A 47222-nucleotide genomic window follows, 5' to 3' on the forward strand; every position below is an offset into this window, starting at 1 on the left:
CATCCACCGAAGTGGACGGGGTATCAACTTCTGGCGTTGATTTTTGGCACGCTGTTGAGTTCTCAAGGAACGGACGCTTCCTTTGTACCGACCCTCGCGGGCTTTCCTCCGGGCTTCGTTCTTCGTTTCCGACTCTATCAGACTCTCTCGTGTCCGATTCCCGGTCGAAGCGGGATCTTGCTATTCGCTTTCCAGGTTTTCGCTTTCGCGTTTCCCTTTCCGGCGAGTCCGACTCTATCAGATCCTTTCGGGCCTGACTCCCAGTCAGCTGGGCTTGTCTTCGCGGCGTTTGAGCCGTTCCGACGAGGTGAGACAGTAGCGGATTCCTTGGCCCCCGACCTAATCGGCGGGGGTGCCACTCGGGCACGGTTTCCTCATTCGCAAATACGCATGAAAACGAGACGACAACGTACGTCGCTTCGTTCGAATGTGTAGGGGCGGATGGCTGTCCGGGGACCGACCGAGGCCAGCAGCTCACGTCGGACAACTCGAAGAACCTTACGGATCCCGCTCAGGTGTGTCAACCCCTGTTCGGCCCTCCCGCTGGCGGGGTCTCTGTGCGTACGCTGGGCCCCATGACTACGCACGTGCTCAGCCTTGGCTGGTGGGCCGCCTGACGGCGGCCGACCTTCCACGCGCGCACTGATGCGTTCACGGCCGCCGCTTACGGCGGCCGTTCTTGTTTCTCCCCACCCGGGGCGTGGCTCGGTCGCCGGTGGTGGCAGAGGAGAGCAAGGACATGACGAGGATCTTCAGCGGGATCAAGCCGACCGGACACCTGACGCTCGGGAACTACCTGGGTGCCGTGCGGCAGTGGGTCGAGGCCGGCCAGTACGAGGCCGAGTCCCTCTTCTGCGTCGTCGACCTGCACGCCCTGACCGTGGAGCACGATCCAGCGCGCCTGCGCCGGCTCAGCAGGCAGGTCGCGACCCTGTTCCTGGCCTCGGGGCTCGATCCGGAGCGGTGCACCCTCTTCGTGCAGAGCCATGTCAGCGAACACACCCGGCTCGCCTACCTGATGGAGTGCACGGCCACCGACGGTGAGCTGCGGCGCATGATCCAGTACAAGGAGAAGGCGGCGAAGGCGCAGGCCTCGGGGGACGGGGTGCGGCTGTCGCTGCTCACCTATCCCGCGCTGATGGCCGCCGACATCCTGGCCTACGACACCGACGAGGTGCCGGTGGGCGAGGACCAGCGGCAGCACGTGGAGCTGACGCGGGACCTGGCCGTGCGCTTCAACCAGCGGTACGGGCACACCTTCACCGTGCCGAAGGTGACCCTCCCGACCGTGGCGGCGCGGGTCATGGACCTCCAGGACCCGCGCTCCAAGATGGGCAAGTCCCACGACAGCGCGGCGGGGATCGTCTATCTGCTGGACGAACCGGGTGTGATCACCAAGAAGGTGATGCGGGCCGTGACCGACAGCGGGGACGGCGGGGTCGCGTACGACCGGGACGCGCGCCCCGGGGTCGCGAACCTGCTCGACGTGCTGGCCGCGTGCACGGGGGGTGATCCGGCGGCGCTGGCCGACGGGTACCAGGGCTACGGCGCGTTGAAGCGGGACGTCGCCGAGGCCGTGGTCGAGCTGCTGCGGCCGGTGCGGGAGCGGCACGCGGCGCTGGCGGCCGACCCGGCGGAGGTGGAGCGGGTGCTGCGGGCGGGGGCCGCGCGGGCGCGGGCGCTGGCGGCCCCGGTGGTGGACCGGGCGTACGAGGCCATCGGGCTGCTCGCCCCCTGAAGGAAGGCGTGCGGGGGGCTGCCGGTGGCCGGCCCCCCGCACGTACGCCCGTACCGGCGCCGGGTCCGTCAGCTGTTGCCGGAGGCCAGCTCGCGACTGCGGTCGCGGGCGGCTTCGAGGGCTGCGATGAGGGCCGCCCGTACGCCGTGCTTCTCCAGTTCCACGATCGCGTTGATCGTCGTACCGGCCGGGGAGGTGACGGCCTCGCGGAGCTTGACCGGGTGCTCGCCGCTGTCGCGGAGCATGACGGCGGCGCCGACGGCGGCCTGCACGATCAGGTCGTGGGCCTGGGCGCGGGGCAGGCCGAGGAGGATGCCCGCGTCCGTCATGGCTTCGACGAGGAAGTAGAAGTACGCCGGGCCCGAGCCGGAGAGGGCGGTGGCGGCGTCCTGCTGGGACTCGGGCACGCGCAGGGTCTTGCCGACGCCGCCGAAGATCTCCTCGGTGTGGGCGAGGTGGGCGCCGGTGGCGTGGCTGCCCGCCGAGATGACGGACATGGCCTCGTCCACGAGGGCGGGGGTGTTCGTCATGACGCGGACCACGGGGGTGCCGGTGGCGAGCCGGTCCTCGAAGAAGGAGGTCGGGATGCCCGCGGCGCCGCTGATGACCAGGCGGTCGGCCGGGACGTGCGGGGCCAGCTCTTCGAGGAGCTTGCCCATGTCCTGCGGCTTGACCGTGAGGATCAGGGTGTCGGCGCGCTTGGCGGCCTCGGCGTTGCTGACGGCCTCGACGCCGTAGCGGGTGCGGAGTTCCTCGGCGCGTTCGGGGCGGCGGGCCGTGACGAGGAGTTTCGCGGCGGGCCAGCCGCCTCGGATCATCCCGCTGAGGAGGGCCTCACCGATCTTGCCGGTACCGAGAACGGCGACTGTCTGGGTCATGCCCTCATCTTTGCACCAGGCCTCAGGGGGTGCGGCGGCGCAGGGTGGCCGCGCCGAGGGTGAGGACCAGCAGGGCGCAGGCGGCGACGACGACCGCGTCGCGGACGAAGTCGGCGGTCATGTCGGTGTGGGTGAGGACCTGGGTCATGCCGTCGACGGCGTAGGACATGGGCAGGACGTTCGAGATCGCTTCGAGGACCGGCTGCATCGTGTCGCGGGCGGCGAAGAGCCCGCACAGGAGCAGCTGGGGGAAGATCACGGCCGGCATGAACTGGACGGCCTGGAACTCGGAGGCCGCGAAGGCGGAGACGAACAGGCCGAGCGCGGTGCCGAGGAGCGCGTCGAGCAGCGCGACCAGGAGCAGCAGCCAGGGCGAGCCGACGATGTCGAGGCCGAGGACCCAGAGGGCGAGGCCGGTGGCCAGCAGGGACTGTACGACGGCCACGGCGCCGAAGGCGAGGGCGTAGCCGCCGATCAGGTCGCCCTTGCCCAGGGGCATGGCGAGGAGGCGTTCGAGGGTGCCGGAGGTGCGCTCGCGCAGGGTCGCGATGGAGGTCACGAGGAACATCGTGATCAGCGGGAAGATGCCGAGGAGGCTGGCGCCGATGCTGTCGAAGGTGCGCGGGCTGCCGTCGAAGACGAAGCGCAGCAGGGTCAGCATCAGGACGGGCACGAGCAGCATGAGCGCGATGGAGCGCGGGTCGTGGCGGAGCTGGCGCAGGACGCGCAGGGCGGTGGCGGTGGTGCGGGCGGCGTTCATCGGGTCTCGTTCTCCCCTACGGCGGTGACCTGGGCGGGGGCTGAGGCGGGGGCGGTGGCCTGGGCGCGGGCGTCGGTGCCGGCCTCGGCGTTGGCCTCGGCTCGGGCCTCGGCGTTGGCCTGGTCCACGAGGTGCAGGAAGCCCTCTTCGACGGTGGCGGAGCGGGTACGGGCGCGCAGTGCGTCCGGGGTGTCCTCGGCGAGGATCCGGCCCTCGCGCATGAGCAGCAGGTTGTGGCAGCGCTCGGCTTCGTCCATGACGTGGGAGGAGACGAGGATCGTGGCGCCGCGGGTGTCGGCGAGGGTGTGGAAGAGGTTCCACAGGTCGCGGCGCAGGACGGGGTCCAGGCCGACGGTGGGTTCGTCGAGGACGAGCAGCTCGGGGGTGCCGAGCAGGGCGACGGCGAGGGAGACACGGCTGCGCTGGCCACCGGAGAGGTTTCCGGCGAGGGCGTCGGCGTGGCCGGTGAGGTCCACGTCGGCGATGGCGCGGGTGACGTCCGCGCGGCGGCGGTCGGCGGCTGCCCGGCCGGGGTCGAGGACGGCGGCGAAGTAGTCGAGGTTCTGCCGGACGGTGAGGTCGTCGTAGACGGAGGGCGCCTGGGTGACGTAGCCGATGCGGGAGCGCAGCTCGGGGTGTCCGGCGGGGCGGCCGAGGACGTCGAGGGTGCCGCTGACCTGGGCCTGGGTGCCGACGATCGCCCGCATGAGGGTGGATTTCCCGCAGCCGGAGGGGCCGAGGAGGCCGGTGATGCGGCCATGGGGGACGGCGAAGCCGATGCCGTCGAGGACGGTGCGGGGGCTGCGGCCGGTGCCGCGGCGGACGGTCAGGCCGTGGGCGTGCACGGCGGGAGGGGTGGCCGAGGCTCCGTCGGCCTGGTTATTCATCATGTGATGAATAATGCTCCTGACGGTACCCGTCGTCAACCACCGGGGAGGTCAGGAGGAGGCGGAGACGCTCCGGATCTTGCGGCGCTCGGCCAGCCGGACGACGAGCAGGCAGTAGAGCGGGGTCGCGACGAGCTCCAGGACCAGGGCCTGCCAGGGCGCGTCAGCGGCCGTCTCGTCATTGGCCAGGTCATTGGCGAGGGCGGCGAGGGTGAAGGCCAGCAGGTTGTTCACCATGTGGTGGGCGATGGCGGCCTCCAGGCCCCCGGTGCGCAGGGTGAGCCAGGCGTACCAGGCGGCGGAGTAGAGCAGCAGCGCGAACCCGGACCACTGGCCGAAGCCGTGGGCCAGGGCGAAGAGCAGGGAGCCGACGGCGATGCCCGCCCACGGGCTGCGCAGGTGCGCGCCGAAGGCCTGCAGGATCCAGCCCCGGAACAGGTACTCCTCCGCGGCGGCCTGGAAGGGGACGAGCACCCAGATGACGGCCAGGCCGAGCAGCAGCGTCGGCAGGGCGGGCGGGGCGAACAGCTCGGCCGCCGTGCCGCCGGGTCCCTCCCCGGGCATCAGCCACACGAGCAGGCCGGTCTGGGTGGCCAGCACGGGCAGGGCGAGGCAGGAGCAGAGCGCCAGCCAGCCGAGCCGCAGCCGGCCGGTGACGGAGGAGATCGTGCCGGCCGGGCGACGCTGGATCCAGCGGACGACGAGCAGGACGGCGGGTATCGCGAGGCCGAGGCTGACGAGGCCGAGCGCCACCTCGGCGACCGGGTCGGCGAAGACCGCCTCGTCGTCGGCGTTGGCGTTGGCGATGCCGAAGACCCGGGCGAGCACGAAGGCGGCGACGAACAGCGCGAGGGTGCAGACCACGCCGGCGGCGCCGAGCAGGGCGGTGCCGCCCAGCTCCCGCCACACGCGCTGGCCGCCGTTGCGGGCCTGGGCGGCGTAAGACGAACCGGCGGGGGCCGTGAGCGGGCCGGTCGGCGGCGCGGGCGGGCAGGGCGGGTACGGGAGGTGCCCCGGGTGCGCGAGGTGCCCCGGGTGCGCGAGGTGCCCCGGGTACGGCAGGTGCCCGGGGGCGGCGCCGGGGTGCCGGGGCGGGGGCGGCCAGTACGGCGCGCTCGGCGGGGGCGGGGGCGGGCCCTGCCGCGGGCCCGCGGGAGGACCTTCCGGTCGTGGCGCCGTACCGCTCACGCCCGGCTACTTCTTCTTGCGCTTGGGGCGGCGGGCCGCGGGGTTCCCGGTCCGGGAGCCCCGGCGGCGCGCGTACTCGGCGCGGGCGCGCTCGTACTCGGCGCGGGCCAGCTTCTCGCCGGGAGCCTCGATCAGGCAGCGCAGGAAGTACGCGATCAGGCCGCCGATGAAACCGATGGCCTTGAGGCCCTTGAGCGAAGCCTCGTCCGAGGAGGGCGCCGGGCGCCGGGTGAAGGACTCCCACGCCTTCGCGAAGGCGATGGAACTCGCGATCGCGAAGAGGACGACGACCGAGATGCTGAGGAAGGGACCGACGTTGCCGATCTCCAGGCCCTCGTACGCGAAGCGCAGCAGGTAGGCGGCGATGACGGCGGCCAGGAGCGAGGCGACCGCCATGCCCGCGCGGCGCAGCATGTACCCGCCGTCGTGCGCGACCCAGGTGGTGCCGAAGAACCGGAGCGGTTGGGGTTGGGGGCCCTCGGCGGTGGCCGGGGCGGCCGCGGCCGCCGAACCGGCCGGGGCCCGTTCGCCGTCGGCGCCGGTGTCGCGCCCTGCGTCGCGCCCTGCGTCTCGTTCGTCGTCTCGTTCGTCGTCTCGTTCGTCGCTCACACCGGCGATTATCCCCCGGCGGCGGCCCGGACCCGGGTGCGTCTCACGTGTCAGACCGGGCGCCGTCAGCTCGTGCGGTCGTAGGTCAGGCACACCATCACGGAGTCGTCGATCAGCGTCCACATCCAGTAGAAGGTGCTGTCGGTCTGGCCGCGGCGGCAGTTCGCGGGGCTGGGGGACGCCGGTGCGCGGTACACGCCGGTGACGACCATGACGTAGTCGTAGGCGACCGGTACGCGGGTGGCACCGCAGTCCACAGCGGTGAACATGCCCAGGGTGAGGTGGTCGCCCGTGCCCTTCGCCGCCAGGACGCAGTAGCCGACGTGGAAGACGCGCGTCAGGCACAGGTTGGTGGTCCCGTAGCGCCAGTTCGTCCGTCCCTTGCCGCTGGGGCAGTCCCCCGGCACGACCGAACCGACCCTGACCTGTGCCCGCTCCGTGTCGCACCCGACGGGGGCGGGCGGGGTGTTCACGTTCCACTTGTCCGGGTGGCCGGTGTCGTACCACGGCAGGCAGGTACCCGCGCGGACGGCGCGGAACGCCTCCTCCCTGGAGTTGCGGGTCGCGGAGGGCGTCGGAGGGGGCGTGGGCTCGGGGGTGGAGGTGGGCGTGCGGGTGGGGGTGCGGGTGGGGGTGGGCGGCGTGCGGGTGGGGGTGGGCGACGGCTCCACGGGGTCGACGGCCGGTGGGGTGCGCGTCGCGCGGTGGCTTGCGGTGGACGCGGACGGTGCGTCGCGCCCTTCGGCGGACATCCGGTCGGCCCATTTCCCCCCGATCGGCAGGAGGATGCAGATCACGGCGACGAGGGCCACCCACCCGATCTTCGCGGCCACGGAGTCGGAGAGCCGTTCGGCGACACCGTCCCCGTCCCCGTCCCCGTCCTCTTCCGCGCTTCCGCTGCCCTCCTGCTCCGCCAACCGCCGGGCCTCCGCGGCCCGGCGCCGGCGGGCGGCCGCGGCCCGGCGCTCCCGTTCCTTGCGGGCGTCCGCCTCGCCCGGATCGGTGAGCGGCGGGACCTGCGGCGGCGCGGAGTCGGCGGTGCGCGTTCCCGTCCCGGAGCCGGGCCGGCCGCGCGAAGCGTCCAGGGCCCGGCCGTGGGCCTCGTACGCGGTGATCGTCGCCGTCCACTCCACCGGCAGCCAGAGCCGCCGGCGCCGCAGCGCGGCCACGGCGGTCGCCAGGACGGTGGCGAGGTCGGGACGCCGACGCGGGTCGGGGTCCAGGCACGGCTCGATCAGCGGAGCCAGTGGGGCGGGCAGCCCCGACAGGTCCAGCTTGCCGCCCTGGACGTGGGCCAGCAGCACCATCTCGGACTCCACCCCCTCCCGGTACGGCGGACGCCCGACGGCGAGATGGAAGAGGGTCGCCCCCAGGGAGAAGACGTCCGACGCGGCGGTCGACGCCTCGCCCCGCGCCTGCTCCGGCGAGGTGAAGGCCACGGTGCCCAGGGTGAGCGAGGTACGGGTGCGGTCGACGGCGTGCGAGATGCCGAAGTCGATGACGAGCGGGCCGGTCAGCGGCAGCAGGATGTTCTGCGGCTTGACGTCCCGGTGGACGATCCCGACGTCGTGCAGGGACATCAGCGCCTGCGCCACGCCCACGGCCACCGAGGGCACCGCCCAGGCGGCGAGCGGTCCGTGCTCGCGCACCAGGTCGGCGAGGGACGGGGCCGGTACGTACTGGATGGCCATCCAGGGCCGGGGCGCGTCGGGATCGGCGTCGAGGACGCGGGCGGTGTAGGAGCCGTCGACGCGCCGGGCCAGCTCCACCTCCCGCGCGAACCGCTCCCGGTCGACCCGGAGCACCGGGCCCTGCGCGAGGAGCGTCTTGACCGCGACGAGCCGTTTCCCTCCTTTCGGGCGCGCCAGGTAGATCCGGCCCATCCCGCCGGAGGCGAGCCGCCACAGCAGGCGGTAGTCGCCGAGGCGTTGCGGGTCGTCGGTGTCGAGACGGTGCACGGCGATGCCCGGCACGGTTCACTTCCCCCTCGGTCAGCGGACGCAGGCGGCCGCGATGATCAGCAACAGCACGATCACGACGGCCATCCCGGCGCAGCCGAGGCCGCCGCCCGCGGCGGGTCCCGCCGTGCCGGACTCCACCTGGCCGCCCAGGGGCAGCCCGGGGTGCCGGGCGGTGTAGTGGTCGGCGTGCTGGCGGCCGGCCACGGATTCGGCACCCCAGGTGGTCTTGAATCCGCACTCACCGCACCAGAAGCGGTAGTTCATCCCTCTCTCCTCCTCCCCTTCTCTGCTCCCCCGGTCCGCCCGGTCCCCCCTCGACCGTCCGGGCGGCGAAGCGCTCCGCCCACTGGGAGCGTGCGGTCCGCGCAGGTCGGGGTACAGGTCATGGCACCGGTCACGTATGACCGACGGCGGCCCGCTACGCTCACCTGCGATCCGGGCCGGTGCTCCGGCCCCGAAGGGGGAGGGAGCCGCGTGACGACCGACCGACTCGTAGAACTCGCCGCGCTGTTGAGGGACCTGCGCAAGCGGGCCGGGCTGACGCAGGAGCAGTTGGCGCACGAGTCCGAGGTGAGCGAGAGCACCATCCGGAGGCTGGAGAGGGGCCGGGCCCCCAACCCGACGCTGCTCTCGCTGACGAGGCTGCAGGACACGCTCGGGGCCGGGCCGGAGGACCGCAGGCGGCTCGCCGAGCTGCTGACGAGCGGACGCGTGGACGCGGCGGAGGCGGGCACGGGCGGGGACGCTCCGGCAGGCACGGGCACGGGCACAGGCGCAGGCACGGGCACGGACGCGGACACGGGCCCGGACGCGGGCCGGGCCGAGGGACCACCGGAGCCCGCGGCGCCCTCGGGGATGCTGGTTCGGGACGAAGTCCGCTCCGCGGCCCGTGATCTGGCGCTGGAGGTCCGGCGCCGCTGGCGGATCGAGGAGGAGCACCGCCGGGTCCACGACCCCTTCCCGCTGCCGGTGCGGTGGCGGCGCACCGACCCCGCGCTCAGCGATCACGAGGCCAACATCGAGCGGCTGCCACCGGGCGCCGCCGCGCCCCTGCCCGCCGACCTGAGCGGTGACCTCCCGACCGTCGCCGCGTTCTACCGGGGCAGGCGCTCGGGGCGCCTGGTGATCCTCGGCCGGGCGGGCTCGGGCAAGTCGGTGCTCACCATCCGGTTCGTCCAGGACTTCCTGGAGTCCCGGGCCGAGCCGGAGCGCGTACCCGTGATCTTCAGCATCGGCTCCTGGGACCCCACGGCCTCGACCTTGCGCGCGTGGGTGACGGAGCGGCTCGTACGGGACCACCCGCACCTCGCGGACCGGGTGGCGGGCCGCTCGACGGCCGACGCCCTGATCGAGGCGGATCTGGTCCTGCCGGTCCTGGACGGGTTCGACGAGATCGCGGAGGGGCTGCGGGGCCGGGCCCTGGAGGGGCTGAACGAGTTCTCGTCGCCGCTCGTCCTCACCAGTCGGCGCGAGGAGTTCGCCGACGCGGTCGGCTCGGCCGGTACGCCGCTGGTATGGGCGACCGTCATCGAGCTCGCCGACCTCACCCCCGGGGACGTCGCCTCGTACCTGCCGCGGACCGCCCGACGACGCCCCGGCGAGGACGGCACGGGCGAGGACGCTACGGGCGACGGCGGCCTGGGCCGCACCGGCAGGGGCACCTGGGACGGGGTGATGGAGCGGTTACGGGAGGGGTCCGGAGCCCGCGACGGCGGGGGCGGCGCGGCGGCCCTGGCCGGAGCCCTGCGCACCCCCTTGATGACCGCCCTGGCCCGGACCTTGTACAGCGACGCCGACGGGCCCGGGGCCGACCCCGGCGAACTGTTGGACACGCGGGCGTTCCCCGACGCGAGTTCCGTCGAGGAGCACCTGCTCGCGGGCTTCGTCCCAGCCGTCTACCGGTCACCCACGTCGCGCACACCCCACACGTCACGCAGGTCGTCTGCTCGGAAACGCGACTGGGACCCGGAGCGCGCCGAGCACTGGCTCGGCTACCTCGCCCACCACCTGGCCCACCCCGACCGGGAGCGGCAGGACCTCGCCTGGTGGGAGATCGGCGACTTCCTGCCGAGCCGCCAGCGCGTGCTGAGCGTGGTGCTCACGGCCACGCTGTGCACCACCCTCAGTACCTGGCTGATCGGTTTCCTGATCGGCCGGTTGCCCGCGTGGGAGACCGCCGTACAGGGCTCCCTGATGGGTCCTGCCGCCGGCCTCGCCTTCGGCGCCGTGTACGCGGTCATGAACGCCAGGGGCCACGGCACCTTCGAGCCGGCCTACGTACGGCTGCGCCTGCGGCTGCCGGGCGGCGGCCCGCCGACGGTGCCCGGACGGGGGGCGGGGGCGCGGCGCGGGGCGGTGCGGATCTTCACGGCGCGCTTCGGCGCGGTGCTGGCGGGCGGGTTCGTGATGGGCCTGGGATGCGCCTGCGCCCTGATGGTGCAGCAGGAGCTCGCCTACGGGCCGGTGCTGAACCTCGCCGTCCTGGAGTGGATGGCCGTGAACATGTTCGTCTTCGGGTTGATCTTCGGTGCGGGGGCCGGTCTGGTCTTCGGTCTGCTGGCGGCGCTCGAGGCGCCCCTGGACGTGGCCTCCGCCGCGAACCCGCTCGGCCTGCTCGCCGCCAACCGCGCGATCGTCCGACGGCAGTTCCTGGTGCTGGTGCCGCTGCTCGCGCTCTCGGTGGCGTTCGGTGGCGGGCTGATCGTGTCCCTGCTGGACGGTGTGATCGGGAAGCTGACCTGGGAGGCGCGGGACGGGCTCCACATCGGCGCCGTCGTCGGCCTCGGGGGCGGGCTGTCGTACGCCCTCTCCTTCACCGCGTGGGGCCACTGGGTGATCCGGGCCAGGGTGTGGCTGCCGATGGCCGGCAAGCTGCCCTGGGACACGGCCGCGTTCCTGGACGACGCGTACCGGCGCGGGGTCCTGCGCCAGGCGGGTGCGGTGTACCAGTTCCGCCACGTCCGTCTCCAGCACCACCTGGGCCGCGCCTACCGGCGGAGCCGGACCGGGCGGTCCCTGCGCTGGGCCCCGGTGGACCCGGCAGCCGCCCCCGGGGACCGCGGCTGACGCGGCCGGTGGGGGCGGGGTCGCGGCCCCGCCGGAGCGCCGGCTAGCCGCAGCGGGTGGCGACGTAGCCGTCGCTGCCCGTCTTCACGTACGCGTCGGCGACGTACAGGCCGTTGCCGATGCAGTCCCAGATGTCCGACGTGCCGTAGGGGCCGGAGACCGTCGTGCCGGGCGTCTGGCAGTCGATCTTCACCCAGGCGCCGTACGGGAGGACCTTCTTGACCGGGTAGCCGGTGCCCGGGCCGCTGCGGACGTTCACCCGCGAGTCGGGTGCGACCGGGAACGTCATGTAGTCCGCTTCGCCGGACTGCACGGACAGGGATTCCACCGCGCCCGCCGCCTCGTCAACCGCCATGTTGATCTCCCCCATTGGCCTGAAACTGACCTGAACCGGGCCATCGCGCCCGGCAACTCGCGGAGGATAGCAGGCCCTTACGGATTCGTACGCACCGTCGACTAGGCTCCCCCGGGGGTGATGGGCGATGCGATCGCTGCGCGCTGAGCAGTCCGGGTTTCCGGAGTACGCCGGGCTGTACCGGCTGGAATCCGTGCTCGGTTCCGGCGGCATGGGCGTCGTCCATCTGGCCACTTCCGCGTCCGGTTTGAAGCTCGCCGTGAAGATCGTGCACGCGCAGCACGCCGTGGATCCCGAATTCCGCGCCCGCTTCCAGCAAGAGGTCGCGGCCGCGCGCCGGGTGAGCGGAGCCTTCACCGCACCTGTCGTCGACGCCGATCCCGATGCCGAACGGCCGTGGATGGCCACGCTGTTCATCGACGCCCCGACGCTCGCCGAGCGGGTGCGCGAGCGGGTGCTGGATCCGGCCGAGGTCGGGCGGCTCGGCGCCGGGCTGGCGGAGGCGCTGCGCGACATCCACCGGGCGGGCGTGGTCCACCGGGACCTCAAGCCGAGCAATGTGCTGATGGCGCCGGACGGGCCGAAAGTCATCGATTTCGGAATCTCGCGGCCCTACGACAGCGATCTGCGGACCGAGACCGGGAAGCTGATCGGGACGCCGCCGTTCATGGCGCCCGAGCAGTTCCAGCGGCCGCGCGACGTCGGGCCCGCCGCCGACGTGTTCGCGATGGGAGCGCTCCTGGTGCACGCGGCCACCGGGCACGGGCCGTTCGACTCCGAGAGCCCGTACATCGTGGCGTACCAGGTGGTGCACAACGAGCCCGACCTCACGGGGGTGCCGCAGGAGCTGGCGCCGCTGATCGCGCGCTGCCTGGCGAAGGACCCGGCCGCGCGGCCCACCGCCGACGAGCTGATCGCCGTACTGCGCTCGGCGGCCTATCCGACGAACGAGGACACGCGGGCGTTCATACCGCGACCTCGGCTGCCGGTGGCGGTGCCCGCGGCGGAGCCGGTCACGCACCGGCGGGACGGGCTCGCGGTCGATGCGGCGGGTGTGGGTGGTTTGGCCGGTGGTGCCGGTGGGGCTGGTGGGGCTGGTGTCGCCGCTGGTCCGGGGCGGCGTGCCGGGCGGCGGCGTTCGCGGTGGCGGGTGGCGGCCGTGCTGGGGACCGGGCTGCTGGTGACCGGCGGGGCGGTCGGCGGGTACGTCCAGTTCCGGGAGACGCCGGCGGCGACGGTCGCCGGTCGCGCGTCCGGTGCGGCGCCCGGGGGCGCGGCCGCGCGGGTCACTCCGTGGGCGGTGACCCCGGCCGCGCCGGGGGCGGCCCAGCGGATCCCGGCCTGTGGCTGGATGTCGGACGCCCTCTACTGCTCCGCGCCCGGTTTCGCGGCCGTACGGCTGGACCCGGCGACGGGGACCGCGCTGTGGTCGGTGGCCGGGTCGACGGGTCCGGCGGATCCGGCGCCGTTCCCCGGGGGCGGCGCCGTGATCGTGTACCTGTCCGGCGGTCACCTCCTGCAGGCGCTGGACCCGGCCACCGGGGCGCAGCGCTGGAAGGCCGACACCCCGCGCGGCGCGGACGTCGTACCGGCGGGGGCGCTGGTGCTGGTCGCCGCCGCCGACGGGCAGATCACGGCGCGCGACGCGGCGACCGGTGCGGTGCGCTGGACGAAGCGGCCGACGGGGGCCGGTGCGCAGCTGGTCGCCTCGGCGGACGGTGCGGAGGTGTACGCCGTGACGCCCTCCGGGGACGGCGCCTCGACCCAGGTGCTGGCCCTCGCCGCGGCCGACGGCGCCACCCGCTGGCAGCACCGGGCGGCCGGGCTGCTGGAGCCGGTGGGGGTGGCGGACGGGGCGCTGCACCTGCTGGCGGGCGACGGGATGGTGACGGACGCGGTGGTACGGGTCGACCTGCGCACGCGGGGCGAACGGCGGACGCTGCTGCCGACGACGCTGCTCCAGGCGCAGGCGGGGGTGGGTGCGGACGGGACGGTGTACGCGTTCGGCAGCGGGGGTGCGTTGGTGGCCGTGGGCGCGGAGCGGGAGTTGTGGCGGCTGGAGACCGCGGCCAGTCAGGGGTCGCGGCCGGTGGCCGCGGACGGGCGGGTCCATCTGATGGCCGCGGACGGGCGGCTGCTGGCGGTGGACGCGGTGCGGGGGCGGCTGGTCGGGCAGAGCGCTCCGCGGATGGCTACCGGGCGCAATACGTTCACGCCGTGGCGGCCGGCGCCGGTGGTGGCGGGTGGGCGGGTGTTCGGTACGGCCCCGGACGGGTCGGTCTTCGCCGTCGACCCTGCCGGGTGGCAGTAGGGCCCCGACCCCCGCGAACCGAGGCCCGGCCCGCCTGCCCTCCGGGGACGCCTCAAACGCCGGCCAAACCAAGCCCGCCCGGCGATTGAGGGCATCCGTAACGCCGCGGCTGAAATCGGCACCCCACACCCCGGCCAAACCAAGCCCGCCCGGCGATTGAGGGCGTCGGTCAGCCCAGGAGGGAGACGTCGCGGACCGCGCCCTTGTCGGCGCTCGTGGCCATGGCGGCGTACGCACGAAGGGCCGCGGAGACCTTGCGCTCGCGGTTCTTCGGGGCGTAGACGCCGCCCAGGGCCTCGCGGCGGGCCGCCAACGTGGCGTCGTCGACCAGCAGGTCGATCGAGCGGTTCGGGATGTCGATCCGGATGCGGTCACCGTCCTCGATGAGCGCGATCGCACCGCCCGACGCCGCCTCCGGAGAGGCGTGCCCGATGGACAGGCCCGACGTACCGCCGGAGAACCGCCCGTCGGTGATCAGCGCGCAGGACTTGCCGAGACCCCGGCCCTTGAGGAAGGACGTCGGGTAGAGCATCTCCTGCATGCCGGGACCGCCGCGCGGCCCCTCGTACCGGATGACGACGACATCCCCTGGCTTGATCTCCTTGCGCAGGATCTTGTCGACCGCCTCGTCCTGCGACTCGCAGACCACGGCCGGCCCCTCGAAGGTCCAGATCGACTCGTCGACACCGGCCGTCTTGACCACGCAGCCGTCCACGGCGATGTTGCCGTGCAGGACGGCGAGCCCGCCGTCCTTGGAGTACGCGTGCTCGACGGAGCGGATGCAGCCGCCCTCCGCGTCGAGGTCGAGGGTGTCCCAGCGCTCGGACTGCGAGAAGGCGGTCGCGGAGCGCACGCAGCCGGGCGCCGCGTGCCACAGCTCGATCGATTCCTCGGAGGCGGTGCCGCTGCGCACGTCCCAGGTGCCGAGCCACTCCTCGATGTTCGCGGAGTGCACGGTGTGGACGTTCTTGTTGAGCAGCCCGCCGCGGTACAGCTCGCCGAGGATGGCCGGGATCCCGCCCGCGCGGTGGATGTCCTCCATGTAGTACGTGCCGCCCGGCGCCACGTTCGGCGCGACCTTGGAGAGGCACGGGACGCGGAGCGAGACCTCGTTGATGTCCTTGAGGTCGTAGTCCAGACCCGCTTCCTGCGCCGCGGCCAGCAGGTGCAGGATCGTGTTGGTGGAGCCGCCCATCGCGATGTCGAGGGCCATGGCGTTCTCGAAGGCCTCGCGCGTGGCGATGGAGCGGGGCAGGACGGAGTAGTCGTCCTGCTCGTAGTGGCGCTTGGTGATCTCGACGATCGTGCGGCCCGCGTTCTCGTACAGGGCCTTGCGTGCGGTGTGCGTGGCGAGGACCGAGCCGTTGCCCGGGAGGGCGAGGCCGATGGCCTCGGCGAGGCAGTTCATCGAGTTGGCCGTGAACATGCCGCTACAGGAGCCGCAGGTCGGACAGGCATTCTCCTCGATGCGCAGGACGTCCTCGTCGGAGACGTTCTCGTTGGAGGCGTCGACCATCGCGTCGATGAGGTCGAGCTTGCGGACGGTGCCGTCGACGAGGGTGGCCTGGCCGGCCTCCATCGGGCCGCCGGAGACGAAGACGACCGGGATGTTGAGGCGCATGGCGGCCATCAGCATGCCGGGAGTGATCTTGTCGCAGTTCGAGATGCAGATCAGCGCGTCGGCGCAGTGCGCTTCCACCATGTACTCGACCGAGTCCGCGATGAGGTCGCGGGAGGGCAGGGAGTACAGCATGCCGCCGTGGCCCATCGCGATGCCGTCGTCGACGGCGATCGTGTTGAACTCGCGCGGAACCGCGCCCGCGGCCAGGATCGCGTCGGAGACGATCCGGCCGACCGGGGCGAGGTGGGTGTGCCCGGGAACGAACTCGGTGAAGGAGTTGGCGACCGCGATGATCGGCTTGCCGATGTCGGCGCTCGCTACGCCCGACGCACGCATAAGGGCGCGTGCGCCCGCCATGTTGCGGCCGTGGGTGACGGTGCGGGACCTCAGCTCGGGCATCGGGTTCACTCCCCATAGGTGGCGCTCGTACGGCGCTTCGACAGCACTGGGTCAGAGATGTCTGGCTCAGATTACGAGGCTACGCCTGCCGACCGGGATCCGGACAAGGTGTCCGTATGCCGGGATGGAGGGTTCATCCCTCGGTCAGGTACCGCTGGAGGGTGGGCGCGACCAGGGTGATGATCTCCTCCGGGTCGGCGGAGGCGAGGGGCTCGACCTGGACGACGTACCGCAGGATCGCGATGCCCACCATGTGCGAGGCGGCCAGCTCGGCGCGGAAGGTGGGGTCGGGGACGTTGAGGTCGGCGGCGACCCGTTCCAGGACGCGGCGCAGGATCAGCCGGCGCAGGACCTTCGCCGCGGCCTCGTGGGTCAGGGCCGAGCGGATCACCGCGAGGAGCGGGGCGCGGGAGACCGGGTTCTCCCAGATCCCCAGGAAGTAGCGGGCGAGGCGCTCGCCGATGCCGTCGGGGCCTTCTCCGATGATGGCGGGGACCACCAGGGCGGGTTCCATGGTCATCTCGATGGCGGCCGCGAAGAGGTCGTCCTTGGTACCGAAGTAGTGGTGGACCAGGGCCGGATCGACGCCGGCGGCCTTGGCGATGCCGCGTACGGAGGTCTTGTCGTAACCGCGGTCGGCGAATTCGGAGCGGGCGGCGAACAGGATCCGCTCCTGGCTGCCGGGGCCGTCGGCGGTCTCGTCCTGGCGGGGGCGGCCGGGGCCGCGGCGGGGGCGCGGGCCGGGGGTGGCCGTCATCGGCGCGGGACCCTGGTGGCGGGGCCGGGGCCGTATCCGGGGCCGGGGCCCGGGCCGGCGTTGGCGCTGGCCAGGTGGAGGCGGGTGAACGCGAGGGCCTCGGCGAGGTCGGCCTCGCGCTCGGCGGCGGACATCGCGCGGCGGGTGTTGACCTCGATGACGACGTGGCCGTCGAAGCCGGTACGGGCGAGCCGGTCCAGCAGCTCGGCGCACGGCTGGGTGCCGCGGCCGGGGACGAGGTGCTCGTCCTTGGCGGAGCCGTTGCCGTCGGCGAGGTGGACGTGGGCGAGGCGGTCGCCCATCCGCTCGATCATCGCGGTGGCGTCGGTGCGGGCGGTCGCGGTGTGGGACAGGTCGACCGTGAAGTGGCGGTAGTCGTCCTTGGTGACGTCCCACTCGGGGGCGTAGGCGAGCATCTCGCGGTCGCGGTAGCGCCAGGGGTACATGTTCTCGACCGCGAAACGGACGTCGGTCTCGTCCGCCATGCGCCAGATGCCGGAGACGAACTCGCGGGAGTACTGGCGCTGCCAGCGGAACGGCGGGTGGACGACGACCGCGCTCGCGCCGAGCTTCTCGGCGGCCGCCTGGGCGCGCTGGAGCTTGGTCCACGGGTCCGTGGACCAGACGCGCTGGGTGATGAGGAGGCAGGGGGCGTGGATGGCGAGGATCGGGACCTGGTGGTGGTCGGAGAGGCGGCGCAGGGCGTCGATGTCCTGGCTGACCGGGTCCGTCCAGACCATCACCTCGACGCCGTCGTAGCCGAGGCGTGCGGCGATCTCGAAGGCGGTCGCCGTGGACTCCGGGTAGACGGAGGCGGTGGAGAGGGCGACTTTCGCGTCCGGGATGCGCACTGGTTCTGCCACGGGGACAGGGTACGGGGGTGCGCCCCCGGCCCCCCTCACCGCCCTCGGCGGGCGCTTCGCCGCCGCGCCGCCCTCAACCACCGGCCAAGCCGGATTCCCCCCGCCGACCGGGCAGACGGGCTCGCCCTCAAACGCCGGGCGGGCTGAATTTCCCGCGGCGAAGTGAGCCGCCCCCGGCAGGTCCGGCCTCCGGCAGGCCCTCAAACGCCGGGCAGGCTGGAATTCCCGCGGCGAAGTGAGCCGCCCTCGGCAGGTCCGGCCTCCGGCGGGCCCTCAAACGCCGGGCAGGCTGGAATTGCGCTGCGCGCAATCAGCACCACGTCCCACCGGACCCCCGCACGCTGCACTCGCAGCGGTCACAAAACCAGCCCGCCCGGCGATTGAGGGCGCCACCACCCACGGACGGCCACGCCGAGCGCCACACCCAGCCCGCCCGGCGAATGAGGGCAGCACCCCGGCCGCGGGGGCCCACGCGGCCGCGCAAAACCAGCCCGCCCGGCGTTTGAGGACAACACCCTGGGCGGGGCCCCGGGGCAGGGGCGGGGGCGCGGCTAGGTCGGGAGGTGGTCCAGGCGGCGGAGAATGATGCCCTCGCGCAGGGCCCAAGGGCAGATTTCCAGGTCGTCCACGCCCAGGAGATCCATGGCCGCCTCCGCGACCATCGCTCCGGCGAGGAGCTGCCCGGCACGCCCCTCCGAGACGCCCGGAAGCGCGGCCCGCTGGGTCGTGGTCATCTCCGCCAGCCGCGGAACCCACTCCTCCAGTGACTTGCGGCTCAGCCCGCGCTGGACGAACAGACCGTCCGCCGAGCGGGCCGCCCCCGCGATCCTGGCCAGCTGCCGGAAGGTCTTGGACGTGGCCACGACATGGTTCGGCGCCCCCGACCGGCTGAATTCGCCGACCGTCCGCGCGATCTGGGCCCGTACGTGCCGACGCAGGGCCCTGACGTCCGCCGGGGCCGGCGGATCACCCGGCAGCCACCCCGCGGTGAGGCGGCCCGCGCCGAGCGGCAGGGACACCGCCGTGTCGGGGTCCTCGTCGATGCCGGAGGCGATCTCCAGGGAGCCCCCGCCGATGTCGAGCACCATCAGTTTGCCCGCCGACCAGCCGAACCAGCGCCGTACGGCCAGGAACGTCAGCCGGGCCTCGTCCGCACCGCTGAGTACCTGGAGGTCGACGCCGGTCTCCTCGCGGACCCGGGTCAGCACCTCGTCGGCGTTCGTCGCCTCCCGCACCGCGCTGGTCGCGAAGGGCAGGACGTCCTCGCAGCCCTTGTCCTCGGCGGCCTGGGCCGCGCCCGCGATCACCGCGACGAGCCGCTCCACGCCTTCGGGGCTGACCGCGCCGCGCTCGTCGAGCAGCTCCGCCAGGCGCAGTTCCGCCTTGTGCGAGTGCGCGGGCTGGGGGCGCGCGCCGGGGTGCGCGTCGACCACCAGCAGGTGGACCGTGTTCGAACCCACGTCAAGGACACCGAGTCTCATACGCGAAACGCTACTGGGCCGAACGCGTAGGGGTGACGTAAGGGGCGCTTAGGCTTGGGTTTGTGCCCAATACGAAGAAGGCCAGCAAGATCAAGCCCCCCAAGAAGACCGGCAAGAAGAGCGCGACGGACGAGGTCGGGCTCGACTTCGCCCGGGCCTGGGTGGAGTTCCCGGACCCGGCCGATGACGAGCAGGTCTTCCGCTGTGACCTGACCTGGCTCACCTCCCGCTGGACCTGCATCTTCGGCAGCGGCTGCCAGGGCATCCAGGCGGGCCGGGCGGACGACGGCTGCTGCACGCTCGGCGCGCACTTCTCCGACGAGGACGACGAGAAGCGGGTCGCCGAGAACGTGGCCCGGCTGACGCCGGAGCTGTGGCAGTTCCACGACGTGGGCACCGAGACGGGCTGGGTGCAGAAGGACGAGGACGGTGAGCGGCAGACCCGCAGGTGGGAAGGGTCGTGCATCTTCCAGAACCGGCCCGGTTTCGCGGCGGGCGCGGGCTGTTCGCTGCACATCCTGGCGCTCCGGGAGGGCCAGGAGCCGCTGGAGACGAAGCCGGACGTGTGCTGGCAGCTGCCGGTCCGCCGGACGTACGAGTGGATCGACCGGCCGGACGACACCAAGGTGCTCCAGGTGTCGATCGGCGAGTACGACCGGCGCGGCTGGGGCCCGGGCGGCCACGACCTGCACTGGTGGTGCACATCGGCGACGTCCGCGCACGGCGCGGGTGACCCGGTGTACGTGACCTACCGGCCCGAGCTGACGGAGCTGATGGGCGCGCCGGGCTACGAGGCGCTGGTGAAGCTGTGCGAGGCGCGGCTGGCGTCGGCGCTGCCGATGGCCCCGCACCCGGCGGACCCGCCGGCCAAGAAGAAGTAGTTCTCAGGAGGAAGCGGAAGGGGCGGGGTCCGGCGTCGGGGAAACCGTTCCCTCTGACGGGGTCGGCGTCGGGCTCGGGCTCGGCGTGGGCGTCGCGGGGGGCGTCGGGGTCGGGGTCGGAGTGGGCGTCGCGGGCGGCGTCGGCGTCGGGTCCGCGGGCGGGGTCGGGGTGGGCTGCGGGACCGGGCGGCCGCGTCCGGAGATCGAGACCATCGCGCCGCTCGGGTCCACGCCGACCCGGGCGGTCCAGGCACCCACGGGCTGGGCCTCGGGATCCACGGTGACCCTCAGGGTGACCGATTCTCCTGGGGCCAGCGTGCCCGCGGTACGGCTCGCGCGCAGCCAGGGGGCGTCCGTCCAGAGCCGCCAGTCGACGGGGGCGCCACCGGACGCGGTGAGCTCGAGGAAGGTGACCCCGGAGCTGGAGGCGGCGCTCACGGTGAGCCGGCCCGGGGCGCCGGATCCGGTGGGGCTCGGCGGGGCGCCGGAGCTGATCACCTCCACGGACACGTCCGGTGCCTGGCTGCCTTCGGTGAAGCGGGGTTCGGCGCCGGTGGTGCGGGTGTTGCCCGCGTTCTCGTAGGCGGCGTAGGGGTGGCCGTCCACGTGGGGCGGGATCTGCAGCTCGCTCGCGGAGATGCGGGTGCCGGCGGCGCCGGCCGCCTCGCCGGTGCTGGGGGCGCCCCGGTACGCGGCCCAGAGGGCCAGGACCGGCGCCGCGACCACGGTGGCGACGACGGTGGTGGTGACGGCCCGGGCCCGGATCCGGTCGCGGCGGGCCGCGCGGTCCTTGGGGTCGAGGGGGAAGCCGGTCCGGGCGAACCGCGGGGCTCCGGCGCGGCCGCGGACGCGGGCGGAGCGCAGCATCGCGGTGTGCACTCCGCTGCGGGGGGCCGGGACGAGCGGGAGGGCTCCCGTGCCGACGCCGCCGGAGCCGGGCCAGGGGGCGCCCGCGCCGACGCGTTCGGCGGCGCGGCGGCAGCGCGGACAGTCGTCGACGTGGCGGACGAGTTCGGCGCGCAGCGTGGTGGAGAGCAGCACCTGGCTGTCCCCGGTGAGCCGGGAGACGGCGGGGCAGTTGCCGGTCTCGACGACGGCGAGGGCGGCGCGGGTGCGCTCGACCTCGCAGGCGGCGCCGGTGAGCAGGTCGCGGGCGGCGGTGGCGGGGGTGCCGAGGACGGCGGCGAGTTCGCTGACGGTCAGGCGGTGGCGGACGGCGAGTTCGAGGGCCTCGCGCTGCTCGGGGGTGGTCCCGGCGGCCTCGGGCCAGGCGAGGCGGGCCAGCTCGGTGCGGCGGTACGCGCTGACGTCGAGGGTGTCGGCGGGCGGCGCGGGCGGCGGCGCGGAGCCGTCGGCGCCCCCGGGGGTGAGGAGCGCGTCCATGGGCTCCGGACCCGGCGCGTGACCGCTCGCGGTGTGCGCGGGCGTACGCCGGGCGGTGTGTGCGCCTCCCGGGGCGTGCCGGGTGCGCCGCTGTTCGGCGAGCCTGCGCAGGCAGGCCCAGCGGGCGAGGGCGTAGAGCCAGGCCCGGCGCTCGCCCTCGTCCGGACAGCGGCCGGGGTGCCGCTCGGCCACGGCCAGTACCTCGCCCAGTACCTCGGTGGCGGTGTCGTGGTCGCAGAGGACGGACAGGCAGTACGTGAACAGGCCGTCGAGGTACGGCTCGTGACGGAAGGGGGGCGCGTGCTCCCCCTCGGGGAACGTGCGCCCGTGCGCCCGGTGTGCGCCGGTGCGTGTCGCGGGGTCGGTCTGGTTTCTGCTGTTCACCTCGTGACCGTAGGCGGCGCGCCGGTGACGGCCCGGAAGCCTTCAGCACTTTTAGCCCTTACGGGTGAAAAGATCGTGTCGCTGCTGACCGCCGCACTGACGCCGCCCCTGCCGGCCCCCGTGGCCGTACGCGGCCGTCCGCGGCCGTTCGCGGCCGCCCCCGCCGGGGGTGTCGGTGGTGGCCGTTACCGTTGGCGCCATGGCAGCAGCCCGTACAACCCGTTCATCCGCCAAGGACCGGCCGTCCTACCGCTGTACCGAATGCGGCTGGACCACCGCGAAGTGGCTCGGCCGGTGCCCCGAGTGCCAGGCCTGGGGGACGGTCGAGGAGACGGGCGCGCCCGCCGTGCGGACCACCGCGGCCGGCCGCGTGTCCACCGCCGCCGTGCCCATCGGCCAGGTCGACGGGCGCCAGGCGACCGCCCGCTCCACCGGGGTCGACGAGCTGGACCGGGTGCTCGGCGGCGGCCTCGTACCGGGGGCCGTGGCCCTGCTCGCCGGAGAGCCCGGCGTCGGCAAGTCCACCCTCCTCCTGGACGTCGCGGCGAAGGCGTCGAGCGAGCAGCACCGCACCCTCTACGTCACGGGCGAGGAGTCGGCGAGCCAGGTGCGGCTGCGCGCCGACCGGATCAAGGCCCTCAGCGACCACCTCTACCTCGCGGCCGAGACGGACCTGTCGGCGGTGCTCGGGCACCTGGACGCGGTGAAGCCGTCCCTGCTGATCCTGGACTCCGTACAGACCATCGCCTCCCCCGAGATCGACGGCGCGCCCGGCGGCATGGCCCAGGTCCGCGAAGTCGCCGGCGCGCTGATCCGCGCGTCCAAGGAGCGCGGCATGTCCACGCTGCTCGTCGGCCACGTCACCAAGGACGGCGCGATCGCCGGTCCGCGGCTGCTGGAGCACCTCGTCGACGTCGTGCTGAGCTTCGAGGGCGACCGGCACGCGCGGCTGCGGCTCGTGCGCGGCATCAAGAACCGGTACGGCGCGACCGACGAGGTCGGCTGCTTCGAGCTGCACGACGAGGGGATCACCGGGCTCGCCGACCCGAGCGGGCTGTTCCTGACCCGGCGCGCGGAGGCGGTGCCGGGCACCTGTCTGACGGTGACGCTGGAGGGCAAGCGGCCGCTGGTCGCCGAGGTGCAGGCGCTGACCGTCGACTCGCAGATCCCCTCGCCCCGGCGGACCACCTCCGGGCTGGAGACCTCCCGGGTCTCGATGATGCTGGCCGTGCTGGAGCAGCGCGGGCGGATCACCGCCCTCGGCAAGCGCGACATCTACACCGCGACGGTGGGCGGCGTGAAGCTGACCGAGCCCGCCGCCGACCTGGCCGTGGCGCTGGCGCTGGCCTCGGCCGCCAGCGACGTACCGCTGCCGAAGAACCTCGTCGCGATCGGGGAGGTCGGGCTGGCCGGTGAGGTGCGGCGGGTGACGGGCGTACAGCGCAGGCTCTCCGAGGCCCACCGGCTCGGTTTCACGCACGCCCTGGTGCCGGCCGATCCGGGCAAGGTGCCCGCGGGGATGAAGGTCATCGAGGTGGCCGACATGGGGGACGCGCTGCGGGTGCTGCCGCGCGGCCGGAGCCGCACCCCCGCCAAGGACGGCGGGTAAGGCGCTGGTCAGGGGGCCCGTCCGGGGAGGGTCGGCGGGCGTACTGGCCAAGCCACGGCGGGGGTGTGGCGCGCGCCGGTAGACTTTGTGCTGGTCCGCCCGGCCGTACGCACTCCCATGTGCCCGTGGTGCGGGGCGGCGCAACCCGCGACCGGAGGAGTGCAGTGGCAGCCAAGGACGGGGCAGCAGCATCCGGGAAGTCCGGCGCAGGCAGCAAGCAGGAGGCCCTGATGAGGGCCTCGCTCAGCGCGGTCGCACCTGGTCAGCAGCTGCGTGACGGCCTGGAGCGGATCCTGCGCGGGAACACGGGCGGTCTGATCGTTCTCGGTATGGACAAGAGCGTCGAGGCGATGTGCACCGGCGGTTTCGTGCTGGACGTGGAGTTCACGGCGACCAGGCTGCGCGAGCTGTGCAAGCTCGACGGGGCTCTCATCGTGGACAAGGACATCACCAAGATCCTCCGGGCGGGCGTCCAGCTGGTGCCGGACGCGTCGATCCCCACGGAGGAGACGGGCACCCGGCACCGGACCGCGGACCGCGTCTCCAAGCAGTGCAACTTCCCGGTCGTGTCGGTCTCGCAGTCGATGCGGCTGATCGCGCTGTACGTCGACGGCGAGCGGCGCGTGCTGGAGGAGTCCGGGGCGATCCTGTCCCGGGCGAACCAGGCGCTGGCCACGCTGGAGCGGTACAAGCTGCGGCTCGACGAGGTCGCGGGCACGCTGTCGGCGCTGGAGATCGAGGACCTGGTGACGGTCCGCGACGTCACGGCGGTCGCGCAGCGGCTGGAGATGGTGCGGCGGATCGCGACCGAGATCGCCGAGTACGTGGTGGAGCTGGGCACCGACGGGCGGCTGCTGTCGCTCCAGCTGGACGAGCTGACGGTCGGGATCGAGCAGGAGCGCGAGCTGGTCATCCGGGACTACGTGCCGGAGCCGACGGCGAAGCGTTCCCGCACGGTGGACGAGGCGCTGGCCGAGCTGGATTCCCTCACGCACGCGGAGCTGCTGGAGCTGGCGACGGTGGCGCGGGGGCTGGGGTACACGGGCTCGCCCGAGACCCTGGACTCGGCCGTGTCGCCCCGCGGGTACCGGCTGCTGGCGAAGGTGCCGCGGCTGCCGGGGGCGATCATCGAGCGGCTCGTGGAGCATTTCGGGGGGCTGCAGAAGCTGCTGGCTGCCAGTGTGGACGACCTGCAGACCGTCGACGGGGTCGGGGAGGCGCGGGCTCGGTCCGTGCGGGAAGGGCTGTCGCGGCTGGCGGAGTCCTCGATCCTGGAACGGTACGTCTAGCCGACGCCTCTGCGCCCCGCCCGCCCCAAGTGGCCCGACGCCACACCCGCCCGGCGGGAGCGGCCCGGCCCCGCCCGCACCCTGCGGCCCGCCCGGGGGGCAGCCCGGCCCCGTCCGCGACCTGCGGGGCCGCCCGCCCTCCGGGGGCGCCTCAAACGCCGGCGAGGCTGGGAGTGGACCCGCGCCACACCCGCCCGGCGGGAGCGGCCCGGCCCCGTCCACGACCCGCGGGCCGCCCGCCCTCCGGGGGCGCCTCAAACGCCGGCGGGGCTGGGGGTGGGACCGCGCCGTACCGCCCGGCGGGGGCGGGTCGGTGGGTCCGCCCAACTCAGCCCGCGCAGGCTCGGGCGACCGCAACCAAATCCAGCCCGCCCGGCGATTGAGGGCACCCACCCGATCCGCCGCGCCCAGCCCGATCAAGCCTGCCCGGCGATTGAGGGCAGGGCCCGGGGTCAGTCCTGCTTCAGGACGAACGACGTGCGGGCCACCGGCATGCCGGGAGACTTGACCTCGACCACGTACGTGTCGGCCACCGCACTCCCCGCCGGAGGCGTCTGGCACTGGGACGGCGCGCTGAACTTCCGGTCCCATTCCAGGACCTGCGTCGTCTCGCCGTTCGCCGGCAGCCGGTAGAAGAGGTTGCCCGCTCCCGTCGGGCAGTCCGATGAGGACCACACGGACTTGCCCGTGGTCGCCTGAGTGATGCTCAGGACCGCCTGCTTGGGGCCGAGGTCCACCTTGCACGTGGTGCCGGAGACGTTGCGCGCGAGGAGTTCGAGACGGGGGCGTTCGCTCGGCTCGTACTCGTTCTTGGTGCTCCGGACCTCCCACTGCAGCGCACTGGGCGCACACGTGGGAAGCGGCGAGTCCGCCGGGACCTGGCCGGGACCGGAGGACGACGCACCGCCCGCACCGGCCGAACCGGCCCCGCCCGGCTCGCCGTTCTTACCGGTACCCGCACCGGCACCCGCGCCACCCGCACCGGCACCCGCCGCCGTACCGCCGTGGTCACCGCCCGTCGCACCGCCCGCGCCCGACTCGTCGCGCCCGCCCGGGGCCTGACTGATCGCCGGCCCGGATCCCGGCGCGCCGGGGGTGATCGAGGCAGCGGGGTGCGGCCCGCCGCCCCCCTTGCCGTTCTGACTGGTCTTGCCCCCACCGGAACTGACGGTCCATACGGCGAGGAGCGCCAGCAGCGCGGCGACGGACGCCAGAACGGCCCTCCGTCGCCAGTAGATGGAGGAGGGGAGCGGCCCGACCGGATTGCGCAGAGATCCCACGGAGGGAACTTTACGAGAGTCCGGGGCGCGATCCGTGCCCCACATGCCGCACATCCGGCACGTTTTGGCGATGATCATCCCGCTGCGCCGACCGGGGAGGGCCATCAGGACCAAGGGGCGAGCCAGGGGCTGATGCCGCGATTGGTCCGTATTGCGTACTGTCGGGCGAATGGACAGCTCCGACCTCTACCGCGACATCACCGGCTTCGCGCACTCCACCCCCGGCTGGGTGCAGCACCTCGCCGAGATCTGGACGAAGAACGGGCTGCTCGTCTTCGGGCTGCTCTTCGTGCTCGTGTGGTGGCGCGCCCGGACCCGCGGCGACCGCGCGGTGGCCCTGGCCGTCCTCGCGCCGCTCGCCACCGCCGCCGCGTACGTCGCCTCCGAGGCCGTGAAGGCCACCGTGCACGAGGACCGGCCCTGCCGGGCGGTCCCCGGCGCGCTCGCCCCGCTGGTCAGGTGCCCGGCGCCCGGCGACTGGTCGTTCCCCAGCAACCACTCCGTGATCGCGGGCGCCGCCGCCGTCGCGCTCGCCCTGGCCGTGCGCCGGCTCGCGCTGCTCACCGTGCCGCTGGCGCTGCTGATGGCCTTCTCCCGGGTCTTCGTCGGCGTGCACTACCCGCACGACGTGGCGATGGGCCTGCTGCTGGGGGCCTCGGTGGGCGTCCTGGTGGTCCTCGCGCTCACCGGCGCCATCCATCGGATCATCCGATCGGCGCGGACCAGCGGGGTCCGCGCCGCCGTCCTGTTCACCGGTCCGGGGCCCGCGCCCGAGGGGTGAATCGTGCCAGGATGCCCTTGCCATGACTGCATCCCCCGAATCCCCCGCCCTGTCCGAGACGCCGTCCGAGGTGCCGTCCGAGGCGCCCGCCGCACCCGGCGCCGAGACCGCCCGCGCGCTGCACTCCCCCGTCATCGCCTGGTTCCGCGAGAACGCCCGCGACCTGCCCTGGCGTCGCCCCGAAGCCGGCCCCTGGGGCGTCATGGTCAGCGAGTTCATGCTCCAGCAGACCCCGGTCGCCCGGGTGCTGCCGGTGTACGAGCAGTGGCTGGCCCGCTGGCCCCGCCCGGCCGATCTGGCCGCCGAGGCGCCCGGTGAGGCCGTCCGCGCCTGGGGCCGCCTCGGCTATCCGCGCCGGGCGCTGCGGCTGCACGGCGCGGCCGTCGCCATAACGGAACGGCACGGGGGCGACGTACCGAGGGAGCACGACCGGCTGCTCTCGCTGCCCGGCATCGGCGAGTACACCGCGGCGGCCGTGGCCTCCTTCGCCTACGGACAGCGGCACGCGGTGCTCGACACGAACGTGCGCCGGGTCTTCGCCCGGACCGCGACCGGCGTCGAGTACCCGCCGAACGCCACCACCGCCGCCGAGCGGCGCCTGGCCCGCGCGCTGCTGCCCGAGGACGAGGAGACGGCGGCCGGCTGGGCGGCGGCCTCCATGGAGCTGGGCGCGCTGGTGTGCACCGCGAAGAACCCGGACTGCGCGCGCTGCCCGGTGGCCGGGCTGTGCGCCTGGAGGCTGGCGGGCAAGCCGCCCCACGAGGGTCCGCCGCGGCGCGGGCAGACGTACGCCGGTACCGACCGGCAGGTGCGCGGCCGGCTGCTGGCCGTGCTGCGCGAGGCGACCGGGCCGGTCCCGCGGGCCGCGCTGGACGCCGTGTGGGACGAGCCCGTGCAGCGGGCGCGGGCGCTGGACGGGCTGGTGGCCGACGGCCTCGTCGAGCCGCTGGGGGGCGAGGAGGGAGGCCCCGGAGCGGCGCTCGCGACCGCCTACCGGCTCCCGCTCGGCTGACGCCCGCATTCCGTTTGTGTCGGTGAAACCCCAGCTCACGGGCGCTGTTACACAACCTATGGACAGCCGTGTTCCCACCGAAGGCTGACCCGCACAGTGCCGTGACAACCGCTCCGTACCTTCGGTTCCAGAAGCGCAGGGCGAAGAGCGGTAAACGGGCGGAGGCGGTCTGAGATGGCGCACGGCGAGGTACTCGAATTCGAAGAGTACGTACGCACTCGGCAGGACGCGCTGCTGCGCAGTGCCCGTCGCCTGGTCCCGGACCCCACCGACGCGCAGGACCTCCTGCAGACCGCCCTCGTCCGCACCTACGGCCGCTGGGACGGCATCGCCGACAAGTCCCTCGCCGATGCCTACCTGCGCCGCGTCATGATCAACACGCGGACCGAGTGGTGGCGCGCCCGCAAGCTCGAAGAGGTCCCCACCGAGCAGCTCCCGGACGCCAGCGTCGAGGACGGCGCCGAACAGCGCGCCGACCGCGCCCTGCTGATGGACATTCTGAAGGTGCTCGCGCCCAAGCAGCGCAGCGTGGTCGTGCTGCGACACTGGGAACAGATGAGCACCGAGGAGACGGCCGCGGCGCTCGGCATGTCGGCCGGTACCGTGAAGAGCACGCTGCACCGTGCCCTGGCACGCCTGCGCCAGGAGCTGGAGAGCCGGGACCTGGACATGCGCGCGCTGGAACGCGGTGACCACACCACGCGGTACGAGGGGCGGGAGCGGTGCGCGGCCTAACAGGCCTCCGGGGCAGGAGCCCGCTGGTACTGATGTCGACGGGGATGGTCATCCTCGTCGGCACTGTGCTGTTCGCGGTCGGCTGCTCCACCGGTGGGACCGGGCTGCGGGACGGCGGCCCGGCGCGCACCGAGTCCGTGTCGAAGACCGCGCCGCCCACCCCGGCCGGGCAGCCCTCCCCCTCGGCGGCCTTCAAGAAGGTGCAGGACGTGGTGGCCCTGGTGAAGGGCGACCCGAAGGTCAGCGACGCGGTCAAGAAGGACCTCAAGCCCTGCTCGGGCAAGGAATATCCGGTCGACGTCAGCTACGGGAAGGTCACCGGGGGCACCGAGCCGGACGTGGTCGTCAACATCCTGTCCTGCGCGGACGCGATCGGCGTGGGCACCTACGTGTACAAGCAGGACGGCGCGAAGTACGAGAATGTGTTCTCGGACGAGGCGCCGCCCGTCTACGCGGAGATCGACCGGGGCGACCTGGTGGTGAGCAAGCCGATCTACGTCAAGACCGAGGCGTACGCCACCGGCGAGGACGTGATCACCTACCGCTGGAACGGCGAGAGGTTCACCGAGCACGACCGCGTCCACTCGGAGTACAGCAACGTGGTCGGGGGCGGGAACCAGCCCGCCCCGGCCGTGACAGCACCGAAGAACTGAGAACCGAGAACTGAGGCGGACGGGTATGGCCGAGACCCACGTGCTGTTCGTGGAGGACGACGACGTCATCCGTGAGGCCACGACCCTGGCGCTGGAGCGCGACGGGTTCGTGGTCACCGCGATGCCCGACGGGCTGTCCGGCCTGGAGTCCTTCCGGGCGGACCGGCCGGACATCGCGCTGCTCGACGTGATGGTCCCCGGCATGGACGGCGTCAGCCTCTGCCGCCGGATCCGCGACGAGTCGACCGTTCCCGTCATCATGCTGTCGGCGCGCGCCGACTCGATCGACGTGGTGCTCGGCCTGGAGGCGGGCGCCGACGACTACGTCACCAAGCCCTTCGACGGCTCGGTCCTGGTCGCCCGCATCCGCGCGGTCCTGCGCCGCTTCGGTCACGCGGGCGGCCCGAACGGCGGAGGCTCCGGCTCCGACGGGGACCCGGACGGGGAGCGCGGCGTGCTGTCCTTCGGCGACCTGGAAGTCGACACCGAGGGCATGGAGGTCCGCAAGGCCGGGGCGTCGGTGGCACTGACCCCGACCGAGATGCGCCTGCTGCTGGAGTTCTCCTCGGCTCCCGGCACCGTCCTGTCCCGGGACCGGCTGCTGGAGCGGGTCTGGGACTACGACTGGGGCGGCGACACCCGGGTCGTCGACGTCCACGTCCAGCGGCTGCGCACCAAGATCGGACAGGACCGGATCGAGACGGTCCGGGGCTTCGGATACAAGCTGAAGGCATGAGGAGCTTCACCTTCCGCACCGGCATCCGCTGGAAGATCACCCTCGCCATCGCGGCCGTGGGCGCGCTCACCGCGCTCGCGCTGAGCCTGGTGGTGCACAGCGCTGCCCGGGTGTCGATGCTGGAGAGCGCGCGCGACGCCCAGCTGGAGCGCGTGCAGTTCATCTCGCGCAACGCCGAGTCCGGGCGCAAGCCGTTCATGGGCGCCAAGCTCAACGACCCGGAACTGCCGGCCGACCTGCGGGAGAAGGCGCGTTCGGGGCGGCGCGGCACCTACGTCCAGGACAAGGCGAGCGGGGTCACGGAGGTCTGGGCCGCCGTACCGCTCGGCAACGGACAGGTGCTGTCGCTGCACTCGCCGTTCCAGCAGAGCGCGAACATGCTGAAGGACCTGGACCGGGCCCTGGTCGTCGGGTCGCTCGCGGTCGTCATCGGCGGCTCCGCCCTCGGCGTCCTCATCGGCGGCCAGATCTCCCGGCGGCTGCGCAAGGCGGCCGCGGCCGCCGGGCGGGTCGCGCTCGGTGATCCCCAGGTGCGGGTGCGCGACGCGGTCGGCGGGGTGGTCCGGGACGAGACCGACGACCTCGCGCGGGCCGTGGACGCCATGGCGGACACCCTCCAGCAGCGGCTGGAGGCCGAGCGCCGGGTGACCGCGGACATCGCGCACGAGCTGCGCACCCCGGTGACGGGCCTGCTCACGGCCGCGGAACTGCTGCCGCCGGGGCGGCCGACCGAGCTGGTGCGCGACCGGGCGCAGGCGATGCGGGTGCTGGTCGAGGACGTACTGGAGGTGGCCCGGCTGGACAGCGCGTCCGAGCGGGCGGAGCTCCAGGACGTGGCGCTGGGCGAGTTCGTCGGCCGCCGGGTGGCGTCGCTGATGCCGGAGGCGACCGTACGGATCGTGGCGGACGAGATCGTGAACACGGACCCGCGGCGCCTGGAGCGGATCCTGGGCAATCTCCTCGCCAACGCGGCGCGGTACGGGCGCCCCCCGATCCAGGTGGACGTCGAGGGCCGGGTCGTGCGCGTGCGGGACCACGGGCCCGGTTTCCCGGAGGCACTGCTGCGCGAGGGGCCGAGCCGGTTCCGGACCGGTTCGACGGACCGCGCGGGCGTGGGACACGGGCTGGGCCTGACGATCGCGGCGGGTCAGGCGCGGGTACTGGGCGCCCGGCTCACGTTCCGAAACGTCGCGGCTCCGGGCGGAGTTGAGCACGAGGGCGCGGCGGCGGGCGCGGTGGCGGTGCTGTGGCTGCCGGAGCACGCGCCGACGGCGACGGGCAGCTTCCCGGTCATCCAGCTGCCGGGCTGAGCCCCTCCCGCGCGGTCCAGCTGCCCTCCGGCCTGTCTGGCCGGGCCGTCGATGTTTTAACATCCGTGCCATGACTGACGGTACGGATCGCCCGAACAGCCCCCAGCCCGGCCCCGCGAACGCGAGCGGCACCGGGAACGGGAACGGTGGCTACGGCTATCCGTCGGCCCCGGAGGCGGGCGGGCCGGGAGGCGCGGCCGGGTACGGCTATCCCCAGGCGCCCGCGCCGGGCGGGTACGGCTATCCGCAGAGCGGGCAGCCCAACCCGTACCAGCAGGACCCCGTCCAGCCGGGCCCGTACCCGCCGGGCGGCTACCCGCAGGGTTCGCAGGACGGCTTCCCCGCGCCCGAGCAGCAGCCGCTGCCCGGTCCCGCCTTCACCCCCGCGCCGCAGCCCGACTGGCAGGCGATGGCGGAGCGCTCCGACGCGGGCCGGCGCAGCAAGCGCCGCCTGATCGTCATATCCGCGGCGGTCGCCGTCTGCGCCGTGGCCGCCGCGGGCACCCTGTGGTTCATGAACGGCTCCGACGGCGAGGACCCGAAGCCCGGGCCGGTGGCCGAGGGCTCGCAGAGCCCGTCGCCCTCCTCGAGCGAGCCCGCCTGGGACGATCCGCACACCGTGCCGGGCCAGGCCACTCTGCTCCGGGACCGGACCGGCTCCACGAACATCGCGCTCGGCCCGCAGGCCGAGCAGGGCGCGGGCACCAAGCGGGGCGAGGTCCGCTTCAAGGACAACGCGAACTCCTACGCCCAGGGCGCCGGGCAGGCCGTGGACACCACCAAGAGCTTCAGCGTCTCGGCGCGCGTCTACACCTCGGCCAAGAGCGGCACCCACATGGCGGTGAGCCAGGGCGACGGGGTCTCGTACGCGTTCGAGCTGGGCCACGACACCGTGAACGGCAAGAGCGCATGGGTCTTCCGCGTCCAGAGCGGCACCGACGGAGCCGAGGCCACCACCTCGCAGGTCGCCTCGGACGGGCTGAAGACCGCGAGCGCGTGGGCGATGCTGACCGGCACCTACGACGCCACCACGAAGACCATCAAGCTGTACGTGGACGGCAAGCAGGCCGGCGAGGTGCCGGTCGCGGCCGGGATCTGGGCGGCCCCGGGCGCGATCCAGCTGGGCCGGGCGCGCCACCACGACATCTGGGCCGGCCCGTGGGCGGGCGCGATGGACAACATCCGCGTCTGGGACAGCGCGTTGACGGCCGCGCAGGTGGGAGCCGTCAAGGGCGGCAAGAGCGAGGTCAAGCCGACGCACTCGTGGCTGATCAGCTGATCAGCTGACCGGCCGCGGGGATGCCCGGGCCTCGTCTCAGAGGGTCACGCCCACCTGGCGCAGGAAGGACACCGGGTTGACCGCGGAGCCGTAGTTCGGGGTGGTGCGGATCTCGAAGTGCAGGTGCGGGCCCGTGGAATTGCCGGTGTTGCCGGACAGGGCGATCTGCTGGTCGGCGGTGACCTGCTGGCCGACCCTCACCTGGATCTTCGACAGGTGGGCGTACTGCGAGTACGTCTTGTCGGCGTGCTTGATCACGACGGCGTTGCCGTAGGCCGGACCGTCACCGGCGCCGTTCGGGCCCGCCTTGACGACGACACCGGCGTGCACGGCGTGGACCTTGGTGCCGATCGGCACCGCGAAGTCCTGGCCGGAGTGCTTGTGCGACCACAGGCTGCCGCCCTTGCCGAAGGTCGCGGACAGCGTGTACGACGCCACGGGCGCCTCCCACGCGGCCGCCTTGCCGGCGCCGGCCGCGGCCTGCGCCGTGGCCTGGGCCTCGATCAGGGCCGCAGTGCCGGTCAGGGCGGTCTGCGTCTCGTCGGCGAAGGCGGCGGTACCCGCGCCGAACACCACGGCCGCTCCGAGCCCGGTGGCGAGGACGGCGGTGCGGATGCGGTGGGTACTGGGGCTCTTCGACATGGGACGGGACCTCCGGGGACACGACGGCTGGGCACGCGCGGTGAAGCGCGACCGGCAGGCCATGGGCTGGTGGGCATGGGACGACCCGGCACGCTGAGCGGTGTGCCGGGCTGCTCCACCTTGGTAACCCGGGCCGGGCGGACTTCCCAAACCACCCGATTACTACCGCGCCTCGTAGTGGCGGAGCGGGCTCTCAGGCCTGTTGACCGGGTCCTTGCTGGGGATCGGAGCCTCCCGGAGGGCCCCTGACGTCTACGAATCCCCGTAGTACGTCCGATTTGCCCTGTGCCGCTTGTCACCGGTCCAGGACCCCTGACCGACCGTTTCGGCTCCGGGCGCGGGCCGCCGCCACTACGCTCTCGCCTCGTGGACCCATCGGTGGCGGGAATGCGGCTGGCGGCGGGCGTGGTGACGCCGCTGCTGAAGAAGCTCTTCCAGGCGGAGGGGGCGGGCGCCGGCCTGGTGGACCGGCCGGTACGGGTCTCCGCGTACGTCGCGCTGCGGGAGAAACGGACCCTGGGCCCGGCGGACGTGCTCACACTCGCCGAGCGGATCGTCGAGGAGGCGTTACGGGCCCCCGGCGAGCGCCCGCTGCCGCCCGGCGAGGAGGCCGGGGTGGCCGCCGCGCTGGCCGCGACCCTGGACGGGCTCGGCGGGGTGACCCTCACGGACCTGGAGGCGGTCCGCCTCGGCCACGAGGCCTTCGCCGCGCTGCTCCGCGCCCAGGCCCCCTACCTCGGGCTCTCCGCCGACGCCGAGCTCTTCTACGAGCGCCTGCTCGGCGTGCTCTGCCGGCACATCCTGGACTTCTTCACGCGGCGCTCCACCTTCGTCGCCGCCACCCTGGTCGCCCAGTCCCGGGCGCTCGGCGAGCTGACCGGCAAGACGGACGAGCTGCTCGACCGGGTCCCCCGCCCGCTCGCCCGCGACACCGACTTCGAGACCCGCTATCTGGCCCAGGTCGCCCGCAAGCACGGCACCCTGACCATCTACGGGATCGACCTCGCGCCCGGTACCGCGAAATGGCCGCTGGACGCGGCGTACATGAGCCTGGAGCTGACCCGGCACGGGTCCGCCTCCGCCTTCGCCGACCCGAACGTCTTCTGGGCCCGCCACCTGCCCGCCCCCGGCCCGTCGCGCACCCCGCGGCCCCAGTCCCGGGTGCTGCTGCGCGGCGAGGCGGGCTCGGGCAAGACCACCCTGATCCAGTGGCTGACCGTCACCGCCGCCACGGGCCCCGCCGACAGCCCCCTGCACGGCCTGGTCCCCTACGTCCTGCCCCTGCGCACCCTGACCCGGCACGGCAGGGCGCTGCCCGCGCCCCGGGACTTCCTGGCCGCCGTCGGGTCCCCGCTGGCCGGGGAGCAGCCGCCGGGCTGGGAGGGGCGGGTGCTGACCGCCGGGCGCGCCCTGGTGCTGGTCGACGGGATCGACGAGATCCCCGAGGCCGAGCGCGCCGGGGCCCGCGCCTGGCTCACCGACCTCATAGACGCCTACCCGGGCAACCGCTGGCTGGTCACCTCACGGCCCTCCGCCGTCCGGGAGGACTGGCTCGCCGAGGCGGAGTTCAGCGAGCTGTCCCTCGCACCCATGTCCCCGCACAGCGTCGCCGAGTTCGTCCGGCGATGGCACACCGCCGCCGCCTCCGGGGACCCGGAGCACGCGGAGGCCGACGCCGCCCTGGAGGGCTACCGGGACCAGCTCCTGGAGTCCCTGCGCACCACGCGCGACCTGGCCCGGCTCGCGACCAACCCGCTGCTGTGCGGGCTGATCTGCGCCCTGCACCGGGAGCGGCGCGGGTTCCTGCCCTCCGGCCGCAAGGAGCTGTACGCAGCGGCGCTCTCGATGCTGCTGCACCGGCGCGACCGGGAGCGGCAGCTGCGCGTGCCCGAGATGGGCGAGGAGCCGCAGCTCCAGCTCCTCCAGCGGCTCGCGTACTGGCTGATCCGCAACGGCCGCACCGAACTGGACCGAGAGCGGGCCGAGGCCCTGCTCGCGGACGCGCTGCCGGCCGTACCGGAGGTGGCCCGGGTCCTGGGGAACGCAGGGGCGGTGCTCCAGCACTTCCTGGACCGCACGGGCCTGCTGCGGGCGCCCTCGGCGACCACCGTGGAGTTCGTGCACCGCACCTTCCAGGACTTCCTGGGGGCGCGGGCGGCCCTGGACGAGGGCGGTCTCGGGGAGCTGGCCGGGCATGCCGAGGACGACCAGTGGGAGGACGTGATCCGGATGGCCGTGGCCCAGGCCCGGCCCCGGGAGCGCGCCGAGATCATCCGGGCCCTGCTGGACCGGGGCCGCTCGCAGCGCGCGGTGCTGCTCGCCTTCGCCGCCCTGGAGCACGCGGCGGAGCTGGACCCGCAGCTGCGCGGCCGCGTGATCGCGGCGGCGGCGGAGCTGGTGCCGCCGCGCGACACCGCGGCCGCCCGGGCCCTGGGCCGGGTCGGCCCGCTCGTCCTCGACCTGCTGCCGGGCCCGGAGGCGGTGGACTCCGAGGACACCGCCCTGTTCACTGTCGTGGCGGCCGGCGCCACCGGCTCGGACCTCGCGATCCCCTTCCTGGCCCGGTACGCCGCGCAGCCCTCCAGGGACGTCCGCCGCGAGCTGACGGCGCTGTGGCACCACTTCGATCCCCGGCCCTACGCGCAGGACGTCCTCACCCGGATCGGTCCGGCCTCCGTGCACATCACGGTGCGGAACGAGGCCGAGCTGGACGCCCTCGCCGCGATCAGCCCGGGCCCGACCCTGCACGTGGCCGGCGACCTCCCCGAGCGGGCCCTCCACTCGTACCTGCGTCGTCACCCGGTCGACGACCTGATCGTCGAGGGCAACGCGCTGATGACCGATATGGAGTTCCTGCGCGGGTACAGCCCGCTCCGATCGCTCCACCTGCCCGGCTGCAGCGCGCTGCGCGACCTGAGGGGCCTGACCGGCCTCCCGCTGCGAACCGTCTCGCTGGACCCATACAAGTACCTCCCCCTGGGCAAGGTGACCGAAAGCTGGACGGATCTGGTCGAACTGCGACTGTACGGGCACCCATGCGACTGGTCCCTCGACCGGATCGCTCCCGGGGCGGCCCTGCACTCGCTCGAACTGCGCCATGTGCATGTATCGGCCCAGATCATGGAACTGCACGGCCTGAGCCGTCACCGGGAGCTGCGGAACCTGGCCCTGGGACCCGGGTGGATCAATGGGCCTTCAGCCTGGGAGGAAATCGCTTCCCTGGAACACCTGGACACGCTGACCGTCCCGCCTTTGGCTCTGTCGCAGGCTCCCGCGGGACTGTCTCTGCCCTCGGTCCGGATGCTACGGGCGGGCCTCGGCCGCCCCCTGAACCGCTCCGCCGAGAACGAGGAACTGGTCACCCGCCTGTTTCCCGGGCTGACGGACGTCCCGCCGGACCTCTGGTCCTGACCCGATACGAAAAGGGGCGGGCCCGGAACCTTCCGGTTCCGGGCCCGCCCCTTCGTACCGCCACTCAAGCGAGAGCGAAAGCGCTACGCGCCCTTGCTCAGGTCCGGGCCGGAGCCCGTGGCCTCGATCGGGGGGACGTCCGGCAGTGCGGACTTCTCCTCGCCGCGGAAGGTGAACTTGGCGGTCTCGCCCTCACCCTCCACGCCGACGACCACGATGTGACCGGGGCGCAGCTCACCGAAGAGGATCTTCTCGGAGAGGATGTCCTCGATCTCGCGCTGGATCGTGCGGCGCAGCGGACGCGCACCCATGATCGGGTCGTAACCGCGCTTCGCCAGGAGCTGCTTCGCGTCACCGCTGAGCTCGATGCCCATGTCGCGGTCCTTGAGGCGCTCGTCCACCTTGGCGATCATCAGGTCGACGATCTGGATGATGTCTTCCTGCGTGAGCTGGTGGAAGACGACCGTGTCGTCGACACGGTTGAGGAACTCGGGCCGGAAGTGCTGCTTGAGCTCTTCGTTGACCTTCGCCTTCATCCGGTCGTATCCGGTCTTGGTGTCGCCCTGAGCCGCGAAGCCCAGGTTGAAGCCCTTCGAGATGTCCCGCGTACCCAGGTTGGTCGTCATGATGATGACCGTGTTCTTGAAGTCCACGACGCGGCCCTGGGAGTCGGTCAGGCGACCGTCTTCAAGGATCTGCAGCAGGGAATTGAAGATATCCGGGTGGGCCTTCTCGACCTCGTCGAAGAGGACGACGGAGAACGGCTTCCGGCGGACCTTCTCGGTCAGCTGGCCGCCCTCTTCGTAGCCCACGTAGCCGGGGGGCGAACCGAAGAGACGGGAAACCGTGTGCTTCTCGCTGAACTCCGACATGTCGAGGGAGATCAGCGCGTCCTCGTCGCCGAAGAGGAATTCGGCGAGCGTCTTGGACAGCTCGGTCTTACCGACACCGGACGGACCGGCGAAGATGAACGAGCCACCGGGACGCTTCGGGTCCTTCAGACCCGCGCGGGTCCGTCGGATCGCCTGCGAAAGGGCCTTGATGGCGTCCTTCTGGCCGATGACGCGACGGTGGAGCTCGTCCTCCATGCGCAGGAGCCGCGAGGACTCCTCCTCGGTCAGCTTGAACACCGGAATGCCGGTCGCGGTCGCGAGGACTTCGGCGATCAGCTCGCCGTCGACCTCGGCCACGACATCCATGTCGCCGGCCTTCCACTCCTTCTCGCGCTTGGCCTTCGCCGCCAGCAGCTGCTTCTCCGAATCACGGAGGGAAGCCGCCTTCTCGAAGTCCTGGGAGTCGATGGCCGACTCCTTGTCGCGACGGACGTTCGCGATCTTCTCGTCGAATTCGCGGAGGTCCGGCGGCGCGGTCATCCGGCGGATGCGCATCCGGGAGCCGGCCTCGTCGATCAGGTCGATCGCCTTGTCCGGGAGGAAGCGGTCCGAGATGTACCGGTCGGCCAGGGTGGCCGCCTGCACGAGGGCCTCGTCCGTGATGGAGACGCGGTGGTGGGCCTCGTAGCGGTCGCGCAGGCCCTTGAGGATCTCGATCGTGTGGGGGAGGGAAGGCTCCGCCACCTGGATCGGCTGGAAACGGCGCTCCAGCGCCGCGTCCTTCTCGAGGTGCTTGCGGTACTCGTCCAGCGTGGTGGCACCGATGGTCTGCAGCTCACCACGGGCCAGCATGGGCTTCAGGATCGAAGCCGCGTCGATGGCGCCCTCGGCGGCACCCGCACCGACGAGCGTGTGCAGCTCGTCGATGAACAGGATGATGTCGCCGCGGGTGCGGATCTCCTTGAGGACCTTCTTCAGGCGCTCCTCGAAGTCACCGCGGTAGCGGGAACCGGCGACGAGCGCGCCGAGGTCCAGGGTGTAGAGGTGCTTGTCCTTGAGGGTCTCGGGCACCTCGCCCTTGACGATCGCCTGGGCCAGGCCCTCGACGACGGCGGTCTTGCCGACGCCGGGCTCGCCGATGAGGACCGGGTTGTTCTTGGTCCGGCGGGACAGCACCTGCATGACCCGCTCGATCTCCTTCTCGCGCCCGATGACCGGGTCGAGCTTGGATTCGCGGGCCGCCTGGGTGAGGTTGCGGCCGAACTGGTCGAGGACCAGCGAGGTCGAGGGGCTGCCCTCGGCCGGGCCGCCGGCCGTGGCCGCTTCCTTGCCGCCCCCGGAGTAACCGGAGAGCAGCTGGATGACCTGCTGCCGGACCCTGTTCAGATCGGCGCCCAGCTTCACCAGGACCTGGGCGGCGACGCCCTCGCCCTCGCGGATCAGGCCGAGCAGGATGTGCTCGGTGCCGATGTAGTTGTGGCCGAGCTGGAGGGCCTCGCGGAGCGAAAGCTCCAGGACCTTCTTCGCCCGCGGGGTGAAGGGGATGTGCCCGGACGGGGCCTGCTGGCCCTGCCCGATGATCTCCTCGACCTGCTGACGAACAGCCTCGAGCGAAATCCCGAGGCTCTCCAGGGCCTTAGCGGCGACACCCTCACCCTCGTGGATCAAGCCCAGGAGGATGTGCTCGGTGCCGATGTAGTTGTGGTTGAGCATCCGGGCTTCTTCCTGAGCCAGGACGACAACCCGCCGCGCGCGGTCGGTGAACCTCTCGAACATCGTTTATCGCTCCTCAGAGCGGTCGGGCAGTTCGGGGTCGGTCCCCGCCCTGTCCTTCCGCATGCTAGTCCCGCGGGGCGGGACAGCTCATTCCAACTGCCGACATCCGTCCGCGGCTCACCCCACTCGGTGGGGAATCTCCGCCATACACAGCCGACAACTGCTCCAACCCGATGGTGCGAGACGATGTTCCCGCAGGCCAGGCAGATACCCGTCACACGTGTACGCCGATGGCGAACGGAGACCTCTCAAATCAGGGTGTCACCCCGATCTCGCCCCGCTCCACTAGGGATGTCTTACCCGCTGGGACGGACACTCCATGCCGACACCACCCGGTCCCTCCGCTAAGGGCGAACAGACTTCCGCCGCGAATTTGGGAGGTCGGACTTACGGATGTTTACGTTCCGCATTGATCCGCGTGCGGTGCGTGACGCCGGCCGTAACTCCGAGGCGTTTCCGGAGTTGCTCAGGCATGGCCCTCACCGCCCCGCTGCCCCGCGTCGCGCCCGACGAGGCGCACGCCCACTGGTACGAGCGCGTGCTCGGCTGGGCGGTCACGGGCGGGCCGCCCGCGCAGCTGGTCACCGGGACGTGCTTCGACGTACTGGAGATGCCCGCCGACGCCGGGGCGGAGCTGTTGCGCAGGCCCCTGGTCACGGGTCCGGTGGCGCTCATGGGGCGCCGGATGCGGTTCCTGGTGGCCGCGGGCAGCGCGGACGAGCTGGACGGGCTGCTCGACTGGCTGGAGTGGGGCGGGGTGGCCCTGGATCTGACCGCCCTGGGTGCGGGTGGCCGGATGACTGCGCCTGCTCCCCCCGGCACGGCCGGGGAAAGTCCTCGAGGGGCCGCCGTGTGGCTGCGGCCCCCCGAGCAGGGGTGTGACGTACTGCTGCCGGCCCTGCCCGGTCCTGGGCAGGGCGCGAGGCCCGATCTCGTCCGCCTGGTCGGCGCGGCGGCGACGGAATGCCACCGTGCGCGGCTCAGGAGGCCTTACGGCTCCGGCGTGCCCCTGCGAGGCGCGCTGGATCAGCCCCAGCGGTCTCAGCGGTTCTCGTAAGCCTCGCGGATCTCGGACGGGACGCGACCGCGGTCGTTCACGCTGAGGCCCTTGGCCTTCGCCCACGCGCGGATCTCGGCGGTGTCGGGGTTGCCGGCCGTCGTGGCCGTACGGCCCTTGGTGCGCCCCGCGGCGGCGGCGCGGCCACCGGTGCGGCGACCACCCTTGAGGTAGGGCTCGAGCAGACCGCGGAGCTTTTCAGCGTTGGCGGTGGTGAGGTCGATCTCAAAGGTCTTGCCGTCCAGAGCGAACGTCACGGTCTCGTCCGCCTCGCCGCCGTCGAGGTCGTCGACAAGAAGGACCTGAACCTTCTGTGCCACCGGGATTTCCTTTCATCGAAAATGCAGTACGCGGAAAGGAAACCGCTTTTCCCTGAAAAACACAAACCCCCGGGTCGAGGTTCAGGCCGTCAACAGGACGGGAAACGTGCGCGTTTCGGACATAGGCCACAGGCGGGCGGAGGACCGTAAAAGCCGCGCCGATCGATCGGTTCGGATCGGTTCGCGGATCGGATCCGATCAGAGGTGCAGAAGCATCCGGCTGTTGCCCAAGGTGTTCGGCTTCACTCGTTCGAGACCCAGGAACTCGGCGACACCCTCGTCATAGGAACGCAGGAGCTCGGTGTAGACATCCGTGTCCACCGGCGTCTCGCCGATCTCGACGAAGCCGTGCTTGGCGAAGAAGTCCACTTCGAAGGTCAGGCAGAAAACCCGGTGGACGCCGAGTGCCCGGGCCGTGTGCAGCAACTTGTCGAGCACCCGGTGGCCGACACCGCCGCCCTTGAGATCGCGGTCGACGGCGAGAGTGCGGACTTCCGCGAGGTCTTCCCACATGACGTGAAGAGCGCCACAGCCCACTACCCGCCCGTCGGCTTCGCGTTCCGCGACCCAGAACTCCTGGATGTCCTCGTAAAGGTTCACCGGGGCTTTGTCGAGCAGGATCCGCTGCTGTACGTACTGGTCCAGCAGGCGGCGCAGTGCGGGAACGTCGCCGGTGCGGGCACGGCGGATCGTCACTGCTTTTGCATTTGCAGCGTCCGGGAGCGCGTCCCGACGCGAATCGTCTTCCATGCCTTCCATGCCCGGACGCTATCGCCCCGGGCCGGCGGGCCGCTCATCGGTATCGGCACGGCTTTCGGTGGCGGGGGGTGCGGCGGCGGCCGGGGCGTCATCGCCCTGGACGATCTGTACGGCGGCCCGCAGGGCCTCGCGCTGTTCCGTCGACATCATCCCGAAGAAGGCGACGAGGGCCGCGGCGGGGTTGTCACTGGTGGACCAGGCCTCGTTCATCAGCGCGGCCGAGTAGGCGGCGCGGGTGGAGACCGCCGTATACCGATAGGCGCGGCCCTCGGCTTCCCGGCGGACCCAGCCCTTCTGGTGGAGATTGTCCATGACGGTCATGACCGTCGTGTAAGCGATGGACCGTTCCTGCTGGAGGTCTTCCAGCACTTCCCGGACAGTGACCGGGCGGTTCCATTGCCACACCCGCGTCATGACGGCGTCTTCGAGATCTCCCAGGGGGCGAGGCACATCAGCACGATAGTGCGGGATGTCCGCAATTGCCTGGCGATCCGGCCGGGGCGCGCAACAAAATCGGGCGTACGGCCTCGCGCCGTACGCCCGGGGCGCCGGGCGGAGTGCCGCCCGGAAGCCCTGTGGTGTCAGTTCTGCTGGCGCGCGGCCTCGGCCCGGGCGAGCACCGCGTCGACCGCGGCGTCTTCCTTGCCCTTGTTGGCGCCGCCCTGGCTCTTGACGATCGTCCTGACGAGCGCGATGAACAGCCCGGCCATCACGAAGGGGGGCACGAGCGCGGAAACGTAGTCCATGCCCCCAGCCTAGCTAGCCCGCCGCACGGCGGGACGCCGGGGGCGGGACGGGGCCGCGGCGCGGCGGGAAGACCTCGCTGGGCTTCGGTACGGGCCGCTCCGGTCCGTCCGTCCCCCCGTCCTCGCCCGGGCGCTCCGGCGGGGCCGGCCGGGCCGGCGGCTCCTCCTCCTTGCCCCCGGCCAGGGCGCGCAGCCGGGTCCGCGGGGCGGCCAGGCGGCGGCGTACGGACCGCTCGGCGACCCCGCAGGCGCGGTCCAGCAGCGCGGCGGCGGCCGGGTTGCCGCGCAGGGCGCGCAGGGCCGCCAGGTCGTCCGGGACGGGTTCGTACCCGGCGGCCAGCGCCTCCCGCAGGAGGTCCAGGTAGCCGGGGAGCGAGCCGGGCAGGGCCTCCCGGTAGCGGCCGAGGTCCGCCTCGAGGAAGGCTCTGAGTCTGCCCGCCTCGGCGACCGCCTCGTCCACGGACCGCGCGAGGCGCAGGCAGTCCTGGACCTCGGTGGCCGACAGGGGGGCCGTGGGGGGTTGGAGGGCGTGGGCGAGCGAGCGCCGGAGCACGTGCAGCTCGGCAGCACTGAACGCCATGCCGCCGCGGGGTCCGTAGGGCGTGGGCATGGCCCGAAGATACGCGCTAATCGGACAAAATTCCCCGAAGTCCCTTTTCCGGCGCGGCGGGAGACGGCGCGGATTCACTTGCCAAAGTGGAAAGTTGAGGCGACTCTGGAAACAGTCCGGGCGACTCCGAGCGGTCCGGCTGCGAACGCGGGGGGAATCATGGGCGAATCGGCGGACGCCAGAGGCCGGTTGGGGCGCGCGGCCGAGATCGAGGCGGCCGCCCGCACGGGCAGCGGCTGGTACGCGCGCTACCTCTGGTCCTACGCCGCCGGGCAGCTGGTGCTCGTACCGATGACGGTGCTGTGGCAGGGCGTCACCTCGGCCGTGATCTCCGGGCTGGCCAATGCGCTGCTGGTGACCGGGCTGAGCGTCTACGCCACCCACCAGCGGGTCGTGCGGCGCGGGTTCGGAGTGCGGCACGGTGTGATCATCGGAACCTGGGCGGTGCTCTTCACGCTGACCGTGTCGCTGGGCGTGGCCGCCTTCGGCGCCTCCCCCGCCTTCGCCGCGGCGGCCGCGGCGGCCTGCGCCCTGCCGCTCGCGGCCGGCGCGGTGCTCGAAACCCGGCGGTCCGCGTGAGCGAGGCCTCCCCGCGGCACAGTCACCCCCGGCACGAGCTGGCCCCGCTGCTCAACGCGCCCGTGCGGCTGTCGGTGGTGGCGGCGCTGGCGCCCGTGGACAAGGCCGAATTCGCCTTCGTGCGGGACCTGGTCGAGGTCAGCGACTCGGTGCTGTCGAAGCAGGTCGCCGCGCTGGAGGAGGCCGGCTGGGTCGCGGTCCAGAAGGGCCGCGTCGCCCGCCGCCCGCGCACCTGGCTCTCCCTGACCGCGGAGGGGCGCACGGTCTACGCCCGCCACCTGGACGCCCTGCGCGCGATCGCGACGGGCTGAGCGGCACGCCGGTACGCGAACGCCCGCGCCGCCCCCGGGGAACGGGAGCGGCGCGGGCGTTCGGCCGGGCGCGGCGGCGGGGCCGCTACTCGAAGTTCGGCGCGTTGCGCTCGTAGACCAGGCGCAGGCCGATCAGCGTCAGCCACGGCTCGTGCTCGTCGATCACCGTGGCGTCGCTCAGGACCATCGGGGCCAGGCCGCCCGTGGCGATGACGCGGACGTCGTCCGGATCCCCGTTCGGGCCCGCCAGCTCCTTCGCCATGCGGGTCACCACGCCGTCGACCTGGCCCGCGAAGCCGTAGACCACGCCCGACTGCATCGCCTCGACCGTCGACTTGCCGATGACGTTGCGCGGGCGGGCCAGCTCGATCTTGCGGAGCATCGCGCCGCGCACGCCCAGGGCGTCCATGGAGATCTCGATGCCCGGGGCGATCACCCCGCCGACGTACTCGCCCTTCGCGGACACCGCGTCGAAGGTGGTCGCCGTACCGAAGTCGACGACGATCGCCGGGCCGCCGTACAGCTCGACGGCCGCGCACGCGTTGATGATGCGGTCCGCGCCGACCTCCTTCGGGTTGTCCGTCAGGATCGGCACGCCCGTCTTGATGCCGGGCTCCACCAGGACCGCCGGGACGTCCCCGTAGTAGCGCCGGGTGACCTCGCGCAGCTCGTGCAGCACCGACGGGACCGTCGAGCAGATCGCGATGCCGTGGATGCCGTCGCCCAGCTCGTTGCCGAGCATCGGGTGCATGCCCATCAGGCCCTGCATCAGGACGGCCAGTTCGTCGGCGGTGCGGCGCGGGTCGGTGGAGACCCGCCAGTGCTCGACGATCTCGTCCCCGTCGAACAGCCCCAGGACCGTCTGGGAGTTGCCGACGTCGATGGTGAGGAGCATCTACCGCTCCTCGCGCAGATCCAGGCCGATGTCCAGGATCGGCGAGGAGTGGGTGAGACCGCCGACGGCCAGGTAGTCGACGCCCGTCTCGGCGTACGCGCGGGCCGTCTCCAGGGTCAGGCGGCCGGAGGACTCCAGCACCGCGCGGCCCGCGACGGCGGTGACGGCCGCGGCGGTCTGCTCCGGGGTGAAGTTGTCCAGCAGGATCAGGTCCGCGCCCGCCTCCAGCGCCTCGGTGACCTGGTCGAGGGTGTCGACCTCGACCTCGATCGGGACCTCGGGGAAGGCCTCGCGCACGGCCTTGAAGGCCTGGGCGACGCCGCCCGCGGCGACCACGTGGTTGTCCTTGACCAGCGCCGCGTCCGAGAGGGACATCCGGTGGTTGACGCCGCCGCCGCAGCGGACCGCGTACTTCTCCAGCGAGCGCAGGCCCGGGGTGGTCTTGCGGGTGTCGCGGACCTTGGCGCCGGTGCCCTCCAGCACGTCCGCCCAGCGGCGGGTCGCCGTCGCGATGCCCGAGAGGCGGCACAGCAGGTTCAGCGCGCTGCGCTCGCCGGTCAGCAGGTCGCGGGTGTGGGCCCGTACGGACAGCAGTACCCGGCCCGCTTCGACCCGGTCGCCGTCCTCCGCGTGCCGCTCGACCTCGAACGACTCGGTGCAGACCACCGACAGGACGGCTTCCGCGATCCGCAGACCCGCCACGACGCCCGCCTCGCGCGCCGTGAAGTCGGCGGTGGCGACGGCGTCCTCGGGGACGGTGGCGACGCTGGTGACGTCCACACCGCCGTCGAGGTCCTCGGAGAGCGCCATGTGGGCGATGTCCTCGACCTCGATGGGGTCCAGGCCCGCGTCGGCGAGCAGCTGGGCGAGCGCCGGGTCCAGGCCCGACTCCTCGCCGCCGCCGCAGCCGCAGTCGTCGCCGCAGCCGCCCGTTCCGTCGCCTTCCGCGTCGATCAGGGGGAGTTCGGTGTGGTCGTACTCGGTGTGGTCGGGGGTGCTCACGGTTGCTGCTCCATCATTTCGGTGCCGAGGGGGTGGCGTACGGACGGGAAGTCCGCGGAGTCGGTGGCGGTCACGACCAGGGCGCGCTTCTCGGTGCGGGACAGCCGCACGACGAGGTGGTGGCGCCAGGCCGCGTCATCGCGGTCGGGGTGGTCCTCGCGCCAGTGGCAGCCGCGGGTCTCCTCGCGGCGCAGGGCGGCGGCGACCAGGACCCGGGCCACGCACAGGAGGTTGGTGGCCTCCCAGGTGTCGGTGCCGGGCTCGGCGGTCTTGCCGTGGACGTCGAGGTCGTGCAGCGCGGCCGTGTACAGGGCCTGCAGGGCGGTGGCCGCGCCGCGCAGGGACTCGGCGGAGCGCAGCACGCCCGCGCCCTCCGTCATGATCCGCTGGATCTCCAGGCGGGCCTCGGCGGGCAGCAGGGGCCCGGTGGAGGGGAGGGGGATGCCCGGGCCGGTGGAGGCGGGCCGGTGGGAGATGATGTCCGCCGCGATCCGCTCGGCGAAGACCAGGCCCTCCAGCAGGGAGTTGGAGGCGAGCCGGTTCGCGCCGTGCACGCCCGTGCAGGCGACCTCGCCGCAGGCGTACAGGCCGGGGACGGTGGTGCGTCCGTCGAGGTCGGTGCGCACGCCGCCGCTCGCGTAGTGCGCGGCGGGCGCGACCGGGACGGGCTCGGTCACCGGGTCGATGCCGTGCGCGCGGCAGGCGGCCAGGATGGTGGGGAAGCGGTGCTCCCACATGTCCGCGCCGAAGTGGCGGCCGTCCAGGTACATGTGGTCGACGCCCTGCTCCAGCATGCGGCGCGTGATGCCCTTGGCGACGATGTCGCGCGGTGCCAGCTCCGCCAGCTCGTGCTGGCCCACCATGAAGCGGACCCCGTCCGCGTCGACGAGGTGGGCGCCCTCGCCGCGCACGGCCTCGGAGACCAGCGGCTGCTGGCCCTCGGAGCCGGCGCCGAGGAAGAGCACCGTCGGGTGGAACTGCACGAACTCGAGGTCGGAGACCTCGGCTCCGGCGCGCAGCGCGAGGGCCACGCCGTCGCCCGTGGACACCGAGGGGTTGGTGGTCGCGGAGAAGACCTGGCCCATGCCACCGGTCGCCAGGATCACGGCGGGCGCGTGGACGGCGCCGACGCCGTCGTGCTGGCCCTCGCCCATGACGTGCAGGGTGACCCCGGCCGTGCGGCCCTCGGCGTCGGTCAGCAGGTCCAGTACGAGCGCGTTCTCGACGGTCTCGATGCCCGCCGCCTGTACGGCCTCCACGAGCGCCCGGGAGATCTCGGCGCCGGTGGCGTCGCCGCCGGCGTGCGCGATCCGGCGCCGGTGGTGGCCGCCCTCGCGGGTCAGCTCGATCTCCCCGGTCTCGGCGGAGGTGTCGAAGACGGCGCCGGCCGCCATGAGGCGGCGCACCGCGCCGGGCCCGTCGGTGACGAGCAGCCGCACGGCTTCCTCGTCGCACAGGCCCGCGCCCGCCACCAGCGTGTCGTCCAGGTGCTGTTCGGGGGTGTCGCCGTCGCCGAGGGCGGCGGCGATGCCGCCCTGCGCCCAGCGCGTGGACCCGTCGTCGAGGCGCGCCTTGGTGACCACGACGGTACGCCGGCCCGCCGCCGCGCAGCGCAGCGCGGCCGTCAGGCCCGCGACGCCGGATCCGACGACGACGACGTCCGCCTCGACGGACCAGCCGGGGGCGGGGGCGTGCAGCCGTATGCCGGTACCGCCCGCCGGGATGCCTGCGCCACCACTGCCAGTGCTCACGAGTGTGCTCCGAACTCCAATGGAATGTTGTCGATCAGCCTGGTCGTGCCGACTTTCGCGGCGACGGCCAGTACGGCCGGCCCGGCGTGAGCGGGGCCGACCTCGGTGAAGTCTGCGGGGTCCACCAGAGCCAGGTAGTCCAGGAGCAGGGGCGGTGTGTCACGTCCCGCCTCCTCCAGGACCAGGCGGGCGGCGGCCCGTACGGCCTCGGGCAGCCCGCCGCGCGCGGCTGATCACTGGCGAGGAGAACATGCTCCTCATGGCGGACCTGCACCACCTGTCCAAGCGTGAGGGCCGCCGCGTCGCGGCAGAACTCCTGGAGCG

The 47222-nt window shown here is 73.0% G+C and carries 41 protein-coding genes and 2 pseudogenes; 18 read left to right on the plus strand and 25 right to left on the minus strand.

Annotated features, from left to right (window positions below; translation table 11 throughout):
• Positions 1-739: 739 nt before the first annotated feature.
• Positions 740-1738, plus strand: a complete 999-nt coding sequence (gene trpS, locus ABT084_RS28615; RefSeq protein WP_351049778.1) for a tryptophan--tRNA ligase — start codon at positions 740-742, stop codon at positions 1736-1738.
• Positions 1739-1806: 68 nt separating this feature from the next.
• Here the strand turns inward: trpS and proC are convergent, their stop codons facing one another.
• From proC to ABT084_RS28650, 7 genes are all read right to left on the minus strand, one after another.
• A complete protein-coding gene (proC, locus tag ABT084_RS28620) occupies positions 1807-2616 on the minus strand; it encodes a pyrroline-5-carboxylate reductase (protein WP_351049781.1) in 810 nt (269 codons plus the stop codon).
• A 22-nt stretch (positions 2617-2638) separates the two neighbouring features.
• Positions 2639-3376, minus strand: coding sequence for an ABC transporter permease (locus ABT084_RS28625; RefSeq protein WP_351049784.1), 738 nt, complete (start codon positions 3374-3376; stop codon positions 2639-2641).
• Positions 3373-4266, minus strand: coding sequence for an ABC transporter ATP-binding protein (locus ABT084_RS28630; RefSeq protein ID WP_351049787.1), 894 nt, complete (start codon positions 4264-4266; stop codon positions 3373-3375). The genes ABT084_RS28625 and ABT084_RS28630 overlap by 4 nt, the downstream gene beginning before the upstream one ends.
• A gap of 48 nt (positions 4267-4314) precedes the next feature.
• A complete protein-coding gene (locus tag ABT084_RS28635) occupies positions 4315-5451 on the minus strand; it encodes a CPBP family glutamic-type intramembrane protease (protein ID WP_351049790.1) in 1137 nt (378 codons plus the stop codon).
• A 6-nt stretch (positions 5452-5457) separates the two neighbouring features.
• Positions 5458-6060, minus strand: coding sequence for a hypothetical protein (locus ABT084_RS28640; RefSeq protein ID WP_351049792.1), 603 nt, complete (start codon positions 6058-6060; stop codon positions 5458-5460).
• Between the two features lie 65 nt (positions 6061-6125).
• Positions 6126-8033: a serine/threonine-protein kinase gene (locus ABT084_RS28645; RefSeq protein ID WP_351049795.1), complete on the minus strand. Its 1908-nt coding sequence runs from the start codon at positions 8031-8033 to the stop codon at positions 6126-6128.
• Positions 8034-8051: 18 nt separating this feature from the next.
• Positions 8052-8285: a hypothetical protein gene (locus ABT084_RS28650; RefSeq protein ID WP_351049798.1), complete on the minus strand. Its 234-nt coding sequence runs from the start codon at positions 8283-8285 to the stop codon at positions 8052-8054.
• Between the two features lie 210 nt (positions 8286-8495).
• Between ABT084_RS28650 and ABT084_RS28655 the strand changes: the two genes are divergently transcribed.
• Entirely contained in the window at positions 8496-11087 is a 2592-nt protein-coding gene (locus tag ABT084_RS28655; protein ID WP_351049800.1) for a helix-turn-helix domain-containing protein, read from the plus strand.
• A gap of 43 nt (positions 11088-11130) precedes the next feature.
• Here ABT084_RS28655 and ABT084_RS28660 read toward each other — a convergent pair whose 3' ends face one another.
• Positions 11131-11442, minus strand: a complete 312-nt coding sequence (locus tag ABT084_RS28660; protein ID WP_351049803.1) for a peptidase — start codon at positions 11440-11442, stop codon at positions 11131-11133.
• Between the two features lie 127 nt (positions 11443-11569).
• On the opposite strand from ABT084_RS28660, the gene ABT084_RS28665 reads away from it, so the two are divergent.
• The gene (locus tag ABT084_RS28665; protein WP_351049806.1) at positions 11570-13753 is read left to right on the plus strand and encodes a protein kinase domain-containing protein; all 2184 of its coding nucleotides are present in this window, start codon (positions 11570-11572) and stop codon (positions 13751-13753) included.
• A gap of 169 nt (positions 13754-13922) precedes the next feature.
• On the opposite strand, the gene ilvD is transcribed toward ABT084_RS28665, so the two are convergent.
• The 4 genes from ilvD to ABT084_RS28685 all read right to left on the minus strand — a co-directional run bounded on the left by ilvD (position 13923) and on the right by ABT084_RS28685 (position 18874).
• Complete coding sequence (gene ilvD / locus ABT084_RS28670) at positions 13923-15773, minus strand: dihydroxy-acid dehydratase (RefSeq protein ID WP_351049808.1); 1851 nt, start codon at positions 15771-15773, stop codon at positions 13923-13925.
• Between the two features lie 133 nt (positions 15774-15906).
• Entirely contained in the window at positions 15907-16530 is a 624-nt protein-coding gene (locus ABT084_RS28675) for a TetR/AcrR family transcriptional regulator (RefSeq protein ID WP_351049811.1), read from the minus strand.
• Positions 16527-17393: a sugar phosphate isomerase/epimerase family protein gene (locus tag ABT084_RS28680; RefSeq protein ID WP_351049813.1), complete on the minus strand. Its 867-nt coding sequence runs from the start codon at positions 17391-17393 to the stop codon at positions 16527-16529. The genes ABT084_RS28675 and ABT084_RS28680 overlap by 4 nt, the downstream gene beginning before the upstream one ends.
• Positions 17394-17944: 551 nt before the next feature.
• Positions 17945-18874, minus strand: coding sequence for a Ppx/GppA family phosphatase (locus ABT084_RS28685; RefSeq protein WP_351049816.1), 930 nt, complete (start codon positions 18872-18874; stop codon positions 17945-17947).
• Between the two features lie 62 nt (positions 18875-18936).
• Here ABT084_RS28685 and ABT084_RS28690 point away from each other — a divergent pair, with 62 nt between their 5' ends.
• Positions 18937-19755 (plus strand): DUF3109 family protein, encoded by an 819-nt coding sequence (locus ABT084_RS28690; RefSeq protein WP_351049819.1) that lies wholly within the window; start codon positions 18937-18939, stop codon positions 19753-19755.
• Between the two features lie 3 nt (positions 19756-19758).
• On the opposite strand, the gene ABT084_RS28695 is transcribed toward ABT084_RS28690, so the two are convergent.
• Positions 19759-21522 (minus strand): BACON domain-containing protein, encoded by a 1764-nt coding sequence (locus ABT084_RS28695; RefSeq protein WP_351049821.1) that lies wholly within the window; start codon positions 21520-21522, stop codon positions 19759-19761.
• A gap of 199 nt (positions 21523-21721) precedes the next feature.
• Here ABT084_RS28695 and radA point away from each other — a divergent pair, with 199 nt between their 5' ends.
• Positions 21722-23131, plus strand: a complete 1410-nt coding sequence (radA, locus tag ABT084_RS28700) for a DNA repair protein RadA (protein WP_351049824.1) — start codon at positions 21722-21724, stop codon at positions 23129-23131.
• A 164-nt stretch (positions 23132-23295) separates the two neighbouring features.
• Positions 23296-24420, plus strand: a complete 1125-nt coding sequence (gene disA / locus ABT084_RS28705; protein ID WP_351049827.1) for a DNA integrity scanning diadenylate cyclase DisA — start codon at positions 23296-23298, stop codon at positions 24418-24420.
• A 452-nt stretch (positions 24421-24872) separates the two neighbouring features.
• Here the strand turns inward: disA and ABT084_RS28710 are convergent, their stop codons facing one another.
• Positions 24873-25700 carry a hypothetical protein gene (locus ABT084_RS28710; protein WP_351049830.1) on the minus strand — a complete coding sequence of 276 codons (828 nt, stop codon included), beginning with the start codon at positions 25698-25700 and terminating at the stop codon, positions 24873-24875.
• 169 nt (positions 25701-25869) lie between these two features.
• Here ABT084_RS28710 and ABT084_RS28715 point away from each other — a divergent pair, with 169 nt between their 5' ends.
• The 7 genes from ABT084_RS28715 (at position 25870) to ABT084_RS28745 (ending at position 32206) form a co-directional block, all read left to right on the plus strand.
• Positions 25870-26481 carry a phosphatase PAP2 family protein gene (locus tag ABT084_RS28715; RefSeq protein ID WP_351049833.1) on the plus strand — a complete coding sequence of 204 codons (612 nt, stop codon included), beginning with the start codon at positions 25870-25872 and terminating at the stop codon, positions 26479-26481.
• A gap of 22 nt (positions 26482-26503) precedes the next feature.
• The gene (locus tag ABT084_RS28720) at positions 26504-27493 is read left to right on the plus strand and encodes an iron-sulfur binding domain-containing protein (protein ID WP_351049836.1); all 990 of its coding nucleotides are present in this window, start codon (positions 26504-26506) and stop codon (positions 27491-27493) included.
• A 174-nt stretch (positions 27494-27667) separates the two neighbouring features.
• Positions 27668-28228 carry a SigE family RNA polymerase sigma factor gene (locus ABT084_RS28725; RefSeq protein WP_351049839.1) on the plus strand — a complete coding sequence of 187 codons (561 nt, stop codon included), beginning with the start codon at positions 27668-27670 and terminating at the stop codon, positions 28226-28228.
• Positions 28229-28260: 32 nt separating this feature from the next.
• Entirely contained in the window at positions 28261-28881 is a 621-nt protein-coding gene (locus ABT084_RS28730; protein WP_351049842.1) for a hypothetical protein, read from the plus strand.
• A 25-nt stretch (positions 28882-28906) separates the two neighbouring features.
• The gene (gene cseB / locus ABT084_RS28735; RefSeq protein ID WP_351049844.1) at positions 28907-29617 is read left to right on the plus strand and encodes a two-component system response regulator CseB; all 711 of its coding nucleotides are present in this window, start codon (positions 28907-28909) and stop codon (positions 29615-29617) included.
• Positions 29506-30927 (plus strand): two-component system sensor histidine kinase CseC, encoded by a 1422-nt coding sequence (gene cseC, locus ABT084_RS28740; RefSeq protein WP_502969218.1) that lies wholly within the window; start codon positions 29506-29508, stop codon positions 30925-30927. Before cseB ends, cseC begins: the two co-directional genes overlap by 112 nt.
• A gap of 70 nt (positions 30928-30997) precedes the next feature.
• Entirely contained in the window at positions 30998-32206 is a 1209-nt protein-coding gene (locus ABT084_RS28745; protein WP_351049848.1) for a LamG domain-containing protein, read from the plus strand.
• 36 nt (positions 32207-32242) lie between these two features.
• Here ABT084_RS28745 and ABT084_RS28750 read toward each other — a convergent pair whose 3' ends face one another.
• The gene (locus ABT084_RS28750; protein WP_351049851.1) at positions 32243-32848 is read right to left on the minus strand and encodes a M23 family metallopeptidase; all 606 of its coding nucleotides are present in this window, start codon (positions 32846-32848) and stop codon (positions 32243-32245) included.
• Between the two features lie 366 nt (positions 32849-33214).
• Here ABT084_RS28750 and ABT084_RS28755 point away from each other — a divergent pair, with 366 nt between their 5' ends.
• Positions 33215-36259, plus strand: a complete 3045-nt coding sequence (locus tag ABT084_RS28755; protein WP_351049852.1) for an NACHT domain-containing protein — start codon at positions 33215-33217, stop codon at positions 36257-36259.
• An 83-nt stretch (positions 36260-36342) separates the two neighbouring features.
• Here the strand turns inward: ABT084_RS28755 and ABT084_RS28760 are convergent, their stop codons facing one another.
• Positions 36343-38868, minus strand: coding sequence for an ATP-dependent Clp protease ATP-binding subunit (locus tag ABT084_RS28760; RefSeq protein ID WP_351049854.1), 2526 nt, complete (start codon positions 38866-38868; stop codon positions 36343-36345).
• Positions 38869-39340: 472 nt separating this feature from the next.
• On the opposite strand from ABT084_RS28760, the gene ABT084_RS28765 reads away from it, so the two are divergent.
• Positions 39341-39925, plus strand: a complete 585-nt coding sequence (locus ABT084_RS28765) for an SCO3374 family protein (RefSeq protein WP_351049856.1) — start codon at positions 39341-39343, stop codon at positions 39923-39925.
• Here ABT084_RS28765 and ABT084_RS28770 read toward each other — a convergent pair.
• The 5 genes from ABT084_RS28770 to ABT084_RS28790 form a co-directional block, all read right to left on the minus strand.
• The gene (locus ABT084_RS28770) at positions 39910-40245 is read right to left on the minus strand and encodes a histone-like nucleoid-structuring protein Lsr2 (RefSeq protein WP_351049858.1); all 336 of its coding nucleotides are present in this window, start codon (positions 40243-40245) and stop codon (positions 39910-39912) included. The two genes, ABT084_RS28765 and ABT084_RS28770, sit on opposite strands and share 16 nt — an antisense overlap.
• A gap of 198 nt (positions 40246-40443) precedes the next feature.
• Positions 40444-40995: an amino-acid N-acetyltransferase gene (locus tag ABT084_RS28775; protein WP_351049878.1), complete on the minus strand. Its 552-nt coding sequence runs from the start codon at positions 40993-40995 to the stop codon at positions 40444-40446.
• A gap of 18 nt (positions 40996-41013) precedes the next feature.
• On the minus strand, positions 41014-41454 hold the full coding sequence (locus ABT084_RS28780; protein WP_351049861.1) for a BlaI/MecI/CopY family transcriptional regulator: 441 nt from the start codon (positions 41452-41454) through the stop codon (positions 41014-41016).
• Positions 41455-41585: 131 nt separating this feature from the next.
• Positions 41586-41750, minus strand: coding sequence for a hypothetical protein (locus tag ABT084_RS28785; protein WP_351049864.1), 165 nt, complete (start codon positions 41748-41750; stop codon positions 41586-41588).
• A 13-nt stretch (positions 41751-41763) separates the two neighbouring features.
• Entirely contained in the window at positions 41764-42330 is a 567-nt protein-coding gene (locus ABT084_RS28790) for a hypothetical protein (protein WP_351049880.1), read from the minus strand.
• A gap of 189 nt (positions 42331-42519) precedes the next feature.
• Between ABT084_RS28790 and ABT084_RS28795 the strand changes: the two genes are divergently transcribed.
• Positions 42520-42939, plus strand: a complete 420-nt coding sequence (locus ABT084_RS28795; protein ID WP_351049866.1) for a hypothetical protein — start codon at positions 42520-42522, stop codon at positions 42937-42939.
• Complete coding sequence (locus tag ABT084_RS28800; protein ID WP_351049869.1) at positions 42936-43250, plus strand: winged helix-turn-helix domain-containing protein; 315 nt, start codon at positions 42936-42938, stop codon at positions 43248-43250. The genes ABT084_RS28795 and ABT084_RS28800 overlap by 4 nt, the downstream gene beginning before the upstream one ends.
• A gap of 85 nt (positions 43251-43335) precedes the next feature.
• Here the strand turns inward: ABT084_RS28800 and ABT084_RS28805 are convergent, their stop codons facing one another.
• The 4 genes and pseudogenes from ABT084_RS28805 to ABT084_RS28820 all read right to left on the minus strand — a co-directional run.
• Positions 43336-44145 (minus strand): type III pantothenate kinase, encoded by an 810-nt coding sequence (locus tag ABT084_RS28805; RefSeq protein WP_351049872.1) that lies wholly within the window; start codon positions 44143-44145, stop codon positions 43336-43338.
• Positions 44146-45147: a carboxylating nicotinate-nucleotide diphosphorylase gene (gene nadC, locus ABT084_RS28810; RefSeq protein WP_502969217.1), complete on the minus strand. Its 1002-nt coding sequence runs from the start codon at positions 45145-45147 to the stop codon at positions 44146-44148.
• Complete coding sequence (locus tag ABT084_RS28815) at positions 45144-46898, minus strand: L-aspartate oxidase (RefSeq protein WP_351049875.1); 1755 nt, start codon at positions 46896-46898, stop codon at positions 45144-45146. Before ABT084_RS28815 ends, nadC begins: the two co-directional genes overlap by 4 nt.
• Positions 46895-47125: pseudogene (locus tag ABT084_RS28820) on the minus strand (pantoate--beta-alanine ligase); the annotation flags it as partial. The gene ABT084_RS28815 and the pseudogene ABT084_RS28820, both read right to left, overlap by 4 nt.
• A 2-nt stretch (positions 47126-47127) precedes the next feature.
• Here ABT084_RS28820 and ABT084_RS28825 point away from each other — a divergent pair.
• Positions 47128-47222: pseudogene (locus tag ABT084_RS28825) on the plus strand (ABC transporter); the annotation flags it as partial.

This window comes from Streptomyces sp. NPDC002138 (assembly GCF_040296485.1).
In the GTDB taxonomy this organism is placed as follows: Bacteria; Actinomycetota; Actinomycetes; order Streptomycetales; family Streptomycetaceae; genus Streptomyces.

Bases quoted from the DNA above. Each gene is read 5' to 3' on its own strand.
- ABT084_RS28760 (WP_351049854.1), bottom strand. From the start codon at position 38,868: ATGTTCGAGAGGTTCACCGACCGCGCGCGGCGGGTTGTCGTCCTGGCT.
- ABT084_RS28675 (WP_351049811.1), bottom strand. From the start codon at position 16,530: ATGACGGCCACCCCCGGCCCGCGCCCCCGCCGCGGCCCCGGCCGCCCC.
- ABT084_RS28750 (WP_351049851.1), bottom strand. From the start codon at position 32,848: ATGTCGAAGAGCCCCAGTACCCACCGCATCCGCACCGCCGTCCTCGCC.
- ABT084_RS28745 (WP_351049848.1), top strand. From the start codon at position 30,998: ATGACTGACGGTACGGATCGCCCGAACAGCCCCCAGCCCGGCCCCGCG.
- ABT084_RS28650 (WP_351049798.1), bottom strand. From the start codon at position 8,285: ATGAACTACCGCTTCTGGTGCGGTGAGTGCGGATTCAAGACCACCTGG.
- ilvD (WP_351049808.1), bottom strand. From the start codon at position 15,773: ATGCCCGAGCTGAGGTCCCGCACCGTCACCCACGGCCGCAACATGGCG.
- ABT084_RS28715 (WP_351049833.1), top strand. From the start codon at position 25,870: ATGGACAGCTCCGACCTCTACCGCGACATCACCGGCTTCGCGCACTCC.
- ABT084_RS28805 (WP_351049872.1), bottom strand. From the start codon at position 44,145: ATGCTCCTCACCATCGACGTCGGCAACTCCCAGACGGTCCTGGGGCTG.
- radA (WP_351049824.1), top strand. From the start codon at position 21,722: ATGGCAGCAGCCCGTACAACCCGTTCATCCGCCAAGGACCGGCCGTCC.
- ABT084_RS28630 (WP_351049787.1), bottom strand. From the start codon at position 4,266: ATGATGAATAACCAGGCCGACGGAGCCTCGGCCACCCCTCCCGCCGTG.
- ABT084_RS28765 (WP_351049856.1), top strand. From the start codon at position 39,341: ATGGCCCTCACCGCCCCGCTGCCCCGCGTCGCGCCCGACGAGGCGCAC.
- ABT084_RS28685 (WP_351049816.1), bottom strand. From the start codon at position 18,874: ATGAGACTCGGTGTCCTTGACGTGGGTTCGAACACGGTCCACCTGCTG.
- trpS (WP_351049778.1), top strand. From the start codon at position 740: ATGACGAGGATCTTCAGCGGGATCAAGCCGACCGGACACCTGACGCTC.
- ABT084_RS28785 (WP_351049864.1), bottom strand. From the start codon at position 41,750: ATGGACTACGTTTCCGCGCTCGTGCCCCCCTTCGTGATGGCCGGGCTG.
- cseB (WP_351049844.1), top strand. From the start codon at position 28,907: ATGGCCGAGACCCACGTGCTGTTCGTGGAGGACGACGACGTCATCCGT.
- ABT084_RS28725 (WP_351049839.1), top strand. From the start codon at position 27,668: ATGGCGCACGGCGAGGTACTCGAATTCGAAGAGTACGTACGCACTCGG.
- ABT084_RS28625 (WP_351049784.1), bottom strand. From the start codon at position 3,376: ATGAACGCCGCCCGCACCACCGCCACCGCCCTGCGCGTCCTGCGCCAG.
- ABT084_RS28790 (WP_351049880.1), bottom strand. From the start codon at position 42,330: ATGGCGTTCAGTGCTGCCGAGCTGCACGTGCTCCGGCGCTCGCTCGCC.
- ABT084_RS28730 (WP_351049842.1), top strand. From the start codon at position 28,261: ATGTCGACGGGGATGGTCATCCTCGTCGGCACTGTGCTGTTCGCGGTC.
- ABT084_RS28775 (WP_351049878.1), bottom strand. From the start codon at position 40,995: ATGGAAGACGATTCGCGTCGGGACGCGCTCCCGGACGCTGCAAATGCA.
- ABT084_RS28795 (WP_351049866.1), top strand. From the start codon at position 42,520: ATGGGCGAATCGGCGGACGCCAGAGGCCGGTTGGGGCGCGCGGCCGAG.
- ABT084_RS28720 (WP_351049836.1), top strand. From the start codon at position 26,504: ATGACTGCATCCCCCGAATCCCCCGCCCTGTCCGAGACGCCGTCCGAG.
- proC (WP_351049781.1), bottom strand. From the start codon at position 2,616: ATGACCCAGACAGTCGCCGTTCTCGGTACCGGCAAGATCGGTGAGGCC.
- ABT084_RS28660 (WP_351049803.1), bottom strand. From the start codon at position 11,442: ATGGCGGTTGACGAGGCGGCGGGCGCGGTGGAATCCCTGTCCGTGCAG.
- ABT084_RS28665 (WP_351049806.1), top strand. From the start codon at position 11,570: ATGCGATCGCTGCGCGCTGAGCAGTCCGGGTTTCCGGAGTACGCCGGG.